Source organism: Mucilaginibacter robiniae (genome assembly GCF_012849215.1).
In the GTDB taxonomy this organism is placed as follows: Bacteria; Bacteroidota; Bacteroidia; order Sphingobacteriales; family Sphingobacteriaceae; genus Mucilaginibacter; species Mucilaginibacter robiniae.
This window is the reverse complement of record NZ_CP051682.1, coordinates 4727461-4785131: the sequence shown is the minus strand read 5'-3', so window position 1 is coordinate 4785131 and position 57671 is coordinate 4727461. Positions and strand designations below refer to the sequence as shown.

At 39.6% G+C, this 57671-nt stretch carries 50 protein-coding genes and 1 other RNA gene (2 of these 51 only partly in view); 23 read left to right on the top strand and 28 right to left on the bottom strand.

Annotated elements, in window-relative coordinates:
• A protein-coding gene (gene dnaB / locus HH214_RS20985; RefSeq protein ID WP_169610915.1) for a replicative DNA helicase crosses the window boundary here: on the bottom strand, positions 1 to 442 show its 5' end (the start). Its footprint begins 1112 nt before the window's first position; 442 of the gene's 1554 nt are visible here — the first part of the coding sequence; it begins with the start codon at positions 440 to 442; its stop codon lies off the left edge, out of view.
• A 202-nt stretch (positions 443 to 644) separates the two neighbouring features.
• On the opposite strand from dnaB, the gene rlmB reads away from it, so the two are divergent.
• Together rlmB and HH214_RS20975 are read left to right on the top strand one after the other, a co-directional pair.
• Positions 645 to 1403, top strand: coding sequence for a 23S rRNA (guanosine(2251)-2'-O)-methyltransferase RlmB (gene rlmB, locus HH214_RS20980; RefSeq protein WP_169610914.1), 759 nt, complete (start codon positions 645 to 647; stop codon positions 1401 to 1403).
• Between the two features lie 82 nt (positions 1404 to 1485).
• Positions 1486 to 1917: a lipocalin family protein gene (locus HH214_RS20975; protein ID WP_169610913.1), complete on the top strand. Its 432-nt coding sequence runs from the start codon at positions 1486 to 1488 to the stop codon at positions 1915 to 1917.
• A 129-nt stretch (positions 1918 to 2046) separates the two neighbouring features.
• Here the strand turns inward: HH214_RS20975 and HH214_RS20970 are convergent, their stop codons facing one another.
• The gene (locus tag HH214_RS20970) at positions 2047 to 3132 is read right to left on the bottom strand and encodes a mannose-1-phosphate guanylyltransferase (RefSeq protein ID WP_169610912.1); all 1086 of its coding nucleotides are present in this window, start codon (positions 3130 to 3132) and stop codon (positions 2047 to 2049) included.
• A gap of 214 nt (positions 3133 to 3346) precedes the next feature.
• On the opposite strand from HH214_RS20970, the gene recQ reads away from it, so the two are divergent.
• Positions 3347 to 5539, top strand: coding sequence for a DNA helicase RecQ (gene recQ, locus HH214_RS20965; RefSeq protein WP_169611245.1), 2193 nt, complete (start codon positions 3347 to 3349; stop codon positions 5537 to 5539).
• Between the two features lie 53 nt (positions 5540 to 5592).
• Here recQ and HH214_RS20960 read toward each other — a convergent pair whose 3' ends face one another.
• Positions 5593 to 7497 carry an OmpA family protein gene (locus HH214_RS20960; protein ID WP_169610911.1) on the bottom strand — a complete coding sequence of 635 codons (1905 nt, stop codon included), beginning with the start codon at positions 7495 to 7497 and terminating at the stop codon, positions 5593 to 5595.
• A gap of 124 nt (positions 7498 to 7621) precedes the next feature.
• Positions 7622 to 8245: a 7-carboxy-7-deazaguanine synthase QueE gene (locus tag HH214_RS20955; RefSeq protein WP_169610910.1), complete on the bottom strand. Its 624-nt coding sequence runs from the start codon at positions 8243 to 8245 to the stop codon at positions 7622 to 7624.
• A gap of 212 nt (positions 8246 to 8457) precedes the next feature.
• On the opposite strand from HH214_RS20955, the gene HH214_RS20950 reads away from it, so the two are divergent.
• A complete protein-coding gene (locus HH214_RS20950; protein WP_169610909.1) occupies positions 8458 to 9099 on the top strand; it encodes a hypothetical protein in 642 nt (213 codons plus the stop codon).
• Positions 9100 to 9105: 6 nt separating this feature from the next.
• Positions 9106 to 9441 carry a Rieske (2Fe-2S) protein gene (locus HH214_RS20945; protein WP_169610908.1) on the top strand — a complete coding sequence of 112 codons (336 nt, stop codon included), beginning with the start codon at positions 9106 to 9108 and terminating at the stop codon, positions 9439 to 9441.
• A gap of 33 nt (positions 9442 to 9474) precedes the next feature.
• Here HH214_RS20945 and HH214_RS20940 read toward each other — a convergent pair whose 3' ends face one another.
• Together HH214_RS20940 and lepA are read right to left on the bottom strand one after the other, a co-directional pair.
• Positions 9475 to 10371 carry a bifunctional 5,10-methylenetetrahydrofolate dehydrogenase/5,10-methenyltetrahydrofolate cyclohydrolase gene (locus HH214_RS20940; protein ID WP_169610907.1) on the bottom strand — a complete coding sequence of 299 codons (897 nt, stop codon included), beginning with the start codon at positions 10369 to 10371 and terminating at the stop codon, positions 9475 to 9477.
• Positions 10372 to 10450: 79 nt separating this feature from the next.
• Positions 10451 to 12238, bottom strand: coding sequence for a translation elongation factor 4 (lepA, locus tag HH214_RS20935; RefSeq protein WP_169610906.1), 1788 nt, complete (start codon positions 12236 to 12238; stop codon positions 10451 to 10453).
• 72 nt (positions 12239 to 12310) lie between these two features.
• Here lepA and HH214_RS20930 point away from each other — a divergent pair, with 72 nt between their 5' ends.
• Entirely contained in the window at positions 12311 to 13195 is an 885-nt protein-coding gene (locus tag HH214_RS20930) for a fructosamine kinase family protein (protein ID WP_169610905.1), read from the top strand.
• Positions 13196 to 13252: 57 nt separating this feature from the next.
• Positions 13253 to 13564 (top strand): hypothetical protein, encoded by a 312-nt coding sequence (locus HH214_RS20925; RefSeq protein WP_169610904.1) that lies wholly within the window; start codon positions 13253 to 13255, stop codon positions 13562 to 13564.
• A 62-nt stretch (positions 13565 to 13626) separates the two neighbouring features.
• On the opposite strand, the gene HH214_RS20920 is transcribed toward HH214_RS20925, so the two are convergent.
• Positions 13627 to 14781 carry an acyltransferase family protein gene (locus HH214_RS20920; RefSeq protein ID WP_169610903.1) on the bottom strand — a complete coding sequence of 385 codons (1155 nt, stop codon included), beginning with the start codon at positions 14779 to 14781 and terminating at the stop codon, positions 13627 to 13629.
• A 336-nt stretch (positions 14782 to 15117) separates the two neighbouring features.
• Here HH214_RS20920 and HH214_RS20915 point away from each other — a divergent pair, with 336 nt between their 5' ends.
• Positions 15118 to 16119, top strand: a complete 1002-nt coding sequence (locus HH214_RS20915; protein ID WP_169610902.1) for an IS110 family RNA-guided transposase — start codon at positions 15118 to 15120, stop codon at positions 16117 to 16119.
• A gap of 206 nt (positions 16120 to 16325) precedes the next feature.
• A complete protein-coding gene (locus HH214_RS20910; protein WP_169610901.1) occupies positions 16326 to 17192 on the top strand; it encodes a hypothetical protein in 867 nt (288 codons plus the stop codon).
• Positions 17193 to 17920: 728 nt separating this feature from the next.
• Here the strand turns inward: HH214_RS20910 and HH214_RS20905 are convergent.
• The 3 genes from HH214_RS20905 to rnpB all read right to left on the bottom strand — a co-directional run bounded on the left by HH214_RS20905 (position 17921) and on the right by rnpB (position 21439).
• Entirely contained in the window at positions 17921 to 19201 is a 1281-nt protein-coding gene (locus HH214_RS20905; RefSeq protein ID WP_169610900.1) for a DNA polymerase Y family protein, read from the bottom strand.
• A gap of 344 nt (positions 19202 to 19545) precedes the next feature.
• Positions 19546 to 20937, bottom strand: a complete 1392-nt coding sequence (locus tag HH214_RS20900) for a sigma-54-dependent transcriptional regulator (RefSeq protein WP_169610899.1) — start codon at positions 20935 to 20937, stop codon at positions 19546 to 19548.
• A gap of 120 nt (positions 20938 to 21057) precedes the next feature.
• Positions 21058 to 21439: RNase P RNA component class A (gene rnpB, locus HH214_RS20895), an RNA gene on the bottom strand.
• Positions 21440 to 21643: 204 nt separating this feature from the next.
• Here rnpB and HH214_RS20890 point away from each other — a divergent pair.
• Entirely contained in the window at positions 21644 to 22300 is a 657-nt protein-coding gene (locus HH214_RS20890) for a hypothetical protein (RefSeq protein ID WP_169610898.1), read from the top strand.
• A 162-nt stretch (positions 22301 to 22462) separates the two neighbouring features.
• Here HH214_RS20890 and ctlX read toward each other — a convergent pair whose 3' ends face one another.
• Positions 22463 to 23386 carry a citrulline utilization hydrolase CtlX gene (gene ctlX, locus HH214_RS20885; protein ID WP_211166272.1) on the bottom strand — a complete coding sequence of 308 codons (924 nt, stop codon included), beginning with the start codon at positions 23384 to 23386 and terminating at the stop codon, positions 22463 to 22465.
• 68 nt (positions 23387 to 23454) lie between these two features.
• The gene (locus HH214_RS20880; protein ID WP_169610897.1) at positions 23455 to 24912 is read right to left on the bottom strand and encodes an arginine deiminase family protein; all 1458 of its coding nucleotides are present in this window, start codon (positions 24910 to 24912) and stop codon (positions 23455 to 23457) included.
• Between the two features lie 87 nt (positions 24913 to 24999).
• Between HH214_RS20880 and argS the strand changes: the two genes are divergently transcribed.
• The 3 genes from argS (at position 25000) to HH214_RS20865 (ending at position 31554) form a co-directional block, all read left to right on the top strand.
• Positions 25000 to 26766, top strand: coding sequence for an arginine--tRNA ligase (gene argS / locus HH214_RS20875; RefSeq protein WP_169610896.1), 1767 nt, complete (start codon positions 25000 to 25002; stop codon positions 26764 to 26766).
• A 275-nt stretch (positions 26767 to 27041) separates the two neighbouring features.
• Positions 27042 to 30029: a SusC/RagA family TonB-linked outer membrane protein gene (locus tag HH214_RS20870; protein ID WP_169610895.1), complete on the top strand. Its 2988-nt coding sequence runs from the start codon at positions 27042 to 27044 to the stop codon at positions 30027 to 30029.
• Between the two features lie 31 nt (positions 30030 to 30060).
• Positions 30061 to 31554 carry a RagB/SusD family nutrient uptake outer membrane protein gene (locus HH214_RS20865; RefSeq protein ID WP_169610894.1) on the top strand — a complete coding sequence of 498 codons (1494 nt, stop codon included), beginning with the start codon at positions 30061 to 30063 and terminating at the stop codon, positions 31552 to 31554.
• An 88-nt stretch (positions 31555 to 31642) separates the two neighbouring features.
• On the opposite strand, the gene bioD is transcribed toward HH214_RS20865, so the two are convergent.
• The 4 genes from bioD to HH214_RS20845 form a co-directional block, all read right to left on the bottom strand.
• Positions 31643 to 32263, bottom strand: a complete 621-nt coding sequence (gene bioD, locus HH214_RS20860) for a dethiobiotin synthase (RefSeq protein ID WP_169610893.1) — start codon at positions 32261 to 32263, stop codon at positions 31643 to 31645.
• Positions 32256 to 33365 (bottom strand): aminotransferase class I/II-fold pyridoxal phosphate-dependent enzyme, encoded by a 1110-nt coding sequence (locus tag HH214_RS20855; RefSeq protein ID WP_248282166.1) that lies wholly within the window; start codon positions 33363 to 33365, stop codon positions 32256 to 32258. Before HH214_RS20855 ends, bioD begins: the two co-directional genes overlap by 8 nt.
• 66 nt (positions 33366 to 33431) lie before the next feature.
• A complete protein-coding gene (locus HH214_RS20850; protein ID WP_169610892.1) occupies positions 33432 to 33815 on the bottom strand; it encodes a hypothetical protein in 384 nt (127 codons plus the stop codon).
• A 60-nt stretch (positions 33816 to 33875) separates the two neighbouring features.
• On the bottom strand, positions 33876 to 34652 hold the full coding sequence (locus HH214_RS20845) for an XRE family transcriptional regulator (protein ID WP_169610891.1): 777 nt from the start codon (positions 34650 to 34652) through the stop codon (positions 33876 to 33878).
• 84 nt (positions 34653 to 34736) lie between these two features.
• Between HH214_RS20845 and HH214_RS20840 the strand changes: the two genes are divergently transcribed.
• Positions 34737 to 35093, top strand: coding sequence for a GIY-YIG nuclease family protein (locus HH214_RS20840; protein ID WP_169610890.1), 357 nt, complete (start codon positions 34737 to 34739; stop codon positions 35091 to 35093).
• On the opposite strand, the gene msrB is transcribed toward HH214_RS20840, so the two are convergent.
• The 4 genes from msrB to HH214_RS20820 form a co-directional block, all read right to left on the bottom strand.
• Positions 35083 to 35559 (bottom strand): peptide-methionine (R)-S-oxide reductase MsrB, encoded by a 477-nt coding sequence (gene msrB, locus HH214_RS20835; RefSeq protein ID WP_169610889.1) that lies wholly within the window; start codon positions 35557 to 35559, stop codon positions 35083 to 35085. The two genes, HH214_RS20840 and msrB, sit on opposite strands and share 11 nt — an antisense overlap.
• A 47-nt stretch (positions 35560 to 35606) precedes the next feature.
• On the bottom strand, positions 35607 to 36227 hold the full coding sequence (locus tag HH214_RS20830; protein WP_169610888.1) for a fasciclin domain-containing protein: 621 nt from the start codon (positions 36225 to 36227) through the stop codon (positions 35607 to 35609).
• 100 nt (positions 36228 to 36327) lie between these two features.
• A complete protein-coding gene (locus HH214_RS20825) occupies positions 36328 to 39531 on the bottom strand; it encodes a DPP IV N-terminal domain-containing protein (RefSeq protein ID WP_169610887.1) in 3204 nt (1067 codons plus the stop codon).
• A 73-nt stretch (positions 39532 to 39604) separates the two neighbouring features.
• Positions 39605 to 41932 carry a penicillin-binding protein 1A gene (locus tag HH214_RS20820; RefSeq protein ID WP_169610886.1) on the bottom strand — a complete coding sequence of 776 codons (2328 nt, stop codon included), beginning with the start codon at positions 41930 to 41932 and terminating at the stop codon, positions 39605 to 39607.
• 107 nt (positions 41933 to 42039) lie between these two features.
• On the opposite strand from HH214_RS20820, the gene HH214_RS20815 reads away from it, so the two are divergent.
• On the top strand, positions 42040 to 42918 hold the full coding sequence (locus HH214_RS20815; RefSeq protein ID WP_169610885.1) for a polyphosphate kinase 2 family protein: 879 nt from the start codon (positions 42040 to 42042) through the stop codon (positions 42916 to 42918).
• 43 nt (positions 42919 to 42961) lie between these two features.
• On the opposite strand, the gene HH214_RS20810 is transcribed toward HH214_RS20815, so the two are convergent.
• The 3 genes from HH214_RS20810 to HH214_RS20800 form a co-directional block, all read right to left on the bottom strand.
• A complete protein-coding gene (locus HH214_RS20810; protein ID WP_169610884.1) occupies positions 42962 to 46009 on the bottom strand; it encodes a GH92 family glycosyl hydrolase in 3048 nt (1015 codons plus the stop codon).
• 112 nt (positions 46010 to 46121) lie between these two features.
• Positions 46122 to 46904 carry an amidohydrolase gene (locus HH214_RS20805; RefSeq protein WP_169610883.1) on the bottom strand — a complete coding sequence of 261 codons (783 nt, stop codon included), beginning with the start codon at positions 46902 to 46904 and terminating at the stop codon, positions 46122 to 46124.
• A gap of 53 nt (positions 46905 to 46957) precedes the next feature.
• A complete protein-coding gene (locus HH214_RS20800; RefSeq protein ID WP_169610882.1) occupies positions 46958 to 48100 on the bottom strand; it encodes a methionine aminotransferase in 1143 nt (380 codons plus the stop codon).
• A gap of 91 nt (positions 48101 to 48191) precedes the next feature.
• Here HH214_RS20800 and HH214_RS20795 point away from each other — a divergent pair, with 91 nt between their 5' ends.
• The 4 genes from HH214_RS20795 to HH214_RS20780 are packed head-to-tail and all read left to right on the top strand — an operon-like array spanning position 48192 to position 51118.
• Complete coding sequence (locus HH214_RS20795) at positions 48192 to 49163, top strand: ABC transporter substrate-binding protein (protein WP_169610881.1); 972 nt, start codon at positions 48192 to 48194, stop codon at positions 49161 to 49163.
• Positions 49163 to 50035: an ABC transporter permease gene (locus tag HH214_RS20790; protein WP_169610880.1), complete on the top strand. Its 873-nt coding sequence runs from the start codon at positions 49163 to 49165 to the stop codon at positions 50033 to 50035. The genes HH214_RS20795 and HH214_RS20790 overlap by 1 nt, the downstream gene beginning before the upstream one ends.
• On the top strand, positions 50028 to 50780 hold the full coding sequence (locus HH214_RS20785) for an ABC transporter ATP-binding protein (RefSeq protein WP_169610879.1): 753 nt from the start codon (positions 50028 to 50030) through the stop codon (positions 50778 to 50780). The genes HH214_RS20790 and HH214_RS20785 overlap by 8 nt, the downstream gene beginning before the upstream one ends.
• Positions 50781 to 50824: 44 nt before the next feature.
• Positions 50825 to 51118 (top strand): hypothetical protein, encoded by a 294-nt coding sequence (locus HH214_RS20780; RefSeq protein ID WP_169610878.1) that lies wholly within the window; start codon positions 50825 to 50827, stop codon positions 51116 to 51118.
• Between the two features lie 61 nt (positions 51119 to 51179).
• Here the strand turns inward: HH214_RS20780 and HH214_RS20775 are convergent, their stop codons facing one another.
• A complete protein-coding gene (locus tag HH214_RS20775; protein WP_169610877.1) occupies positions 51180 to 51632 on the bottom strand; it encodes a c-type cytochrome in 453 nt (150 codons plus the stop codon).
• Between the two features lie 5 nt (positions 51633 to 51637).
• The gene (locus HH214_RS20770) at positions 51638 to 52930 is read right to left on the bottom strand and encodes a PQQ-dependent sugar dehydrogenase (RefSeq protein WP_169610876.1); all 1293 of its coding nucleotides are present in this window, start codon (positions 52928 to 52930) and stop codon (positions 51638 to 51640) included.
• A gap of 243 nt (positions 52931 to 53173) precedes the next feature.
• Between HH214_RS20770 and HH214_RS20765 the strand changes: the two genes are divergently transcribed.
• Entirely contained in the window at positions 53174 to 54034 is an 861-nt protein-coding gene (locus tag HH214_RS20765; protein ID WP_169610875.1) for a hypothetical protein, read from the top strand.
• A gap of 77 nt (positions 54035 to 54111) precedes the next feature.
• On the opposite strand, the gene HH214_RS20760 is transcribed toward HH214_RS20765, so the two are convergent.
• Positions 54112 to 55062 (bottom strand): aldo/keto reductase, encoded by a 951-nt coding sequence (locus tag HH214_RS20760; protein ID WP_169610874.1) that lies wholly within the window; start codon positions 55060 to 55062, stop codon positions 54112 to 54114.
• A gap of 9 nt (positions 55063 to 55071) precedes the next feature.
• Complete coding sequence (locus HH214_RS20755) at positions 55072 to 55308, bottom strand: hypothetical protein (RefSeq protein WP_169610873.1); 237 nt, start codon at positions 55306 to 55308, stop codon at positions 55072 to 55074.
• Positions 55309 to 55468: 160 nt separating this feature from the next.
• Between HH214_RS20755 and HH214_RS20750 the strand changes: the two genes are divergently transcribed.
• Genes HH214_RS20750 through msrA form a run of 3 tightly spaced genes read left to right on the top strand, consistent with a single transcriptional unit; the run spans position 55469 to position 57343 of the window.
• A complete protein-coding gene (locus HH214_RS20750) occupies positions 55469 to 56404 on the top strand; it encodes an MBL fold metallo-hydrolase (RefSeq protein WP_169610872.1) in 936 nt (311 codons plus the stop codon).
• A 26-nt stretch (positions 56405 to 56430) separates the two neighbouring features.
• Positions 56431 to 56676, top strand: coding sequence for a DUF3820 family protein (locus tag HH214_RS20745; RefSeq protein WP_169610871.1), 246 nt, complete (start codon positions 56431 to 56433; stop codon positions 56674 to 56676).
• Between the two features lie 16 nt (positions 56677 to 56692).
• On the top strand, positions 56693 to 57343 hold the full coding sequence (gene msrA, locus HH214_RS20740) for a peptide-methionine (S)-S-oxide reductase MsrA (protein WP_169610870.1): 651 nt from the start codon (positions 56693 to 56695) through the stop codon (positions 57341 to 57343).
• A gap of 5 nt (positions 57344 to 57348) precedes the next feature.
• Here the strand turns inward: msrA and corA are convergent, their stop codons facing one another.
• Positions 57349 to 57671 carry the 3' portion of a magnesium/cobalt transporter CorA gene (gene corA, locus HH214_RS20735; RefSeq protein WP_169610869.1) on the bottom strand. Its footprint extends 802 nt past the window's final position, so 323 of the gene's 1125 nt are visible here — the last part of the coding sequence; the start codon falls outside the window, past its right edge — the gene reads right to left on this strand; it ends in the stop codon at positions 57349 to 57351.

The window sequence follows — 57671 nt, the reverse complement described above, 5'->3', positions numbered from 1 at the left end:
CAGTATTAATCACATCGGTTGAAATACGGATCAGTTCGCGCTGTATGTATTTTTGAATGATGATGCGCGAGTGATACTCAATATTGGCTGCCGAAGCTACCCGGTTGGTAAGTTCAGTAATATAAAAAGGACCACCAATCATTTCCAGTTCACCTTGCATACGTAACTGCGCAGTAACTGTTAAAATATCTACCGGCGATGTTTTTTCAAACAGGGTACGGATGGCAGAAAAGATCTTCTGGTGTGCCTCTACATAAAAAACTTCTGGCTTCAATACATCAATTACCGATGATAGAGCGTCTTTCTCCAACATCAGAGCACCCAAAACGGCCTCTTCCAAATCACGTGCTTGTGGTGGTAGTTTACCCAATGTACTTGCCTGCGAGGTGTAACTCTTGGTGCGGCGATCGCCATTAGTCCGGTTGCTGTTCTCAAAAATCATACTGAACAAAAATATTTAAAAACCACGGCCTTCGTTCATGCCTGATGCTGCTAGTTGCTAACAAAACGTTGTGGAAAATTTATATGGCTGATTTTAAACTGGTTGATAAAATAGCTTTGTGTTTCTTCAACAAAAATCAAGAGTGGCATGCCTGGCTCAACTAAAATAAATATAGTTACTTTTGCAGCCTTATTTTTAATTTATGTCGGGTAATTTCAGGCCAAAGCGGGAAAATAATCAAATGGTTTTTGGTATCAGGGCTATCATTGAGGCTATTATTGCCGGAAAAGAGATAGAAACACTTTATATACAACGCGGACTTACCGGTGCCTTATATCAGGAGCTAAAGGATGTAATGCAGCAACATCAGCTTTCGGCGCAGTTTGTTCCGATAGAGAAACTGAACCGTTTAACACCTAAAAACCATCAGGGTGCTGTGGCTGTAATTTCGTCCATCATTTACCAGAAGATTGAAAACATTATTCCGGAAATTTTTGAAAAAGGCGAAGTTCCGCTTATCCTGATTTTAGATAGTATTACCGATGTACGTAATATGGGAGCTATAGCCCGTACGGCCGAATGTGCCGGCGTTCATGCTATTGTAATACCGGGTAAAGGTTCAGCGCAAATCAATGCAGATGCGATTAAAACTTCAGCTGGCGCTTTATATAAAATACCGGTTTGCCGCCATGATAATTTTATGCAAACGATACGTTTTATTCAAGAATCAGGCTTGCAACTGGTTTGCTGCACCGAAAAAACGCAGGATTATATTTATAAACCTGACTATACTGCACCTACCGCTGTTATTATGGGGTCGGAAGAAGACGGCATTCGTAACGACTTGATCCGCATCTCTGATCATTTAGCCAAAATACCTATGTACGGTGAAATTGAATCACTCAATGTATCCGTATCAGCTGGTATTATTTTATATGAGGCCGTAAGGCAGCGGCAGTAAAATTGTGCTTTGCCTTGTAAGCTATATGCCCTTGTATAATAAGTTTTATTAACAATTTTAATATTCTTCAGCTAAAAATTTTATGTATAAGTATTTACTAATTATTGTAATAACTGGTTGGTGTTCTTCTGCATGCAAGAAGGAGAAAAATGATATGCAAAGTTTGTTAACTAGCAAACAATGGAAAAAGGCACATGTAGATACTAATCCAAGTAGTATTCCTCAATTTCTTACGGTAGGATATGTACCTGTAGCATCATGTGAAGAAGATAATACCTACAAATTCAATAGTAATGGTAAATTACAGGTGAATAGTGGATCAAAGCATTGCGATGATAAGGAAGCTAAAAATGAAAGTTTGAATTATACAGTTGATTTTACTAATAAAAAATTAGTTATCAATGGGGTGAGTTACACTATTATTGAAATAACCTCTACTCAATTAAAATATTATTTAGATGTACCATCTTATACAGGCTACCAAGGTGGACCAATTTATCTATATAGCCACTAGTACCGTAGTTTAATGAAAAGTAAATACCAAATACTCGATTTAAGTATTTGGTATTTATGTTAGGATACAACAACAGAGAGTGCTGCTATTTTATAACTACCATTTCTCTGCTGGTATGATTTAAGCGTATTAAATGTATTTAGTACCAAATTTTTGCTTCACATCGGCTACTACTTGCTTTACGTTTTGCTCCTGATCGCGCGGGCAAATGAGCAGGGTATTGTTTGATTCTACCACAATGTAGTCATGCAAGCCTTGCAGTACCACCAGTTTTTCATCAGGCACGTTTACCATGCAGTTAGATGAATCGTACATAATTACTTTTTCGGCTGGTATTACGGCATTGCCTACATAATCTTTTTCAGCTAATTGGTAAATAGAGGCCCAGGTACCCAGGTCAGACCAGCCAAACTCTGATGGCAACACATAAACGTTTGCTGCTTTTTCCATAATACCATAATCAATTGAGATGTTAGTACATTGCTGGTAAGCAGTGTTAATATGATTTCTTTCGTCTTCGGTGTTGTAAACGGAACGTGCTTCGGCAAAGATTTCGTGCATATCTGGCAAATGTGTACCAAAGTTGCTAATGATTGTTTTAGCCGACCAAACGAAAATACCTGCATTCCACAAGAAATCGCCGCTTTGAATAAAAGTTTTAGCGATATCCAATGTCGGCTTTTCAGTAAATGTTTTTACCTTATGGAACTGTCCGTCAATTACTTCATCGGTGTATTGTATATAACCATAACCGGTATCAGGACGTGAAGGTTTGATACCTAAAGTAATCAGGCAGTTATTATTTTGTGCTGTTTGTAATGATTGTTCGATAGATTTTACAAAGCCTGCTTCATCTAATATCAGGTGATCGGATGGTGCTACAACAATCACAGCATCCGGATTCATGCTTTCAATTTTAAAGCAGCCGTAAGCCACACAAGGAGCTGTATTACGCATTACTGGCTCGGTGAGTATCTGTCCATCGGTCATGTCAGGCAGTTGGCTTTTCACCAGCTCAGCATAGCTCTCATTAGTTACTACATAAATATTTTCTTTAGGGCAAATCTTCAAAAAACGATCATAGGTATTTTGAATAAGTGTTTTTCCGGTACCTAATATATCGATGAATTGCTTGGGAAATGAGGTGCGGCTAATAGGCCAAAAACGGCTTCCGATACCACCAGCCATGATGATAGCATAATAGTTTTTGTTCATGTCAAATGTTTGATAAGTTGATGTAAGTAATATAGCTGTCAAAAATGAAAAAATAAATTAAGTTTTATAATAATTTTAGAGTATATTTAGTTTAGAATAATGTTAGCAAAAATCATTAAACATTAATATTTTCTTTACGTACTACCGTCTGAATAGGAAAATTTGTTATTTTGAATTTTGTTAGCAACAACTCCATATTGTATTACTCAAAATGATTGAAATTAAAAAATCGCTCTTCGATAACCTGCAAAATTTTTTCGGATTTGATAATTTTAAAGGCGAACAGGAGGCGATTATTACCAACATACTTGCCGGTAATGATACTTTCGTGATTATGCCAACCGGCGGCGGCAAATCAATGTGTTACCAACTGCCCGCCTTAATGACTGAAGGAACCGCAATTGTTATATCGCCGCTGATAGCCTTAATGAAAAATCAGGTTGACCAACTGAGGGCATTTTGTAATTCTGACAGCGTAGCGCATTTCTTAAATTCATCTTTAACAAAATCAGAAACAGCCAGAGTTAAAGAAGACGTACTGGCTGGTAAAACCAAACTGTTATACGTAGCTCCCGAATCATTAACTAAACAAGACAATATTGACTTTTTACGCCTGAATAAACTATCATTCGTTGCTGTTGATGAAGCACATTGTATTTCAGAATGGGGACATGATTTCAGACCAGAATACCGTAAAATACGCCAAGTAATAAGCAATTTAGGTGAAAATATCCCAATTATAGCTCTAACGGCTACTGCAACGCCAAAAGTTCAGCACGATATTCAGAAAAACCTACAAATGAATAATGCCACGGTTTACAAATCATCCTTTAACCGGGCAAACTTGTACTATGAAGTGCGTGCCAAGCGCAACGTGTTAAAAGAGATTATCAAGTTTATTAAGCAGAATGCTGGCAAATCAGGTATCGTATATTGCCTGAGCCGCAAGAAAGTAGAAGAAGTAGCCGAAGCATTAAACTTGAATGGTATTAAGGCACTGCCTTACCATGCGGGCTTGGATGCCAAGGTGCGTGCCGAAACGCAGGACAAATTCCTGATGGAAGAGGTGGAAGTAATTGTAGCTACCATTGCCTTCGGTATGGGTATTGATAAGCCAGATGTTCGTTATGTAATACACCATGATGTGCCTAAGAGTATGGAAGGGTACTATCAGGAAACCGGACGTGCCGGACGTGATGGTGGTGAAGGGGTATGTGTGTCTTTCTACTCTGAAAAAGATGTAGACAAGCTGCAAAAGTTTATGAAGGATAAACCAGTTTCAGAACGCGAAATTGGTACACAGATATTAAAAGAAGTAATTGATTACGCTGAATCATCTGTATGTCGTCGTAAACAGATACTGCATTACTTTGGGGAAGATTATGATGCTTCAAGCTGTAATAGCATGTGCGATAATTGTGCCTCACAACGTCAGTTTTTTGATGGTGAAGCTCAACTCCATCGAGCCCTTAGCTTGATTAAACAACTAGGAGAAAAGTTTGACGATCACCATGTCGTAAGCGTATTAATGGGACAGGATGGTCCGCAGGTACATCATTATGACCACCATTCACTTAGCGTGTTTGGATCAGGTAAAGAAGATGGTGAAAACTTATGGAAATCACTGCTACGCCAAGCTTTATTAGACAACTTCTTGTCAAAAGATATTGATCAGTATGGTTTATTACGCTTAACCGATAAGGGGCATGACTTTTTAGAAAACCCCTACAGCATTCGTTTTGTATTGAACAAACCTATTGAAGCGGCTGATGATGATGATACAGAAGAAGGCCCTAAACAAGGTAGTGGCGCACTAGATACGCAGTTGCTGCAAATGCTGAAAGATTTGCGCAAGAAAATTGCCAAACAAAAGAATGTACCACCATTTGTCGTATTCCAGGATCCTTCGTTAGAAGAGATGTGTACGCATTATCCGGTATCAACCGATGAGTTGAAACAGATATCTGGCGTTGGTGCTGGCAAGGCTTCCAAGTTTGGTGCGCCTTTTATTGAGCTGATTAAAAAGTATGTTGAAGATAACGACATTGATCGCCCGGTAGATATGGTGATTAAGAGCGCTGCCAACAAATCGGCTTTGAAAGTTTACATTATCCAGAATATTGACCGTCATTTAGATTTAGAAGATATTGCAGCTTCTAAAGGATTGAATTACGAGGAAATTTTGCGTGAGGTAGAATCTATTGTTAACTCAGGTACTAAATTGAACCTGAACTATTACATTGATGAAGTAATTGATGAAGACAAGCAGGATGAGGTGTATGACTACTTCCGTTCTGCCGAGGTAGATTCTATAGATGATGCTTTGGTTGACTTAGGTGTAAACGATTATACCCGCGAAGAAATACAACTGATGAGAATTAAGTTCATGTCAGAGCTAGGGAACTAGCAATTGGTTATTCGATAATAAAAGAGCCGGCTTTATAGAAAGCCGGCTCTTTTTTATTTAGCAATAATCTTGAACTCCGTACGGCGGTTTTGACTACGGTTTTCTTCCGTCGTATTGGGTGCTATAGGTTGCAGTTTACCATAACCTTTATAAACTAGCCGATCAGCCGCAACTCCGTGAGTAATCAAGTACTGATATACAGCTTTTGCACGGTTTCCTGACAAAATGAGATTAACTTGATCGTTACCAACGTTATCCGTGTAACCCGCAATTTCAATCCGCACGGCTGGATTCAGCTTCATAAAATCCATTAACTTTTCTAATGCTGATTCTGATTCAGGTTTAAGCGTGTATTTATTGGTATCAAAGAAGATGTTCTTTAAAATGGCTTTCTTACCAATTTCAATTGGATCGAGCGCAATATCAATCTGATAAGGTTTACCAGATTGGTGATCTTTTAAAGAAAAGTTTTCCGAGTAAAAAAGATAGCCATTTTTCGTGATGGTAAGCCCGTAGTTTTTACCTACCGGTAAAGTAGCCAGAAACTCACCGTGGGCTGCCGATGTGTAATTTTGATAGACAGTTTGGTTCTTTTCCAAATCAACAATCTCAACCGCTGCATCAATTGGCTGTTTGTTTAACCCGATGGCAACAGTACCTTTTACATACGTAACCAGGTGTGGTCTGGCTGCTTCGGGTAATTCAAAGGTGTAAATATCAAAGCCACCATAGCCAGATAGCGTATTGGAAGCAAAGAATGCGTATGTGCCATTTGCCGTGATGCTCATGCCATTTTCATCACCACTGGAATTAATGGGATAACCCAAGTTTTGTGGCTTTTGCCACTTACCATCTTTACCTAAACGGCTTACAAATAAGTCTTTATTGCCCATTCCCGGCCATCCATTTGAACAGAAGTACATGGTACTATCATCAGGGTGTATAAAAGGCGATTGCTCATCGAGTGGCGTGTTGATATTCGGTCCCAGGTTTTCAGGCTGTGTCCAGCCAGTGTTAGTTAACCGGCATTTATAAATATCATACCCGCCATAGCCACCTTTACGGTTGCTCACAAAGTATAAGGTTCGGCCATCGGCACTGATAGACGGTTGTGACTCCCAAGCAGGACTGTTTATAGGTGCGCTCAAGTTAAAAGGTTTATTCCAGTCGTCACCTTTTTTTTGCGTTACATAAATATCACAACGGCCTAAACCATCGGGCCGGTTACAACCGGTAAAAAACAAGTACTGTCCATCTTGCGATATAGACTGAGCACCTTCATTATATTCAATTGTATTAATTTGCTTGCTCAGGTAAGTTGCATTGGTCCAGTGCTTATCCTGTTTCTGACTTTTAAAAAAATCTTCGTTGTTATTTACTTTACGCGTAAAAATTAACGTGTTTTCATCAGCCGTAGATACCGGTAAATACTCATCATTAGCCGTATTAATTTCGGGCCCTAGGTTCACCGGCTTAAAAGGAACTGGATGTTTCAAAGCATCTATACTGAAAACACAATCGCTGATTAGCTTACGGGCATAATGCTGGTTTTCGGGAGTGGAATTAGGATAGGTAAGATATTTTTCCAGATGTTGCTGTGCTTGGCTATAATCAGCTAAAGATACCTCAGACTCACCCAACTTTAAATAAACTGCGCGGCTAAACTCTGGATTTAACTGAATTACTTTCCGGAACTGTTCTATAGCCTGCTTGTACTGTTGTTGTAATTTAAACAGATCGCCTAGCTGTGCATGAGCTTCCGTGAAATTATCGTCGGCAGCAATGGCGCTTTGCAGATAGGTAATAGCCTCGGGTAAATTGCGCCGGTCTAAACTGCCATTTGCTTTTTGGTAATAAGTAATAGCCGAGCTATTACTGGTACTATATAATTTGTTCTGCCCTTTAGCGGTTAAAGCCGATACCAAACATAAGCTTACACATAAAGCCCAATATTTCATTACACAAGATTTAGGTACTTTAATAACCATATAAACCTAAGAGAATACACTCCAACTTATTGTCCCTATATCTTTTCAGGTGATATTCTTTTATACGTTATTTAAGGTTCCTAAGATACAGCTTTTATGGAATGTCCATATACTTGTGCGTTTGCAGAGAAACCTCCCATTGCGGATTGTTCATTACATAATCAACAATCAATGGCGTCATTTCTTTAACTCTCGACCATTCGGGTTGTAAAAACAACTTGCATCCTGGAGAGACTGTTTTAGCATGCTGCTCAGCCCAGGCAAAGTCTGATTTGTTGAACACAATAACCTTGAGCTCATGAGCAGCAGCAGCAACTTCAGGCATTGGCGCTTTAAATTTTTTAGGCGACAGGCAAATCCAATCCCATTGGCCCGATAGCGGATAAGCACCCGAGGTTTCGATGAAAGTACGGATTTGCTGATTTTGTAGAGTGGTAGTCAGATAATCTAAGTTATAAATTAGCGGCTCGCCACCGGTTACTACTACGTTTTTAGCCGGATATTGAGCGGCGTGACTTACAATTGTGTCGGCTGATGTAAGCGGATGCTGTTCTGCATCCCAGCTTTCTTTTACATCGCACCAGGGGCAGCCCACATCACAACCACCTAACCTGATAAAGTAAGCGGCTTTGCCCGAATTATATCCCTCGCCTTGTATTGTATAAAACTCTTCCATTAAAGGAAGCTGTGTGCCGTCAGCCGGTATTACATGTGCCATAATCAATCCGCAAATATACGCAATATTAATACGGCAATAAATTTCTGTTTGTAGTATATATTTCCGATAATTACTTCAAAATGAGCGATATGAAAAAAGTTTACTTTTTTGTTATAATCAGCTTATGCATCTGCTGTAGTTCATGTGTTGATATTGTTGAAAGCTACAGCTTTAAAGCCAACGGTACCTGCAGTGTAGCCTATAACTTTGACATGAGTAAAGCGCTTTCTGTACTCATGAATTTGATGCCGGACTCCGTCATTGCTACGCAGGCCTTTGCAACCGTGAAGGATACTTCCATGAATTATTACAATGCTTTGCCCGATAGTACCCAGGCCAAAATGAGTAAGGAAGAAGCCGGACTAGCTAAAGCCAGCAACTTATCCGTAATAATGAACCTGAAACGGAGCGAAATGAAAGTAAGTATTAGCCATCAAGCTGCTTCCGCACGGGAGATGGAAGGTTACCTGCAACAACTATCCAAGCTGGCTGGCCATAACCAGCTTACCCGATCAGATAAAAACAATGAACGTTTTCAAGGTTTTGATGCCCAGCAGCTGATAGCAGGGCAAGATTGCTATACTTACGAGGTAACCTCTCATAAATTTTGCCGCATTATTGATAAAACCAAGTTTAACAACTTTCTCAGAAAAACACAATCAACCTTAGCCATGGCTCGTGCTATGCTGATTGACATGCCTTATAAGGTGGTGCTAAATTTTGCCAAGCCCATAAAAAAGTTAGACAATCCTAAAGCGGTTCTTTCAGCCGACCGCCGGCAGGTAACGTTGCGAACCAATATGGATGAAATCATCAAGAACCCCAATGTGATGAATTTGCGTATTGATTTTTAATTAACTATGCCTTGGTATAAAGTAGATGATCACTTCAATGCGGAGCATACGGGTATTGAAAAGATAAAAGTAGCCGGTAAAAGTATTTGCTTAGTTCAGCTGCAGCGAGAGGTCTACGCTTTAAGTGCTATTTGCCCGCATGCCGGAGCCGACTTGAGTAAAGGTTGGTGTACTAATGGACAGTTAACTTGTCCATACCACCGCTATGCTTATGATTTAACTACAGGCAGAGGTGCCGCCGGGCAGAATGATTATATAAATACCTACGCCGTTGAGGTACGGGAGGATGGTGTTTATGTAGAAGTAAATTCATGGCTGGACAAAATCAAAGGACTCGTTTAATCTTACCCAGCCATAAAGTTTGTTAATTATCTATTATGAATGCTGCACATCAGGGTACACCTGCTTGTTAGCCGAAGCCAAAGTATTTTGTAACAATCCTATAATCGTCATTAAACCTACACCGCCCGGAACCGGAGTTATCCAGGATGTTTTTGGAGCTACGTTTTCAAAATCAACGTCACCATACAATTTATATCCAGATTTGGTAAGGGTAGAGGTTTCACGGTTCATGCCTACGTCAATCACCACGGCACCTTCTTTCACCATATCTGCTGTGATAAAATTTTTCTTACCGATGGCGACAATCAATATGTCCGCATCTAATGTAAACTTTTTAATATCAGGCGTGCGGCTGTGGCAAATGGTTACGGTACAGTTACCTGGCTGTGTGTTACGCGCCATCAAAATACTCATGGGCGAACCTACAATATTGCTGCGGCCTACTACCACGCAATGCTTGCCGGCAGTTTCTACACCATATTCTTTCAGCATTAGGGTAATGCCGTAAGGAGTAGCCGGTATAAACGAAGGTAAATTACGTTGCATACGGCCCAAATTGATAGGATGGAAGCCATCTACATCTTTGCGGTGATCAATCTTTTCGGTTACTTTCTCCGGATCAATATGCTTGGGTAAAGGCAACTGTACAATAATGCCGTCAATATCTTCATCGGCGTTTAGCTCGGCTACCTTCAATAGTAGTTCAGCCTCGGTAACAATATCCTCATATCTCACCAGGGTTGATTTAAAGCCTACCTTTTCGCAGTTGCGCATTTTGCTGGCTACATAAGTTTCACTACCGCCATCATGGCCCACCAATACGGCTACCAGGTGCGGTTTGCGGCCACTGCGTTGCAGGTAATTGGCTGCTTGTTCGGCAATTTCAACTTTCAGTTTTTCGGATACGTATTTTCCGTCGAGTATTTGCATAAATGAGTATAGTATATAAAGGCGAAAGGACAAAAGACTTTGTTTGTTACTCGTCTTTTGCCCTTCCTTGTTTTATTTGTTAATCCAGTTTCAACACAGCCATGAATGCGGATTGTGGTATTTCCACGTTACCGACCTGGCGCATACGCTTTTTACCTTTCTTCTGCTTTTCCAACAACTTCCGTTTACGCGATATATCACCGCCGTAACACTTAGCCGTTACATCTTTACGCAAGGCTCGTACGTTTTCACGCGCTATAACCTTAGCACCGATAGAAGCCTGTATGGCAATTTCAAATTGCTGGCGTGGCAGCAGTTCTTTCAGCTTTTCGCAAATCTTTTTACCAAAATCATACGAGTTGCTGCGGTGAATGAGTGATGATAAAGCATCCACAGGTTCACCGTTCAGTTTAATATCCAAACGGACCAGATCAGACTGGCGATAACCGATTTGCGTATAATCAAACGAAGCATAACCCTTAGATATAGTTTTTAGCTTATCATAAAAGTCGAATACAATTTCGCCCATTGGCATCTCAAAAATCAGCTCCACACGATCTGCCGTGAGATATGATTGATTGACGATAATACCACGTTTCTGTATACATAACGACATGACCGGACCGACAAACTCGGCCTTGGTAATGATATTGGCTTTTATATAAGGCTCTTCCACAAACTCCAGCTTGCTGGGGTCTGGCAAATCGGACGGGTTGTTTACTATTAACTCTTCGTCTTTGGTAGTATAAGCGATGTATGATACGTTGGGAACGGTAGTAATTACCGTCATATCGAACTCGCGTTCCAGCCTTTCCTGAATAATTTCCATGTGGAGCATACCCAAGAAACCACAACGGAAACCAAATCCCAAAGCAGCTGATGATTCTGGTTCGAAAACCAGCGAAGCATCATTCAATTGCAGCTTGGCCATGGATTCGCGTAGTTCTTCATAGTCCTCTGTATCTACCGGATATATACCGGCAAATACCATCGGTTTTACTTCTTCAAAGCCCTGAATACCTCCAGCAGCCGGACTTTCAACCAACGTAATGGTATCACCAACTTTTACTTCACGTGCTTCTTTAATACCTGATATAATGTAACCTACATCGCCGGTTTTAATAACATCTTTAGGTACCTGATTCAGCTTCAGCGTACCTACTTCATCAGCAAAGTATTCTTTGCCAGTAGCGATAAACTTTACTTTGGTGTTCTTCCTGATTTCGCCGTTTACTACTTTATAGTAAGCAATAATACCCCGGAATGAATTAAATACCGAGTCGAAAATCAACGCTTGCAAGGGCGCTTCCGGATCACCAACAGGGGCAGGAACACGCTCTATAATAGCACGCAGAATATCTTCAATACCCATCCCGGTTTTGCCGGAAGCCGCTAATATGTCTTCGCGTTTGCAACCAATCAGGTCAACAATCTGGTCTTTTACCTCTTCAGGCATAGCGCCGGGTAAATCCATTTTATTAAGTACCGGAATAATTTCCAGGTCGTTCTCCAAGGCCAGGTACAAGTTGGAAATTGTTTGCGCCTGAATACCCTGCGAAGCATCCACAATCAGCAAAGCGCCCTCACAGGCGGCAATAGAACGGGAAACTTCATAGGAAAAATCGACGTGTCCGGGCGTGTCAATCAGGTTCAGAACGTAAGCTTGGCCGTCCAACTGGTAATCCATCTGGATGGCATGGCTTTTTATGGTAATCCCGCGTTCACGTTCCAGGTCCATATCGTCGAGCAACTGGGCCTGCGCTTCGCGATGCGTGATAGTTTTGGTATATTCCAGCAAACGATCGGCCAGGGTGCTTTTACCGTGATCGATGTGTGCGATGATACAAAAGTTACGAATGTGCTTCATTTTACTGCACAAAAATAGCTTTTTACCCGAATAAATTTGCTATGCCGACCATGAATTAGGTAATTTGATGGAATGGCTATTTCCCGGCACTTCACTACGCATTTAGCAGAGCAATTATCGGCTATACACCAGCGCCCTGTTCAACTCACATCAGTTAGCCCCATTAGTGGTGGCGATATTAACGAAGCGTATTGCCTACACACCAATACAGGTAAATACATGATGAAACTGAACAGTAAACAAGCTTACCCAGGTATGTTTGCTTGTGAAAGTGAAGGGCTAAATGCTATCCAATCTACCCAAACCATTGCTGTACCTGAGGTGGTATTACAAAGTGATTTTGAACAGGATAGCTATTTAATTTTGGAATGGATTGATGCTACACACGCCACGCCAGCTACTTCCCGCAAGCTGGGAGAGCAACTAGCCGCCATGCACCGGCATACGGCCGGGCAGTTTGGCTTTCACCAAGACAATTACATGGGTTCGTTACCGCAAAGTAACCGCAAGCATGACACTTGGAGAAGCTTTTTTATAGAGGAGCGTTTACAACCGATGGTGCAAAGAGCTTTGAATAAACGTTTACTGCAAAATGCGGAAGCTAACCAATTTGAACAGCTTTACTTACATTTAGGAGATTGGTTTGAGGAAGAAGTACCTGCGCTGATTCATGGTGATTTATGGGGCGGCAATTATTTAATTGGTGCCGATGGCAAGCCTTACCTGATTGACCCGGCAGTAAGCTACGGCCACCGTGAGTTTGATTTAGCCATGACGACCTTATTTGGTGGCTATAGCCGGGAGTTTTATGAAGGATACCAGAATACGTTTCCGCTGGCTCAAGACTGGGAGCAACGCAGCCATTTGTGGAACTTGTACCCGTTGCTGTTGCATTTGAATTTATTCGGATTAGGATATTTAAGCAGGGTAAAGGATTGTTTAAAGAAGTATGTTTAACGAATACAACGACTTTAACTTTATTTCTATATTGCCGTTTTTTAAACGTTATTCAATATGAATGAAGATAGCAAAGCAGACTTTCCAACCGTGCAGTATTGTATGCTTAAAGTAAGTGGTAAAATTTTAAGCAGCAAAGTGGGCTTTGAACTAGACCTGGGTCAGGAACAGCTTACAGTAAACGCGTATGATGATGCGATCATGCAGAAGACTTTAAAAGTGGTTGAGTTTTACAACATGATTGATGCATTAAACTATATGTCATCATTAGGTTGGGAGATCGTTCATGTGTATCACAAAGAGTATGGTGGTACAACTAATAGCCATCCACATTATTTAATGAAGCGGCTTTTACATTTAAAAGGCTAATAAATTGCCTCGACATTTGTTCCTAAGTTAAAGTTTACCTGCTCTTATATCATCAACTTACATTATGATAAAGAATACTTGTGCTTTAGCCTTAAAAAACGTTGTTCAAAAAACTCGTATGACAGATAACTCATTACTATAGCAAGGAATAGACTTACTATTGTTTGCTCTGAATAATACACGGAACCACCGTAAATAGATATTTTTAAACCTTTGTTAAGGATAATTTCAGTAAAACGAATAGCTATGGGATGCATGAGGTAAAGCCCATACGTGTATTTACCTAAAAAAGAAAATACCTTATTGTTAGAGAACTTAAAAAATGAATTTGTACTATAGTTTTGCTCAAGTATAACGAACGCATAAAATAAGGTGTTTACCAATCTACCGCAAGCGTCAAATAAGGGCGACTTGAACAAGTTATTTGCGTATACAATCCATAAGCATCCTAAAAGGTAAATCAAGATGATGGATGGCTTGTTCAGCTGTTGAAAAAACAATTTAAATTGGCTGCTATAATAAGCATAATAGCCGCAGAGGCCACCAAGAGCTAAGTCAGCAATCACGCTTAGGGAATGATAATATAAAGTGATATCATCATCTTTATGAATAATTCTAAATACCTGACATAGGAGTATAGCGGCTATACAGATAAACTTATAAAATTTTCGTGGAGTGAAGTAAAACAACAAAGGCCATATCAGGTAGAATTGCTCTTCAACTGCAACAGACCAGGTTACTGCCTGCTGTGCATCTAGCCCTTCTTTGTGTTTAAAAACATTAAGTACATCAAAATTGGCTAAAAAGGCAAAATAATAAAAAGGATGGCTTACAGCAGAACCAACAGCAGGAGATGGGTTACCTAATTTAGCTTTTAAATAAGGATATAGGTAAATAGCGAACAAGATTACCACATAATAAAGAGGCCAGATACGTAGTACTCTTCGCATGTAAAAAAACGGTACATTGATTCTGCCTTTCAATTCTTTTTCATGCAACAGTAAATAGGTGATTAGAAAGCCGCTTAATACAAAAAAGACAGATACGCCAAGTCCGCCTGAACCGGATATAAAGCTAAAGAATATATTAGATGGTCTTTCAGCAGGCTTTAATCTGCTCGTCCAGGCCAGTAGAGAATGCTGTAAAAAAACCAACAAAAAAGCAGTAGTTCTTAAGCCATCTAAATTTTCAAAATAAGTTTTCTTTTTTGTTTCCAAAATATTGTAGAGTAATAGCTAATCAGGTAAAATGGAAGCAAGTATAGTGAAGAAAATTATTTTTTTTAAAGGTGTTGTGAAGATGAGGTTACTAGTTGATAACCACAAGCGAGACGTATGTTTGAAAAGAGATTAATTACCTGTTAATTTTGTTGGAGAGAGAAAAGAAAGTTCAAGCGAGAGATACCTCTGTAGAAGGATATCGTAAGCGTCATTATATTCTTTCCTCTCCTTCTTTATAACCCGAACAGTATTTAGGGAGCCCACAGGGCATCCCGTATAATTACGTCACAGGGAATAAAGATTTTCCAACAACTTTTATCTCAACACAAACTTATGAAAATCTTAAAGCAATCTATTGGTATTGATGTTTCAAAAAGTGATTTCAAGGTATGCCTAGGTGTAATTGATGAGCAGCTTGAAACGAAAAACGTTTATGAACAGGTGTATGCTAATGACAAAAAAGGGATAAACAAGTTCATTAAAGACATGGTAAGCAAAACTGACCTGCGCATACCGGTTTGCTTTGTAATGGAGGCCACCGGGGTTTATCATCAGCAACTGGCTTACGCCCTTGCAGCTCAGCAGTTTTGCGTGGTTATTCTGCTGCCCAACAAAGCTAAATCGTTCAGTAAAAGCATTAATATCCGCGCAAAGTCGGATGTAATAGATGCGAAATTGCTTTGCCAGATGGGGCTGGAAAGAAAGCTAAGCCCCTGGCAGCCACCTGAAAGCTTATTTGCCACATTAAAAGTATTGACTAGGGAACGCGAGGCATTGGTATTGCAGCGAAGTAAACTTAAAAACCAGCTGCATGCTTACCAGACTGCTTTTGTCAAAGCGGAAAAAACCATTGCCCGGCTCAAAGAGCACATTCTTTATCTGACCAGGCAGATCAGGGATGCACAAACGGATAGGAAAGCATTAGTCAAACAAAGCCAGCCGGTCGCTGCCAGAATCAATAAAATAACCAAAGTAAAAGGGCTTTCCTTCTTATCTGTGGCAACCATTCTGGCAGAAACAGATGGCTTTAATATCATCCTCAATCAAAAACAATTGGTCGGTTATTCAGGGCTTGACGTGCAGATAAACCAGTCAGGAGAGAAAATGACCAAAGGGTGCATCACCAAGAAAGGGAACGCGCATCTGAGAAAAGCACTGTACATGCCAGCCCTGAGCGCCTGCCGGACCAACCCTGCCATGAAACTGTTTTATGCACAACTCAATGAACGGCAAAAGGCTAAAAAACAAGGCGTAATAGCCGTACAGCGAAAACTACTACTACTCACTTATTCCCTGTGGAAAACAGGACAGGATTATTTAGAAAAATGTGCCTGAGGGACTTGTTTATTTACACAGTATGACGCTTGCGGGAGCATGTTTAGTATAATAATGTTAAGCGACACAATTAAGATATTTTAATAAGTACACTCAAACTGTAGATTGTTTTATATCTACTTGGCATTAAAAAAATATTTTCACGTGGGCATAATTGTGAATTATCGCTGTGATGACTATATTTATAAAAAACCAAAATCTTTATTATGAGCAAAAAAGTACTTTTCTACACTTTAATAAAAAAGAACTACGTAAGAGCTGGTGGAAATTCTGAACCAGCCCAAAATGTCAGAGAGGTAATAGAATATGTTATAGGGCTTTCAGAGGTCGCTCGGCAGTATGATTATGCAGATACAAAATTTTGTAGGTTAGACTTCTCTGATGAGAATAGAGGTTTACATAAGATAATCTTTAAATCAGCAAATCATAGAACACGCGCACCATTAATGGATAGAAACGCCGGAACAGAAAGGGATAATCCTAAGCTCATAAGCGAAGGGGAACGTGTGATGACCCATTGTATTATAAAATATACTCCTGCAGGCGTCTATCTATATCTAGAAAGTGGAAATACAACGTTAAAGATTCAGCAAATTGTTAACTATTTAAATAATTATGCTACTCAGTACCATGCACATGCAGGTGATAATAGAACATATAGCTTTGAATACGAAATTATAGTTAAGGAAAATTTTTTACAGGAAATGGGAGATCTGAATAGAGTAATTGAAGGTGAAATAATTGTTGATAAAAGAATTTTGGGTTCAGCTGCTTTAGACTATTCCGACCGCATTGATTCAGTTAAACACAATATTAAAATAATTATTTCAGCCGAACGAAACTTTTCCATATCAAATGCTTTGACAGACATCTTCAACAAGTTAAATAGTGGAGCTTCTGCTATTTCAAAAGTGAGGGTTAGAGGGAAAAATGATAATAACAACAATGTTATGCTAGATTCCGAAATAATTGCAAAAGCCGAGTTTGTAGATGTTGAATTGCATCAGCAAACAGGTGAGGTTATGTCTGACTCCATCTTTGAACAAATGGAGGCTATTGCATTAGCTGTTTAGTATGAATATCGAATTTATACTGTTGATATTTGATTATTTCAAAATAATCAAAAGAAAAGATTTTATACTAGATTGGATTTTACCAACACTGCTTTGTGGACTCACATTTGGGTTAAATTTTGGTAACAAAGAAATACAAACAGATGCTGTTGTTAATTGCAATTCTTTAATTAGCCTTGTTGGTGTTTTGATTGGCTTTTCAATTGCTGTTATAACATTACTAGTAACTTCAAGTACACCAAACGTCGAAGAAATAAAGACAATAATTACAACTTACATACGAGGTACAAGGCCAATATCCTTGTTCGACTTGTTGTTAATTACATACGTGTATTCAGTGATTATGGAAGTGTTTATAGTGATTGTAAACCTTCTACTTCCAATAATATATAAACATGTCAGCAATTTGGTTAACATAAACATTCTTAATAGTATCAATCTGCTATTTGCTATGCATGTTCTTTTTTTAACTCTCAGGAATGTAACCAACTATTATTTTATTTTGGCAAGGAGAAATAATAATAATCCAGCATAATTAATGCAAATGCCTTTTATATACCAATGTGTTGAAATAACTTTTATTGTATTTACATACAACGCGTATAAACGTACCATTCAATTGTGTGAAAATAACAATATATAAATTGGTAATCTTGCATGTCTGTATTGGTCTGCAAGGACATTTAAATTATTCAGCGTCTTAAGCTTAAATCCAAGATATTTTTCTCTCACATATAATCCAACTCACTCAAATCCTTAACCGAGCCAAAGCCGATTACATCTTTCACGACTTGGGTATCGTTCATTTCCATGGCGCGCACCAGCTTGTCGGCACCGAACTTGTCTTTAATTTCGTGCATGGTTTTGAGCGCTGTTTGGCGACGGTCTAAGTCTTCAAATAGGTTGTATAGCATATCGCCGTTATCCACAAAGTTAGTGACGGCCACACGCATACTGCTAATTTGCGTGTTCAGGATGGGAGCAGAGCGGGTAAGCTGTTCAAACTTTTCCATACGCAGCCGAATCATGCGCATGAGGCTTACGGCATCCTGCACCGGAGTGGTTACGGTAAAGGCATCATCCCAACGGGTATCGTCCTCGTATCTGGCCGTAAAACCAATAGCCTTGCAATAAAATTTGTGCCGTACCATGCGCTTTTCCAGTGTAAGGCACAAGGTCATGAACAGTTGATCAATATAGGCCATGCTCTGGCGCTTGTGGCTGTCAATTTGCCGCTGGGCCTGCATACCCCGGTAATCATGCGATACAATGTTGGTTTCAATAAAATTGAGTCGATAGTGCCAGTAGATGCCCTCAATGCTTTTGAAAATAGCTTTTAAGTGTTGCGGCGTGGCATAGCGCATTTCCAAGGGGGTGCGAACACCAGAGCGTTCCAGCCGATAGGCCATGTTGGAGCCAATACCTGGCAAATCACCTAATTTGAGCGGTTGTAAAATCTGGTCAATGTTAGCCGGCGTAATCATCAGTAAGCCTCCGGTATTCTTACCCAAGTCGGAAGCCAGCTTGGCCAGGAACGCGTTAGGGGCAATACCTACCGAGCAGGTCAGCCAATCACCTACCTGCGCCAGAATATCCTGCTTAATTTTCCCGGCAACTTCTACCGGGTTATGGTACACGTGTTCGTAATTGGTTAAATTGATGATGGCCTCGTCGATACTTTTGGGCACTACATCCTGGCAATAGTTTTTGAGTACGTGAATAATTTTTTTGTGAAATTCACGGTAACGGGCGGGGTTGCTTTCTATGGGAATCAAATCCGGGCAAAGCCGCATGGCTTCATTCAGGCGCATACCCGCTTTAAGTCCGCGTTGCTTGGCTTCTTTCGATAAAGAGATGACACAGCCAAACTGACCCGTATATACACAAACCCCCACCGGCCGGTTACGTAGCCAGTAATTTACCTGCTGTTCGCAACGGGCAAAAAAGCTGTCCATATCTACAAACAACACGCGAGGCTCAGTTTTCGGTTGAATTGAATTCTGATTCATAACTCAAAAATTGCTAATATTTTTAGCATTAACAATGCCTAAGCTATTTTTGTTGATAAGTTTTTACAGCAATTAGGTTCAATCGCAATTGCTTACTATCAAGCTCAATCTACTAACTGAATAGAAAATTGTGCGTTATTTACTTTAAAAACGTTGTTTTTGACGAGCAGCTACTGACAAAACAGTGCCACCACTGCCAATGGTTTGTCAGTGTTTCAGGGTGTTACAGGTGTTACACACTGAAACATGTAACACCTGTAACACTCGCGAAGTAGAACAGAAATCAACAATGATGGGGAGGGGTAAACAGGAAAAGAAAACCTCTGTTCAAAAAAAAGGAGTGATTACTCACCCCTTTTTAATCCGAATTTTTCAATCTTGCTATATAAATGGCTTCGTTGTATATCAATGTCATCAGCTGTTTTTGATACATTCCAGTTGTTCTTTTCCAACTTGAATTTAATGTACTCGCGCTCGGCATAATCTTTATACTCCTGAAAGTTCTTGAACTGTTCAAAATCAGTTTGCGGAGCTGCGGCAACGGCCGTGGTGGTTGCCGTTGGTATAGCTACCGGCGCCGATGGATTGGCAAATGCTTTTACATCCGTATCGGTAATAATTTTATCACTCAGGATGATTAAACGCTCAATCATGTTGCGCAGCTCACGGATGTTACCCGTCCACGGCAAAGATTTTAGCGCATCCAAAGCGGCATCACTGATGCGTTTAGTTGGCATACCGTACTCATTGCAGATTTCTTCCAAAAAGCTTTGTGTCAATAGCGGAATATCATCACGGCGCTCGCTCAGTGGTGGTACGTGTATCAAAATTACGCTTAAGCGGTGATACAAGTCCATCCGGAAATTGCCATCTTCAATTTCTTTTAGTAAGTCTTTGTTGGTTGCAGCTACTACACGTACATCTACCTCAATCTCTTTTTCGCCACCAACGCGGGTAATGCGGCTTTCCTGTAAAGCCCGTAATACTTTAGCTTGTGCCGAATGGCTCATATCGCCAATCTCATCCAAAAACAAAGTACCGCCATTAGCCGATTCAAACTTACCAATACGCTGCTTCACAGCCGATGTAAAGGAGCCTTTCTCATGGCCGAACAGCTCACTCTCAATCAACTCCGATGGGATAGCTGCACAGTTTACCTCAATTAAGGGTGCATTAGCCCGGTGTGATTTTTCATGCAGCCAACGGGCCACTAATTCTTTACCGCTACCGTTAGCACCGGTTACCAATACGCGGGCCTCTGTAGGCGCTACCCGGTCAATGGTTTCCTTAATTTTAACAATGGCTTGCGAGTTACCCAGTATAGGGCGTACTTTAGATACTTTGCGCTTTAATACTTTAGCTTCAGTAACTAAGCTACCACGGTCCAGCGCATTACGAACGGTAATCAATAAACGGTTCAAATCCGGTGGTTTGGCAATAAAATCGAAAGCACCTTTTTTGCTGGCTTCTACCGCAGTTTCTACGGTACCATGACCGGATATCATGATGAAAGGCAGGTCGGGCTGTATGGCTAAACCTTCGCTTAATACTTCCATACCGTCCATACGATTCATTTTGATATCGCACAGCACCAAGTCATAATCGTTCTTTTTGATCAGCTGCAGACCGTCAATACCATTATCAACGTCTTCTACAGTATAATCTTCGTACTCTAAAATTTCACGCAACGTACTACGGATAGCACGCTCGTCATCAATGATTAAAATTTTGGCCATTCTTAGTTATTCAAGAGGTAGTTTTTGTGGGGCTAATATAGGTATTTGTATAGAAAAAGCAACACTTATAATCAACGGCATAAAAATAAACCCTTCCTGATTGCTCAGAAAGGGTTGAAATACAGCAGCAAAGCTGTAAGCCGGGTTCTGTACCGCCTTTCGGCGGCTTCTATCATTAATCTCGACCGGCTATCACTAACCGGCTCTATCAACCTACCCATCCTGACGATGCCACCAAGGCAGCATACGGAAGCGAGCAGCTTCACGTTCAGGACCTATTTGGTTTTTCAACTCCTGAGGTTTACCGCGAATGCAGTTACCTGCACTCGCTGTGAGCTCTTACCTCACATTTTCACCCTTACCCGGCAAAGCCGGGCGGTATATTTTCTGTGGCACTGGCTGTCGCCCGCTGCAAGGCGCCTTCCCGTTAGGAAGCAGGATGCTCTGTGTTGCCCGGACTTTCCTCCCTTTGTTTCCAAAGAACGATAGAACGTTTTGCTTGGCAAAGATAATGGTTTTGTACTTACTCGATCAGAATACCTGTAAGTCATGGGCTTAATACCTAGCTTTTAAGCAGAGGTGAGTAGTTTGTGAAAATGTAAACTATTGATTTAAAGATATTATATTATTTTGTGCTATTAAATGGCACACTATACTACACAGTAAAAAGTAGCCTAACGTTGCTTAATATTACCTTATTACATATATGTCTGTATCCGAACATTCTACAGTTTACAAAAACTTATCGCAAAAAACTACCGAGCAATTGAATGAGATGCTGCTGGATGATCGTGCATCTTACGAACCACATGTTATTGAAACAATTAAAAAGATATTGTTTGAACGAGGGATATCACCTGATGATGTAACCCGCTTAGTTAATGAACATAATTATCGTAGCAGCTCTAGTGGTATTTCCTGGAAAATGGGTATTGGAATCGGAGTCGTCATGATTAGAGTAATTTTGCTACTGGACCGCTGCAATCGGCAAAATGCCTATCAGGCACAAACACCTTTACTAGATCCAGATACTTCAAGGTTGGTAGTAGAGCAGCCGTGGTCACCTACTTATGAACAGCGAGTTTATGATCAAATACATCTGGTAGCTGGTTCCAGGTATACCACATTGCAGAAAAAACATGAGTTTGCCGGGTGTATAGTACGAAAACTGAAAGACCAGTTGCCTGAAGGATTATCCAGCATTCCGAAAGACAGTTTACGGTTGATTATGAATCAGGATTATAGTGAATGCGCTAAAATGGTTGGGCCTATTCAAATGGACCGATCATGGACACCTGCAATGGAAAACAATATTAAAGAGCGTTTAAAACATACATCCGCGGTGCAAAAGCTGGATATTTAAGTTCAAGACAAATTTTGTAATTGTATGGTTGGAGAAATGAAGGAGGCCCATCCACAAGGTATTCGTAAGCTTTCGTCCAAAATTCAGAATAAGATCACGCTTAGCTGCATGAGCAAGTTGTTTAAGTAGAATGGCGCTTATTACAATAAGCGCCACTTTGAATTACTGCTCTGTTTTTGGCAGAAAAACTTCAGCCATCATGCATCGTGCACTGCCACCGCCATTGCTTTCGATAGTTTCTAGGTTAGTAGATAATATTTTTACATGTTGTTCTAAAGCTTGCTTTTGCTCTGGCGTAAGTGCCTCTAATGCAGTATTGGACATGACTAATATATTTTCACCAAATTGATTCTGCACTTCCAGCATATTACCGGCAAACTGGCTCATTTGCGCCAGGGAGATTTCAATTATTTGTTTGTCGGTGTTTTGGAAAGAGTTTACCAGGTTCTCTTTTTCACTCGAATCCGTAACACTTTCCAAGCAAATCACTACGTAGCTGCTTCCTACACACATCATTACATTAGTATGGTAAATAGGTTGCTGTTTCGCATCAGTTGCATTGAAAGTAACAGCCGTATATTTTAGGTGCTGGCAAAAAGTATCCAGAACCTCAGTATGGGTACGGGGAGAAAGGCAGGCATACGCGATTTTGTTTTCACGATCGAGCACCATACTGCCGGTACCTTCTAAAAATTTGTTTTGTAGTTCAAATCGGCTCAGATCAATAGTATGATTAATGTGATACTGATCTTCCAGTTTACGTATCAAATCTTCACGTCGTTCCCAGCGCCGGTTTTCGGCCTGTATAGGGTAGAGTAGTACATCACCGTTTTCGTGAAAAGTTACCCAATTGTTCGGGAAAACAGCATCAGGCTTCGCTGGTTCTTCTGTATCATTTATTACAATAACATCAACTTGGTTATCGCGCAATAGTTGTACAAACGCATCAAACTCTTGCAAAGCTTTGTGCTGTACATGCTGTTGTTCAGCATCTTTGTTTTGGAAAGCATTGCTGGCAGCAGTTTGTTCATTAAAACCAAAGCTGGCCGGGCGTATCATTAGTAGGGTAGATGTAGATTGGCTCATAATGATTACAAAGTAAAAGCTATGTGAATTGGTTTTAAAAATTTTACACAGTAACCGAATGTACGGGTTTATACTACAGCATCACGTAACAGAGGTAAGCTCATACAATGAAACCCACCTCTGGCACGTGATAATTCTGCGGAAGGCATCAGTATTAATGTATCCTGCAATTCTTGCGGCTTCAATTCGTCATTTTCAAACTTTTCCAATAAGTCAGCTACCTTAATTATAGTAAACCCTTTTTGCCTGAAAGCTTCCACTGTTTTATCATTGCGATCGTAGCCTAATACTACACCATCTTTCAAAGCTAATAAGTTGCAGGAATCCGTCCATTGTTCACGCGCATCAAATGGAAAAGTATTATTACCTGAGTAGATAAACTGAACAGGTTCGGTACTGTGTAAATCATTTACGCTAACGTCCGAAAGTAATTCCTCCAGGCTGTTAAAGAAACGAGGCTTACTTTCACCATGGGTAAACTGTATAATTTCAAGCTTGTCTTTTTCTTTGGTTTTCTTATCAGAAAACCAGTTCATCGGTTCTAATGCAGGTACGGGTGCTTCGGTAATGGCTAATGATCCTAATAGCACCCAGACGTTCTGCTTTACTTGCGTAAATACTGTATCAATGTGCATGTAGTCGCGCTTGTGCGGAATTTTTACAATAGTTACTTTTTTAACTGCCTGGTGTTCAAATAACAATTTTATCGCTTCATTAGCACCACTGATTGATGTACGTTCACTACAGCCGATAATTACATGATTGGGGCTAACCATCATCACATCACCACCTTCTAACGTGGTTTTATCTTCATGATCTTCACCAGGGCGCAAAAAATGATGAATGTTATCAGGTATTTCTAAAATATTGTCGTGATAAGCTGCAAATAGCGGATGATTAAATAAAATGTAACGGGCCAGCAATGTTTCCCGTGCACGGGCTTTTTTAGCAGGCTTATTTAGTAATATATAGTTATTGATGGTAATGCCGATATCTCGTGAAAATATCAGGTTAGGGATAGGTGCAAAAATCATTTGATCTTTGTACAGTGAACCTGATATAAAAATTTTTGCCAGCTCTACTGGTGGAGTATCAATCAGCTTCTGCTGCAAGCTATAGCTGCAGCTTTCAATAGCACAAACCGAAGCTGTCAGTTTTTTACGTATATCATCATCTGCTAAAATATCTGCCAGCAATGTTTGTATTTCAATTACCTTAGTAGAGGCATGAAAATTCGGATGTTCGGGCTTGAAAAAGCTGCGGTCGGCCGAAGTGCTATCAACCTGTTGAAGTTTGCCTTTAATTTTATCAGGATCTAAAAAATAAAGCAGCAGCTTTATGTAATAATCGTATTCATCCCGGCGCATAGTGTCTAGGTGAACAATATCTTCAAAAAGCCAATCTTGAGCTTTAGAGGGCACTACTTTACCTAAACCACTGTCGGGACTATGAATTAGCAAAGCTCGTAAAGTTCCAATTTCAGAAGTTACATTGACTTGGAAGGTTGATTCATCAGATAGCATCATATATTATGGGTAGCAATGATCAAAGTTATCAGAATTAATGAAAATAATTAGTGAGGGCAGGTTGAGGCATTTTATTAATTTTGTAGGATGGATTTTATTATTGAAGCTACATTAAAAGCTGTTGCAGATTTATATCAAACTACACTAACTGCTCAGGAAGTTAACCTGCAGCAAACCCGCAAAGAGTTTGAAGGACAAGTAACCATAGTTACTTTCCCTTTTACAAAAGTATCCCGCAAATCGCCGGAGCAAACCGGAAACGAAATTGGTGCTTACCTGCAAAGCCACGTAGCCGAAATAGCCGGCTTTAACGTAATTAAGGGCTTCCTGAATTTATCCTTATCTGATAGTTACTGGCTTACCTTATATAATCAGGTAGTACTCAGTCCTGATTTTGGTAGATTACCCCATAATGGCAAAAAGGTAATGGTGGAATATTCATCACCCAATACCAATAAACCTTTGCACTTAGGCCATGTGCGTAATAATTTATTAGGCTACTCGGTTGCCACTATACTGGAAGCAGCAGGTTATGAAGTAATCAAGACCAACTTGGTTAACGACCGGGGGATTCATATTTGTAAATCTATGCTGGCTTGGCAAAAGTTTGGCAACGGTGAAACGCCTGAGTCATCTGGCTTGAAGGGCGATAAACTGGTTGGTAAATACTATGTTATTTTTGATAAAGAATACAAAAAGCAGATTGATGAACTAAAAGCTACGGGAACTCCCGAAGATGAAGCTAAAAAAACAGCACCGTTAATTATAGAAGCACAACAAATGCTTCAGCAATGGGAAGCTGGTAACCCGGAAGTGATTGATTTATGGAAAACCATGAATGGTTGGGTGTATAAGGGATTTGATGAAACCTACAACAAATTGGGGGTCAATTTTGATAAAAGCTATTATGAATCAAATACCTATTTGTTAGGCAAAGATATTATTGAAGAAGGGCTGGAAAAAGGTGTATTCTTTAAAAAAGAGGATGGATCTGTTTGGATTGATTTAACTGCTGATGGATTAGATCAAAAACTGGTGCTTCGCGCCGACGGAACATCAGTTTATATTACGCAAGACTTAGGAACGGCCCAATTGAAGTATAACGACTATCACATGGATGAATCTATTTATGTGGTAGGCAACGAGCAAGATTATCATTTTAAAGTGCTCTTCCTGATTTTGCAAAAGTTAGGTAAAAGCTGGGCTAAAGGTTTATACCACTTATCATACGGTATGGTGGACTTACCTTCAGGCAAAATGAAATCGCGGGAAGGTACTGTAGTTGATGCTGATGATTTGATTGCAGAAATGGAGCAGACCGCTCAAGTGCAAACTGAAGCCTTAGGTAAAGTTCAGGACTTCTCCGAAGATGAAAAGAACAAGTTATACCATATTATAGGTATGGGAGCGCTAAAGTATTTTTTGTTGAAGGTTGATCCTAAAAAGCGTTTGTTGTTTGATCCTAATGAGTCGGTAGATTTTCAAGGACACACCGGACCGTTTATACAATATACACATGCACGTATCAAATCAGTACTAAGTAGGGCAGAAGGTGAGTACAACAAAACTTCTGATATTGAACAATTAAACAGCTTCGAACGAGATCTGATTATTAATTTAACTCAATTTAATGATGCTTTAAGTTTAGCCGCAAAAGATTTTAACCCAGCAGCGATAGCGAACTATGTTTATGAATTGGCTAAAGCTTACAATAAGTTTTATCACGAAAACTCAATTTTGCAGGCAGAAAAAATATCCACTAAGAATTTTAGACTGCAACTGTCAGCATCATCTGTTAAAATTATTGCGCGAAGTATGAATCTTTTGGGCATTGAAGTACCTGAACGTATGTAAACTCTAGGATCCTTATTTAAGGTAATTTTCGAAAAGTAAAAGGGCTGCGATAAATAGCAGCCCTTTCACTTTTATAAACAATTGGTATTTAGAAAATATATTATTGAAGATTGTGTTAAGTAAGGCATCCAAGTACATTATGTGATTTCTCAAAAGTTACATTTTTCAAAATGTACTTCATTAAATATTGTTTTTTCAAAAAAGAGTATGTTAAAATAAAAATAATTCATACTTTTCGCTCACAAACTATTTAATTAACTCATAAACATTAACAAATGAAGAAAATTTTACTTGTTCTTCTTGCTTTGAGTGTTTTTGCCATGAACTATGCAATGGCTCAAAGTAGAAAAATTACAGGAAGAGTAATCGGGAGTGACGACGGTCAACCCTTACCTGGAGTATCTGTTCGCGTTAAAGGTAGTACCACAGGTATTACAACAGGTGTTGACGGAACATTCACCATTAACAATGCTCCGGCCGATGCACGAACGCTTACTGTATCTTTTGTCGGGTTCGTAACTCAAGATGTTGCTATTCCTACATCAGGCAGAGTGGATATTAAATTAGCAGCTGACAATCAGCAGTTGAATGATGTAGTAGTTGTTGGTTACGGTTCAGGTCAGCGTGCCTCTAACGTAGTAGGTCAGGTTGCTACAGCTACATCAAAAGAGATCCAGAATAAGCCTGTAGCAAATGCCCTTGATGCATTACAGGGTCGGGTTGCTGGTTTGCAAATCTTTACCTCATCAGGTGAGCCTTCACAGTTATCTTCAGTTAGAATCAATGGTAGTGGCTCATTAAGCGCAAGCACATCACCTTTGTATGTGTTAGATGGAATTCAAGTTGACCAAAATGCTTTTTTAAGTTTGAATCCTAACGATATAGAAAGCATTTCAGCTTTACGTGATGCATCTTCCACATCAATTTATGGTTCACGAGCAGCTAACGGCGTATTGTATATAACCACTAAAAAAGGAAGTACTAATCGTCCTGCCACTATTGATGTAACTACACAATATGGTATCAGCAAGTTTGCAAATCTTGACTTTTTTAATCGCCTGATGAACGCTGATCAGCTATTAAGCTATCAAGTGCAAGTTGGGCAGAGAACACAAGCAGCGGCTGATGCTATTCGTACTACTTATGGTGCTAATACTGATACTAAGTGGTACAAAGTTTTCTATCGTGACAACCAACCTACTTTCCAATCAACAGCTACCGTTTCAGGTGGTGGTGGTAAGACCACTTACTATGCTTCTGCTGGTTATTTTAAACAAGAAGGTTTAGCGTGGCGCTCCAAATATGAGCGATATACTTTACGTTCAAATGTAAACTCTGTTGTTAATGATTGGTTGCAGTTTGGTTTAAATCTTTCAATGGGTAATGATTATCGCCAAACTAACCCTTTTGGTAGTAATAGCTTAGGACGTGGTCTAGGCCTCTTATATGCTCCTTATTATGCCACTAAAGATGCAAATGGTAACGATTATACCTACATACCTGGCCCTAACATCTACAATCCCCGTTATCGTCTGTCAAAAAACCCTGATGATATCAACAATATTCAATTAGATCCAACTGGATATATTCAGTTAAATCCAATTAAAGGATTGACTTTGAAAAGTCAAGCAGGTTTGGATGCCTATGATAGAAGAGAAACTTATGCTCTTTTACCATCTTATCTAGGTTCTATAAATAACGGCAATTTAACAGAATACTTTACAAGATATTATACCCGTACTGTAACCAATACCGCAGAGTACAAGTTTAACTTGAAAACTGTCCATCACTTTACATTGTTGGCCGGTCAAGAATCTGTGGACAGTCAAACAAGAACTTTCCAGGGTGGTTCTTCAGGTATCACCGACGATCGTGTATTATTGCTACAGAATGGTCCAAATTCTATTGCAGTGACTTCAGGTAAAACGGAGTATTCTTATCATTCATTCTTCGGTCGTTTAAGCTACGATTTTAATAGTCGTTACTTTATTGATGGTTCAATCCGTCAAGATAAATCTTCTCGCTTCGGAGCAAACAATCGTTCTGCGGTTTTCTACTCTGTAGGTGGTATGTATAAAATTAAACAAGAAAACTTCCTAAAAGATGTTAGCTGGTTAAATGATTTATCATTAAGGGCTAGCACAGGTAGTACTGGTAACTCAGATTTTGGTACATCTGCAGACCAAAACTATCTAAGTTATCAGTTAGCGGGTACTAATACCTATAATGCAACTACTGGTTATGGCCTTACCGCACCAGGTAACCCTAATTTAACTTGGGAAAGACAACAAAATACTACTGTGGGCTTTAACGCTACTATTTTAGACAGAATCAGATTAGACGTAGCATACTACAATAAGATAACAACAAATATGTTGTTGGCTGTACCTTATCAGTATGTAGTTGGTTTTACAAGTGTTTATAATAACGTGGGTAAATACAAAAACACAGGTTTTGATATTGATATTAATGCTGATGTTTGGAGGAATGATTCAAAACGGGCTTATATAAGACCATTCGTGAATATTACTACAAATAAAGATAAGGTTCTTTCAATTTTCCAAGGTAAAGACTACTGGGTACAATCAGGCACTGGGGTAGCTTGGGTAGTTGGTCAGCCAGTATCTTTTGTATACCCTGTGTTCAAAGGTGTTAATTCTCAGACAGGCCTACCTGAATGGTATTTGCCAAATGCTACTAACCCAGGTGTAACCCGCAAAGATGCAAGTGCTGTAACCTCAACCTTTAGCACTGCTGCATTACAACAAAACACTGGTATTCGTCGTAACCCTAAAGCAACTGGTGGTTTTGGTTTAGATGCCGGCTACATGGGCTTCAGCTTATCAGCACAATTTAGCTATGCACTGGGTAAATACCTGATCAACAATGACCGTTATTTCTATGAAAATCCAAGCCAATTTCCAGGTTATAATCAGTACAAAACAGTTACTGATTACTGGAAAAACCCAGGTGATGTAACTACTTTCCCTAAATACGGTGTACAATTTACTCAGTTTGATTCACGTCTGATTGAAAACGCCAGCTTTATGCGAATGAAAGTATTAACCTTAGGTTACGCTGTTCCTTCAGCTGTACTTAAACGTACTAAAGCTATTAAAGGTTTAAACGTGTTCTTGACCGGACGTAACTTATTTACTGTTACTAAGTACAAAGGTCCAGATCCAGAAGTTGATTCCAACTTAGCCTTAGGTACAAACCCTAACACTAAACAGTATACTGTTGGTTTAGACATTAAATTCTAAAGAGAAAAGATAGACTTCTAAAGTATTAAAGATGAAAAATATAATAAGAGGTTTGGTTGCGGGAGCTATTGCTATAGCAGTATTTCCGTCTTGCAAAAAGCTTGACCTAACACCATACAATCAAATTAAAGTAACTGAGTCCTTTCAAACACTTAAAGACGCTCAATCATGGGATGCCGGACTTTATGGTATATTGAGAGGTCGCGTGTATGGATCATACATGATTAGTCAGGATGTACAAGCCGATCAATTAAATGCCAGTTTGGATTATGGTAATCGAAACGGTTCTCCTCACCGGTGGGGTGATTCATTCTTGGCTGATGATGGTGCGATTACGACCGCTTGGGGTGGCTATTACTATGCAATTACAGATGTTAATGTTGCTTTAGCCGGCTTTGATAATATTGCTACTACAAGTTCAACTGATGCTGCTACCCTAAACAAGTACAGAGGCGATGCTTATCTAGCTCGAGCATATTACTATTTGAATTTAGTTATAAGATTTGCAAAGCCTTATGAATCTGCGACTGCTTCAACAGACTTAGGTGTACCGGTTTTAACTAAGTACGATATCGATGCTATGCCTTCCCGTGCAACTGTTAAACAGGTGTATGATCAAATCATCTCGGATATTAACAATGCTAAAACGTTTTTAGCTAATACGGCAGGGGCACAAGGTTCGAGAACCTTTACAATTGATGCAGCATTAGCGTTAGAAGCTAGAACAAGATTGTATATGCAAGATTGGGCTGGCGCCTATACTGCTGCTAACACTGTAATTACTCGTACAACTTATCCGTTGTACAATACTGCAGCAAACTTCCAAGCATATTGGGGTACAGATGCCAAACAAGAGGATATTGTACAACTTAATGCGAATAATACAACTGAGGTTCCGAATGTTAACAACATTTACCTAGGACTTCTTACTAACGGCAGCAACACCTTTGCTCCGGATTTTATCCCTTCAAAGTGGGTAGTTGATTTTTATTCAAGTACCGATATTCGTAAGCCTGTTTATTTTGACCCAAAAACCGTGGTGATTTCAGGCCAGACAGTTAAAGGTATATATTTGGTAAACAAATATCCAGGTAATATATCACTGTTTACAGGTACTTACACTAACTATTATCAAGCACCAAAGCTATTTCGTGTTGCAGAGTTATACCTGATAGCTGCTGAAGCTGCAGCTAAATCAGGCAATGCTGGTAATGCACTTACAGCATTGAATGCTTTGAAAACTGCTCGCGGAGTTGCAACTGTATCATCAAGTGGTACTACTTTAATTCAAGACATCAAAGATGAAAGATTCCGCGAACTAGCGTTTGAAGGCTTCCGTTTGTTTGACTTAAAACGTTATCATGAAGGATTTACGAGACACGATCCTCAGAACACTAGCATTATTCAGCGAGGTACTAGTTACGATGTATTAGCAATTCCTGCTGACGATAATAAGTTTACTTGGGGTTTGCCAACAAATGATTTAATTATAAACACTAATCTAAAACAGAATCCAGGTTGGTAATTTACATCTAAAACAAAAAGAAAAGCTGTTCTTAAAAGAACAGCTTTTCTTTTTAATATACAAAACCAATCACAATAGAATTAAGTTGCTACAAGTTAACGTTTTGCAACAAAAAGGATAAAGTATGAGCTTCCAGCTTGTCTAATAATGGGGTATTTATTGCTTTTGTATTTAATGACAAATGCCCTTTAATTAATATTTCACTAGACTCGTTTTCCTCGCCATTAAAAATCAAAGCTTTGACTTTGATTTTTTTTTGCTTTAACAATTCTAGTGATAACAAAGTATGGTTAATACTCCCCAAGTAGTTCCTAACAACCAGCACAACTTCAGCTTTTAAGTGCTGAATCAGATCGATAATGAAAGTTTCATCATTTAGGGGAACCATTAATCCTCCTGCACCTTCAATAATCAGCTGATTATTAGTTTCTGGAAGTTTAAAGTGATTAAGTTCTATCTTGATGCCATCAATAGCTGCCGATTGATGGGGTGATAAAGGCTGCGTAAGTCGGTATGTTTCGGGATGAAACTTTGAAATTGGATTAGAAACTAGGTTGCGTACTTTCATAGTATCACTATTTTCCAGATCGCCAGACTGAACGGGTTTCCAGTAATCAGCTTTAAGTTTTTCGACTAATATAGCCGAAACTACTGTTTTACCTACATCGGTACCAATACCAGTAACAAACAGCGGTGAGTTATTAGACATTGTTAATATTGTTTAATGAATTAGTCAGCTTCATAATTTCATCGGTCATATTATAAGCATGTAAACAAATGCGTAATCTCTCTGTACCCACAGCAACTGTCGGACTTAGTATGGGTCTTACATCCATACCTTGTTGCTGTAGCATAGAAGCCGTTGCTTTAGCTTTTTCGTTTGAGCCTAATATAAAAGTTTGTATTGCACTTGTGCTTGTTGCAAAATTAGGTAATTGACTTGTGTATAGATTTATGTTCTTGTAAAGCTTCTTTAGGCTGTCTTGATCTTCTTGTAGTAATCGGTACGCCATTTTAATGGTAGCTAACTGATGCAGAGGAGCAGCAGTGGTATAAATAAAAGATCGTGCGAAATTAACCAAGTAGTTCCGCAAACTTTGGTTGCCTAATACAATAGCACCATGGCAACCCAATGCTTTACCAAAAGTAATTACACGAGCAAGAACATTAGCTTCTAAGTTTAATTGGTTAACTAACCCTTTACCGAGTACTCCGGTGGCATGAGCTTCATCAACAATTAGTGCAGCGTTGTACTGCTTGCAAATTTTTGATATGGCTGTTAAAGGTGCCGCATCACCATCCATTGAATATATACTCTCTACAACTACATATATATTGCCTTTGGCTTGTTTTAGCTTCTCTTCTAAGCTGTTCAAATCATTATGCTTGAAATTATAACGACTTGCATAGCTCAAGCGAATGCCATCGATTATAGAAGCATGAATCAGTTCATCATGTATTACGGTGTCACCACGTTGTGGCAGGCTGGATAGTAAACCTACATTGGCATCATAGCCAGAATTAAACAACAACCCGGCTTCAGCTTCATGATAGTTAGCTATTTCTTGCTCTAATTCTTCAGCATAGCTGGTATTACCAGCCAGCAGGCGAGAGCCGGTTGAGCCGGAACTGAACAATTTACTGCTTGCAATTTCTTCAGCAACCAGGTTATATAAACGAGCGGATCGGGCAAATCCCAAGTAGTCATTTGAGCAAAAATCAATGAGTAAGCTTTCCGGCCTAAGTTGGCGGTAAGTACCGGCTGCTTGTCGGTCAGCTAGCTTTTGTTCAATGTAGTCGTGTATGTTCAATAGTACAAAGTTATATAAAATAAAAAAGCGGCATATAGCCGCTTTCTAAAGAAATTTTTAATAGAATTATTCTTGTGAAGGAGGAGCACCGCCGCCACCATTCTGACGCATTCTCTCGATTCTTTCTTGCATCATTTTTTGGTAAGTAGCTTTTTGCTCATCAGTCAAGATAGCCTGGATTTTGGTGTTGTAAGACTGACGCAAAGGACGCATAGATTGCATCATGGTTTGACGGTCGCCATTAGAAGCAGTCATTAAGCTATCCATTGATTTGGATTGAGCTTGAAAAACCGATAATACTTTAGCATACTGATCGTCAGTTAACTTTAAATCTGTTTGTAATTGTTTAGCCTGAGCGTCGGGAGTTGGACGTTGCCGACCACCGCCTTGAGCGAAACTTACTGCGCTGATACCTAGCACAAAGCAGCACATCAATAAAATCTTTTTCATCGTTTATTTTTTAGTTTTTGATAAAGATATACGCTAATGGTTTAATAGCATCCGTGTAACTTAATTGTTGCTTTGCTGTAATTTAGCAATTGATTTTTGCATAGACGTCATCATGCTGGTTAAATTTTCCATGGTGGGTTCGGCTGGCGGTATTGGCATCTGGGTAGATAAATAGGCTTTCGCTTTCCAAATTTCAACAACATCATCACTACTTATTTCGTAAGGTTCGTAAATAGGATTATCAGACACCAACTTCAACTTTTTATTTTCACGAAAACGGTTACCGGCACGTTTATATACTACACCTTCCGATTTAGAAACAACAACATAAGTTTCACCCACCTTAACATCGGCCCAGTTTTCTACATATTCACCAATCACAACGGTGCCTGATGGTAAGGGTAACATGGAATCGCCTTTGATTTCAAAGGCACGATATGTACCTTGTTTAAACATGGGCAGATAAAACTTAGGCAGCGCTGCTACATATTCCGGATCAGCATAGCCGTTCAGGTAACCGGCACTGGCTTTAACCGGTACCATTTCTATATTTTCGTTGTTTTCTCTATCAACTGAAATACTTAATACACGCAGGTTGGCTGGATTACCTTTAGGCTTAGGCGCCCATTTTTCATTAATGGTTTCATTAATGAAGTCATCAATAGTTACCTCAAAGTAAGATGCTATTATTTTTAGTAAATCATATTTAGGATCTGCACGATCTTCCTCATATGCACCTACTAATGAACGTTTTATACCTATAGCATCAGCAAATTGCTGCTGAGTAAGCCCTTTTTTCTTCCGTAGAAATTTAATATTTGATGAAATAATTGACATAAAATTTGATTTTACTAAAATTGTTAGTAAATTTATGCTCATAAAATTAGTAACAAAATTTTAATTAGCAAAATATATTGTCAAATGAAACAGTTCGTTTATATTATTACTGACAGAAATCGTAGTAACTTACATGTAGGCTTATGTTCAGACATGGTAAAAACCATTAATTTTTACCGCGAAATGCCAACTTTATTTTTTGACCAAGCGCAACAGCTAAGTCGTTTAGTATATTTTGAGGAAATTAACTCAGAAGAAGATGCAATGGAAAGGTTTAAGTTTGTAAGTGCTTTTACCCGCTCTCAGAAAGAAAAAATGATCAGATCTGTAAATCCTAATTGGCTAGATCTGACCACTAATTTGAATATTGAACAAAGTGTGCGCAAGCGCCCTTATATGCGACCTGCTATGAATGCAGCTGCAAACCGACTTACTTTTTAATAAATTTCAGGGCTCCTGAATTCATACAATATCTTTTGCCGCCCTGGTCTGCCGGGCCATCGTCAAATACATGGCCTAAGTGCAGACCAGTGCTTTTTTCAACTACTTCGGTACGCTCACCATCTGCATCGCGTACCAGCAAAACTTTGCTTTTATCAACAGGTTTGGTAAAGCTTGGCCAACCTGTACCACTATCAAATTTACTATCTGAGCTAAATAGCACTTCGCCAGTTGCAGCACTTACATATACGCCTTTTTGATGATTATTGTAGTAGGCATTATGAAATGGCGGTTCAGTACCTTTTTCTACCATAATGTAGTACTCATCAGGTGTCAGCTGTTTTTTCCATTCGGCAACGGGTTTACCTTTAGGGCCTTTAGGCTGTGCGCTTTGTCCGCTTATATTCTGGCAGGCAAACAAAGCCAACAGGCTAGTTGCTATTAAAACTGCATTTATCTTTCTCATACCAAAACGTACGGCTAAAATTTAGCTTTAGATTTTGTAGTTTGTCACTATAAAATCCTGTTTTTAGCCATAATATCAGGATTAATGAGGTGTATCAATCCATTACTTTGCTGCACATTAAACTTTTCAATAACACTTTGTCCTCCTGTTTCATCAGTTAGTACAATATTCCGGTTTCCATCAATACGAGCAATAATTTTGCTGCCCGATAAGGTTAATAAGGTAGCTTCTCCATTACCTGCTTTAATTTGTTTGCCAATACTTTTCGCATCTAAACGCCCGGCAACAGCATGGTAGGTGATAAAGTTGCTTAGTTCCAATTTATGTTCAGGTTTCAAAAGCGTATCTAAATGTGATTGTCCAAGCCGACTGATGAATGCAGAATCGCTAGGTAAAAACAAGGTGATAGGACCTCTGCTTTTAAAGGTAGCAGTTAAGTTAGCTGCTCTGAGTGCGTTTAAGAATATTGGGTGTTTTGTGCTTTGTGTGAGATTTTCAACAATATCCATTACAGGATTCATGTACAAATTACTAATATTTTTTACCGGGTAGCGGCTTTGTTGTATACGAACAGAATCCTGATATGATGTTCCGCGAGGAGGAGTGGTTTGAGCAATTACAGCCAATGGGCCTAATAGTCCCAAACATAATATTAAAAGGTTTTTCATGATAATAGTTACCACATAAACTATAAAGCGTTGAAGCTGTTTTATTAAACTAAAAAAGCGGCCTAAAAGAGCCGCTTATACTTAAAAAAATTAAAAAAGCTTACCACCCAGGTGCAAAGTTCAACCCAAATACAGGTTTGCTTACATCAGTACGGTTGAAAGGCACGGCCAGATAAGGCTCAAGTACCAGATAGCCAAACAGATTAACACGCAAAGATACACCAGCACTGGTAATCGGAACTCTGGAATAAACTGATTGATATTGTTTCTGACCATTGGCGTCCAAAACGGGTTGATTACTGCTATCAACTACCAAGTCACTTCTTAAGAGCGTTGGGTTACTTTTGAATTCAATTTTATCGCCTTGGTTCCATGCTAAACCTGCATCAAAAAAGAAGGATAGTTCAGAAAAAAAGAACTTAGACTTAATTTGAGATAGCTTTTCTGGACCAGTGAAAGGCAAACGAACCTCAAAGTTAGCTACAGCTATACGGTTACCTGAAAGCTGATCGATAGTAAAGTTGTTACTAGCTACTTTGTTGCTGTTATAAAAGCTGGTGTATTCGTAACCTCTAATCAGGAACGGGTAGCCTAAGTAATATGGGTACAAAACGTTCTCAGTATTACCGAAGCGTCCTACACTATATAACCGGCCAGCAAAAGTTACCGGGCTCAATCGAACGTATTTACGTAAATCAATGGTTGGGCTGAAAAATTTAAAAGAACCTATATTATACTCAGCACCTAAACGGTATCGGAAACCACTTAGAGGTGAAGCAATACCGAAGTAGGAGTTATCGCCAATTAAAGCAGTACTGATAGAATAAATTGTAAAAGGTCTTAAATTTAAACCGGTTTGATCTAAATAATCACTGCGCGATACTGTATGACGATCAGAACCTACATAGTTCCCAATAAAGGTACTGTCGTTCCTGCGGGTGTAGTTGTAATAATCGCTATAACGCTGTACGCGGTAGGAGTAGTAGGCAGCACTTGCACCAAACTCGATGCGGGTAGCTTTGGAAAACGGATAAGAAGCTAATACTCGGCCTGAATTTTCGAAAGTGCGGATAATATCGGTATATTGTTCTACTACCGGCGTTTGCGTACCGTTGTTGGTTATTGTGGTAGTACGTGAACCAAAGTTCCCGTATTGATAAGGAATATGTGACAGGCCTGCACCAAAATTCCAACGTCCTCTTTGATTGATGTATAACAGCTGTCCGCCAAAATCGTAGATTTCGCCATTTACGGCAGCACCTGCATAAATCTGGTTCCGACCTAAAATGTCGCTGAATACACCTTGTACACCGCTGGCTAAACCTGTGCCGTAAGCACTAACGCCAACACCAACTCCGCTACTAGCTAGATAATCGAGTTTAAATTGTGGTCGGTATGGAATGTTATGGATAGAATCGGCCGGTATTCTCGGATAAGCCAGATAGTTATTTAGGTTAGCGTTAATTAAATCTACCCCAACAGCTTTAGGCGGCGGCAGCATAGCCGCTTCGTAGTGGGTTTCACTACCACTAACAGCCTTTGGCGTAAAGGCTGATGCTTTAGCATTGTATATAGCATACTTCTGTGAGCGGTAGTAAGAGTAAACTATATCGTCGTGATTGGAAATACTTAGTGCCGGTGAATATTCTGTAATACCGCAAATCCCGGTAAATAAGTCCGTCATTTGTTCAACGTTACCGGTAGCTATGGTGTAGCGATACATGTTACGGAAACCATCACGGTTGGATAGGAAATAGATTTGCGAGTTATCTGCCGAGTACTGCGGATTGAGGTTGTTCGCTCCATCAAAAACTTTAATATCAGTTACTTTACCTGTTGCTAAATCTAGTTCAGCCAGGTTGAAAGTGATGGTTTGTGTTAGTGCAGCATCGTAAGTGGTACGATCACTACTAAAAACTATTTTTTTACCGTCTCTTGAAAAGCTGGGCTGGTAATCTGAGTATTTATCGTTAGTTAGTTGCTTTACCTTTTTAGTGTTGAAGTTATACAAGTATAAATCACCATAACCGTTAGCTAAACCTTGAAAAGCAATTTCATAACCGTTAGGAGACCAGGTTAGATTACTGAACTGTTCAGCTTTACCCATAGAGATATTATCCAGTACGCGTCCACTTGGCACTTCTACAACTAACAAACGGTTGCGCCCTTTGCTGAAAATACTGAAAGCAAACTTTTTACCATCAGGCGACCAAGCTCCAGCAGATTCAATAAAGTTAAACTCGTCAATATGCGTATTAGATGTTTTGCTGGTTAGCTTTTTTATGATATGGCCGGTTTGTGCATCAGCCAGAAACAAATCTACCGAGAACAGATCTTTTTCGGACAGGAAGGCTAAATACTTACCATCTGGGCTAATTGCCGGTGCTATATTCATTTCACCGGAGTTTTTATTATCAATAATACGCTTACCAACGGGTACCTGCGCTGTATCTTTCAGGTAAGGTTGATACATGGTAGTAATGGAATTTTTCCAGAGGTTGGATAAAGTTTTATCATCATATCCAAACGTACGGCGTATGCCATAAGCTAAGCCATAGCGGGCTGTATTTTTAAAGAAGGGGACAATGATAGTGTCACCATAAGTTGAACCCAGGTAAGACCAAAAAGCCTCACCATAACGGTAAGGGAAATATTTGGTACTTTCGGTTAAATCCTTAACGCTTGGTATATCATGGTTTAAATAAGCATCACGCATCCACATAGCTGTGTAAGCATCCTTTTTACCTAAAGAAAGGTATTCGGCCATACCTTCAATCATCCACAAAGGCATATTGTTGATATTGCCAATATTAGTGGTATCATTGCGCAGCAACAAATGATATTGAAACGCGTGTACCAACTCATGACCTATAACGTGACGTGTAGTTTGGTTTGTTTCCATAATGGGCATAACTACACGGTTTTTTAAACCTTCAGTTACACCACCTGTACCCACGCCAATTTCACCTTCAATCGCGGTAGTTTGTTGAAAGTCGGGATGGTCTGCATATAGTATAATGGGATTAGCTCGTCTGAAAGTATCTCTGAATACCTGCTGGTGCAACGTGTACCACAATTCGCTTTCTTGTGCAAAGCGCTTCAGCAAGCTATCATTTTTGAGGTAGTAGTATATTTCGAAATGCGGGGTTTTATAAACCTTAAACTTCAGGTTTTTGTATCGTACCTTATTCTCACCAAAATACTGCGCCCTAGCTGTATTGCTAAACAAGCTAGCCATTAACGTGAACAGTATTAAGATGAAAATAATTTTGGCTTTACTTATCGTAAAGTAAATGTGTTTCATAAAGTAAGTTGATTAACAATCACCAAAATTAACTAAAAATTGGCTATAGGAGGTATTAACAAATCAGCCACCTTTACTCAAGTGGTGGCTGATTTTGTGGTTGTTCTGGTGGTGGAGGCTCAACTGATTTTGCGGCTGTATCAATTGGTGCAGATAAGCTGTCAGTCGAAGATGACGTGTCTACCGAAATATGCGGCGTTGGACAAGTGTACTCTTTAGTAATTTTAACCCAAGGTTTAGGGAAAGGCCCCGGAGCATAGCCTGATTTTTCATCAGCATATACTTTTTCCATAAACCGCCCGAAAATAGGTAAAGCGGTATGTGAACCTTCGCCACTGCCAGATGAGTTAAAATGCACGCTACGATCATCTGCACCTACCCATATACCGGTAACCAAATCTTTGGTAATGCCCATATACCAGCCATCTACATAATCAGAAGAGGTTCCGGTTTTGCCACCAATTTGGTTACTTGCTTTTTTCCATAAGCCCGGATATTCCCATAAAGCTTGCGATGTGCCGCCGGGTTCTTCCATACCACCACGGAACATGTACAGCATCAGCCAGGCCGTTTCGGGACTAAGAACCTGGGTGCTTTTCAATTCAAACTCTTGTAAAACGTTGCCATTATGGTCTGTGATTTTGGTGACCAGTAAAGGATCAATCCGTTGCCCTTTGTTCAGGAATGTACTGTAAGCGCGCACCATTTCGTAAACTGAAACATCATTTGAGCCTAATGATACAGATGGTACAGCTTTCAGCGGGCTTTCAATACCGCATTTATGAGCATACTCTACCACTTTATCCCAGCCCACTTTTTCGGTTAGCTGCGCCGTGATGGAATTTACCGATTTGCCCATAGCCCATCGTAATGACATTTCACGATAAGAAAAATGGAAATCCGCGTTATTAGGTGACCAAACCTCTTGCTTGCCATTATCATCATAGGTTATGGATACAGGCTTATCCGTAAATTTATCACATGGCGTATAACCATTATCTAAAGCCGTCAGGTAAGCGAAAGGCTTGAAGGTTGAACCCGCCTGGCGCTTGGCCTGATTAACGTGATCGTATTTAAAGTATTTATTATTAATGCCACCAATCCAAACCTTAATTTTACCGGTACTAGGCTCAATGGTCATCATACCCGTGTTCAGGATACGGGCATAATATTTAATAGAGTCTTCACTTGAAAAAGTTGTATCACGTTCACCATTCCAGGTAAATACCTTCATGCGTTTTTTAGTTGTAAAGTATTGCTGTATCTGGCTGCTATCTCCTTTATACTTTGTTTCTAATACTTTATATATGGGTAAACGTTGTTCTGCCTTCAGTACAAAATCTACAATTTCATTACCCTTTGAATCGCGCCAAGGATTTCTATTGCCCCAAATACCATTAAATCGCTTTTGAAGCATTTTCATTTTTTCGGCAACAGCCTCTTCGGCGTATTGCTGCAAGCGTGAATCAATAGTGGTATAAATTTTCAAGCCATCTTCATACAAATCATAATCGTTGGCTTTTAACCATTTTTCCAACCATTTTTCAACGGCACGGCGCAGGTACGAATCGCCTTGTGCATCGTCTTCCACATAACTTAAATCCAAAGTTAGGGGTTCGTGACTGTAAGTAGCGAAAGCTTGTGGCGATAAGTAACCGTATTTTTCCATTTGCCCTAAAACTACGTTCCGGCGTTCCAGTGAACGCTTCGGATTACGAATAGGGTTGTAGGTTGAGGTTGCTTTAAGCATACCAATTAAAGTAGCTGCCTGATCTGGTGTTACTGCATCAGGCGTTTTATTGAAGTACTTTAGAGTTGCCGTTTTAATACCAAAAGTATTGTTACCAAATGGTACAGTATTAAAGTATAAAGTTAAAATTTGTTGCTTGCTATAAACATGTTCAATCTTGAAAGCGGTTAACCATTCTTTTATCTTATAAACTGCTGTACGCAATACGGGAATATGCCTTATGAAGCCCTGATATTTTCTTTTACGGGTTTGAAACAAATTTTTGGCTAATTGTTGTGTAATAGTGCTGCCGCCACGCTTATCGCCCTTAGCTGTAGATAGCAAACCAGTAAAAAAGGAGTAGTAATCAACACCATGATGCTTATAAAATCGAGCATCTTCAGTAGCAACTAAGGCATTGATGAGGTTAGGCGATATGTTTTTAAACTCGACCGGCGAGCGGTTTTCCTTATAAAATCTGGCTAAAAGTTGACCATCGGCGGTGTAGACTTCTGATGCAACAGATAAGATAGGGTTTTTAACATCTTGCATGTCAGGAGAGTAGCCGAATAAACCTAAAAAGTTTATTTCAATGGCGCAGAAGAATAGAATTACAAAGTATATAAGAATTACGAAGTATCGCAGGAATGGATTTCGAATACGTTTAAACATTGGATAAATATGTGAAATTATACCGTCAACACCATAATTCGTTAACAAATATTAAGAACGCTGATAGAGCCGGTAAATTTTAAAGCCGGTACAAAACTATTTTATCTATGGAAAATATAATCAAGAAATTTCAAATTACTGATCATAAAAAGATTTCCCTTAAAGATTATGACACTGCTGATACGGCAGGTTACGATAAAGACGATGCTGATGAGCTACTTGCTGATATGATTAAGCAGACCTCTGATTTGCAAAATGAGTTGTATGCTGATAATAAACATGGCTTACTCATCATATTTCAGGCCATGGATGCAGCCGGCAAAGACAGTGCTATAAAGCACACCATGTCGGGCCTGAACCCTCAAGGGTGCCAAGTGTTTAGTTTCAAACAGCCAACATCGGAGGATTATGATCATGATTTTTTATGGCGCCATTACAAAGCATTGCCCGAGCGTGGCCGGATAGGTATTCATAACCGTTCGCATTATGAAAACGTGTTGGTTACCAAAGTACATCCTGCATATGTTATGAAAGAAAATCTACCAGGTATCAACGATGTGAAAGATTTGGACAAAAAGTTCTGGGAGCATCGGTATGATAGTATAAGAGATTTTGAAAAGCATTTAACCCGCAATGGTACCGCTATTATCAAGTTTTTTCTGCATGTATCAAAAGACGAGCAAAAAGAACGCTTTCTGAAACGTATTGATGAAGCTGATAAAAACTGGAAGTTTTCTTCTGCTGATATTGAGGAACGTAGCCATTGGGCTGATTACCAAGAGGCCTATGAGGATGCAATTAACGCTACATCTACACCTAATGCTCCATGGTATGTAATACCAGCTGATAAGAAATGGTTTACGCGTATTGCAATTTCAACCATAATGCTTGAAACCCTGAAAAAATTAAAGTTAGAATATCCTGTTCTGCCTGCAATTGAGAAAGAAAAGCTAGAACAAGCTAAACAATCGTTGGAAAGTGAGTAATGGATAAAGCAGTGGTATATAAGATTATACCACTGCTTTATCTCTAATCTACCTTAATTTCATCTGCAAAGATGTACGAAGGTTTGCCTTTGCTTTCATGCCATTCAGGTAGTGCGCCATATTGTTGCGCTACAATTTTGATGTAGCGTGTATTAACATTTAAGGTTCCATCAAAAGTCTGGGTTTGTACTTTTAAATCATCAATAGCAGTTTTAGTGTTTACTGTACTGATAAGCCGGTAGTTTTTGCCGTCATTTGATACCCAATATTGTACAGCTTTCGGAAACACTATCCAAGCACGTGTATCCTGTAAGGTACTTATAGTAACCTGTTTAACCGGTTTTACCTGACCTAAATCTATAACCGCTTCCAGGTTGTTAGTTTGGTAGCCCTGCCAATTACCTAATCGCCAGTTAGTAGAACCTTGTAAACCATCAATCAGTGATTCGTCGCCTCGTGCGGGATAGTTAGGCAAGTATTTGGTTAAGAGCGTGAGTTTAAGATCACTTCTAATTTTTATAAACCGCCCAGTAGTAACAAAGCTTTGCTGTCCATTTTTCAACGCTATGGCTTTGATTGTTGTGGATGCATTTATAACAAATGGCTTCTGATATAAAGTTGATGATGTAGTAGGCTCACTACCATCAGTAGTATAATATAGCTTTATACCTTCATCAGCAACATTTATGTTAATAGTATCGGTTTGTTTAAAACTTATACTTGAACTTGCGATGGATGGAGTTACTATAATTTGTGACTCATTTATTTTTGAAGCAGGTTTTTCCAAATCTTGTACAAATAACTGATTAGGTAAACGGCCAGTAAAAACTTCAAATTCGCCGCCTTCTGCAACATCATCGTAGTTAATATATAATTTGTTATAAGGCTTTTTGTTGAAGTTCATGCCTTGCAAATACACATTATTGGGGCTTACAGCCATACCTGAATTGGATACAATAAACTTTTTTCCATTCTCCAGGTTAATGGTAGCTTTTTCAAACTGAGGTAAGCCAACCATTAACTGCTGCTGACCAGGTGCTATATTATACAAACCTAAGGCACTCATCACATACCAGGCAGACATTTGCCCACAGTCTTCATTGCCCGCCAATCCATCTGGTTTATTGCTGTATTCGGTTTGCATTATCTGGTTCAAAAACTGCTGTGTTTTATGCGGATTGCTGGTGAAGTTGTATAAATAGGCTATATGATGACTGGGTTCATTTCCATGTGCATACTGGCCAATTAAGCCTGTAATATCATCTTGTTGGCGGCCGCTTAATTTAGCATGCGTTGTAAATAGTTCATCCAACTTAGTTTCAAAGTTTTCTTTGCCGCCCATGCGGTTTATTAAGCCTTCCACATCTTGCGGTATAAAAAAGGTATATTGCCAAGAGTTGCCTTCGGTATAATTGTTATTAACTTCAGTAGGTTCAAATGGTGTGTACCAGCCGCCATTTACTCGAGCCTGCATAAAGCCATTTTGCGGGTTAAACACATTTTTCCAATATTGTGCCCTTTGTATGTAGGTGGTATAATCTTGCGACTTGTTCAACATTTTAGCCATCTGTGCAATGCACCAATCATCATAAGCGTACTCGAGTGTTTTAGAAACTGATTCGTGTTCGTCGTCAGCTAACACAGCTCCGTTTTTCCGGTAGGATTCTAAACCAAATTGGTTACGATTAACCGCTGCTTTCATGGCGGTTAAGGCTTTCTCCGCATCAAAATCCCGAATGCCTTTGGCATAAGCATCTACAATTACCGGAATAGCGTGATTGCCGATCATGCAATAAGTTTCGGTAGTTGCTAATGGCCATATTGGTAGTAATCCGCCTTGGTCATACATCGCCAAGAACGTCTTGATAAAATCCAGCGTTCGCTTCCGGTCAATCAGCGTAAATAGTGGATGTTCAGCCCGGAAGGTATCCCACAATGAAAAGACTGTATAATAATTAAAGCCTTGCGCCATATGTATTTGCCCATCTAAGCCACGATATTGCCCATCTATATCGCTATAAATATTAGGGGCCAGCATACAATGGTAAAGTGAGGTGTAGAAGATGGTTTGCTTAAGTTTACTGTAATCAACAAGCTCTGCTTTCTTTCGTCGTGCTTGCGGATATACGCTCCTGTTATTTCCATAAGCACTTTGTTCATTCATAGCCATTTGAGAAGCTGCCGGACCACCGCCTTCTACTTGTATTTTGTTAAGCTCATCGTTCCAACTGGCTTTGGCTTGCTTTTCAACTTTTCGAAAATCAAAGTCAGGCATCTCTGTGTCCAGGTTTTTGAGAGCTCCCTCTGCACTAACTGCTGATATGCCTACCTTAACTAGTACCTCTTTAGGATCATCAAACTGAACAAACATCTTTACGTTCTTGCCTTCTACTTTATGTGATCCTTGTTGTAGGACATCGTTCAAAGCAATACCGTATTTTTTAAATGGCTTAGAAAATTTGGCATGAAAAAAAATATACTGATTATTTGCCCAACTCTGTGATTTGCGAAATCCACGAATTTCATGATCATTCACCACCTCAATCCATGAATCAAGTACTTTGTCGCGATGTTGCAAGTCAATGATGATATTCGCCTGGTCGGTATTGGGATAAGTGTATTGATGTAGCCCTGCCCGGGTAGTCGCCGTGAGTTCTACTTTAATATTATACTTGTTTAACTGTGTTTTATAATAACCAGGAGAAGCAACCTCATATTTCTTACTAAATGACGAACGATAATCTGTATTTTTAAATTGCGGCTGTCCTGTTGTAGGCATAAACAGTACATCGCAATAATCGGCTATACCAGTGCCGCTAAGGTGCGTATGTGAAAAACCATACACTACAGTATCTGAATAGTGGTAACCGGAACAGCCATCCCAACCTTCTAAACGCGTATCAGGACTTAATTGTACCATGCCAAAGGGTACCACAGCGCCAGGATAGGTGTGCCCATGGCCACCTGTACCTATAAACGGGTTAACTAAGCGCGTATAATCTTGTTTTTTTTGAGCTAAACTAGTAAGACAAAGGAATACGATAGGCAACGCGAGCGCCTTACGTTTAAACTGATAGAGGGCAGTTTGCATGAAAGTTAAGTTATATACAATGAATAAACATCGCGAAAAGCGAGTTTAGTTATTGGAATTTGGTTCTCAGAAATTTATCAGAAAGATGAATAGTTCAATAATAAAGTTTCAATTACAAATCTAGATTAAAACTATCCGCATCTTTTAAAAAAGGCATATATCTACGGGTTTTCTCCAGCTCTTCGGCATTTACAGTAAATGTATATACATCTTCCTCATCACGTTTATAATACACTACATTGCCGCTCGGGTCAATGCAGGATGAATCGCCCGAGTAGTATAATTCATTACCATCATGCCCAACCCGATTTACACCAATAACATAGGCTTGGTTTTCAATAGCACGTGCAGCAATCAGAGTACGCCAGTGTAAAGAACGTTTTTCAGGCCAGTTAGCAACCACTAACATTAAGTCATATCTTTTTTCGCCAACATTACGCATCCAAACCGGAAAGCGTAAATCATAGCATATCATGGGGCATATAGTCCAGCCGTTTAGTTCAACAAAAAGCTTTTGGGTGCCTGGGGTATAAACATTGTGTTCTTTACCCATAGCAAAAAGGTGTCGCTTATCGTAATGTGTAGAGCTACCATCCGGGCGCATCCAAATTAACCGGTTGTAGTAATTGCCATTTTCAGAGATAGCTAAGCTGCCGGTAACTACACAATCAAACTTTTGAGCTGTAGCTTGCATCCATTGCATGGTTTTACCATTCATGGGTTCGGCCAGCTTTTCCGCTTCCATAGTAAACCCGGTGTTAAACATCTCGGGTAAGATAATCAGGTCTGTTTTGGTGCGAATATTTGATAAACGTAGCGAGATATTCTGCAAATTTTTATCGATATTTTCCCAGAAGAGATACCCTTGAAACGTTGTAATTTTTAGATTATCCATAAGGATACGGCTTTAATAATGTTTAAAACTATAAGTAACGGCTAAAATCCAATTTATAGTGCCAGTAACTTTTCAACGGCCATATCCAAAGTTTCTTGCTTTTTAGCGAAACAAAACCTTATTACATGGTAATCGATAGCCTTGCTATAAAAGGCAGAAACCGGTATAGTAGCTACTCCGAAATCACGTGTGAGACGTATGGAAAAATCTGTATCTTTTTCATCACTGATGTTGTTATACCATACACTTTGGAAGTAAGATCCGGAGCAGGGCAGGAGCTCAAACCGGGTTTGTGCAAGGCCTTGCCTGAATGTATCGCGTTTTTGCTGAAAAAAGCTGGACAAGCTCAGGTAGGTTTCTTCATTTTTTAGATATTCAGCAATAGCTACCTGCATGGGTGTATTTACGCTAAATACCAAAAACTGATGAATTTTTCTAAACTCCTGCATTAAAGCAGCGGGAGCTAAACAGTAGCCCAGTTTCCATCCTGTACTATGAAACAACTTACCGAATGATGCTACAATAAAGCTGCGTTGTTGTAACTCCGGATAACGAGCCATGCTTTCATGTACTTCGCCATCATAAATTAAATGCTCGTAAACTTCATCACTTAAAATCAGAATGTCTCTGTTTTTAACAATAATGCTTAGCTGATCAATGTCGTCTTTACGCAATATAGTTCCGGTTGGATTATGTGGCGAGTTCAGGATAATCATGCGGGTGCGTGAACTAATTAGCCTTTTTACCATCTCCCAAGGTATGCGATAATCAGGTGGTTCCAGCGCTAATGATTTTACCGTACCGCCCATTAATTTAATGGCTGGTGCATAAGCATCATAAGCAGGTTCAAAAACAATCACTTCATCATTCGGATGAATAGTGGCGCATATAGCTGTAAAAATAGCTTGTGTACCGCCGGCAGTAATAGTTATTTCTGTATCCGGGTTATAAACGGCTCCGTGTAGTTTTTCAGTTTTGGCAGCAATACGTTCGCGCAAGGCTGGTAAACCAGCCATAGGAGCATATTGGTTATAGCCATTTTTCATAGCAGCAGTTACCAAATCAATCAGCTCGGCAGGGCATTCATAATCAGGAAAGCCTTGCGACAGATTAATTGCATTTACTTCATTGGCCAGCGCCGACATTACTGTAAATATAGTAGTGCCGGTTTGGGGTAGTTTAGATACCGATATCATGTGCTGGCTAAATTAGTTAAAAGCAGGTAAAAATATGAGCATGACTTATACATTTGTCCGCTTATATAGGCATTTGCACTACCTTAGTGCAATGAAATACATCAACCGCCTTTTACTATTAGGCAGTATGCTGAGCTTAACTGCCTGTCATTCTGCACGCAAAAACAATGTGCCTGTTGTGGGTTTTGTAGATGCATTTGAAGATGCCACTATATCGCAAGCTAAAACTGGGTTTACTGATGCTTTAGCTAAAAACGGTTTCAGTGAAAAGCAAAATACTATTCAAATTGAATATCATAATGCACAAGGCAGCATACCCACACTTACCCAGATTGTAAACCAGTTTGTAGCCGAGCCAGTTGATTTGTTAGCTACCAGTACTACTTTATCGTCTGTTACTGCTGCTCAGAAAACTAAAACTATTCCTATTTTCATGATGGTTTCGCCTACACCTGCACGTGCCCACTTGCTGGATGCACAAGGTAAAGCACAGCCAAACCTGTTTGGTACAGTTGAAGATTTAAATTACATAGATACATCGTTTAGCTTAATACCTAAGCTGTTAAAGCCTAAAAGTGGTAAGTTTGTAATAGGAATGATTTTTAACCAATCGGAACCACAATCGGCTGATGCCTTAGAGCGTATCAAACAATTAGCTGCAAAGTTAAATGTGAATGTGGTGGCTTTGCCGCTTAATTCTTCTGCAGAGGCGCAGCTAATCACTCAATCGTTGTTAAACAAAAACATTGATGCTTTTTTTGCCAACCCTGATAACACGGTATTTGCAGCTTTTGAAACTATCCTAAAAAGCTGTAACCAGAAAAATGTACCTATTTTCACCAGTGAGGCCGGATTGGTACAGCGGGGAGCAGTTGCTGCTTTTGGAGCTGATATTTATCAATGGGGATACCAATCAGGTTTGCAGGCTGCACAATACTTGAAAACGCATAGAACAACTGGTTTAAAACCAGAAATGGTGAAAGTAAGAAAACGTGTTTACAACCCAACAGCGGCAGCTAAGTATCACATTACCATACCTGCAAACTTTGAGGCTGTAAAATAATGGAGTTTTACTTAACGGCTTTACTGCAAGGTTTATGTTTGTCGGGTGTAGCATTGGGAATTTTTATTTCCATGAAGATATTTAACATTCCCGATATAACTACTGATGGTAGTTATACCTTAGGTGGAATTGTAACGGCCATCATGCTTACGCATAATCAGTCGCTATTAGTTACGTTACCAGCAGTGATTATAGCAGGCGCACTGGCTGGTGCTGCTACCGGACTCATTCATACCAAGCTTAAGATTAACGCCCTGTTAGCTGGTATATTGGTAATGACGGCACTGTACTCCGTTAACCTAACTTTAGCGGGTCGTTCTAATATTCCTTTAATTGATACTTCATCTTTGTTTACAGTTTTAACGTGGGTAAATGATGTTAATCTGAACAGCTTGATTATGCTGCTGATCGTAGTTGTTGTATTAACTTTATTGATCAGTTACTTACTAAAAACAGATTTTGGTATTGCTATGCGGGCTACTGGAAATAGTGAGACCATGATCAGGGCACTGGGCGTAAATACTGATCGTATGAAAATTATCGGCTTAGCACTAGCTAATGCCTTAACTGCATTGAGTGGGTTTTTGATGACGCAGTTTCAGGGCTTTGCCGATATTAACATGGGGATTGGCATTGTTATTATTGGTTTAGGTTCAGTAATTATCGCCGAAACTTTAATTAACTGGTTCCAGATTACTTCAGTTTGGTTAAGCTTGACTTTAGTACTTGCCGGAACAGTTATATTTCAAATGGTGTTGGCTGTTACATTAGCAATGGGCGTAGATGCTAATCTGCTAAAGCTGGTAACTGCTGTTTTTGTATTATTAATTGTGAGCCTGCCTCGTTTAGCCTTATTTAACCGACATGATTGAACTACAACAGGTAAACAAAACTTTTAATAAAGGTAAAGCAAACCAGGTAAATGCCATAGTTGATTTAAACCTGCACATTGCAGATCAGCAATATGTTGTGATTGTGGGCGCTAATGGTTCAGGTAAGAGCACATTGCTTAATTTAATTGCTGGAAGCGTATTATCTAATAGCGGTCATATTGTTATAGATGGCGTATCCGTTACTAAGTTGCCTGATTACCAGCGTAGCCGCTGGATTGCCCGCGTGTTTCAAAATCCATTAAGTGGTACAGCACCTGATTTGAGTATTCTGGATAATTTCCGATTGGCTGCATTGCGTACACATACAAAAAGATTACGCATTGGCACCAGCGAAGGTTTTAAAAAGCAAGTGCAAGAGAAAATAAGCTTACTGGGCATGGGCTTAGAAAATAAGCTGGAACAACAACCTATGGGAACGCTGTCTGGAGGGCAAAGGCAGGCTCTTACGTTATTGATGAGTGTAATGGATGATTGCAAAATATTGCTGCTGGATGAGCCCACAGCGGCCTTAGACCCGCGGTCGGCTGAATTGGTTATGCATACGGCAGATGAGTTGATTAAAAGCTTCAACCTGACTGCTATTTTAATCACTCATCAGTTAAAAGATGCTTATCGTTATGGCAATCGGTTAATTCAGATGGAAGAAGGTAAGATTATTCGGGATTACAATAAGGAAAATAAATTAATCTTAACTCAATCTGATTTATTTGATTGGTTTAGCTAATTAACTTTAAATATTGGCAAAGTAATTGTTTACGTGGTAGTACCATGAAAAACAACGCATTTAACAGTATTAAAGATGCCTATCAATTAGTAAAAGGCGCTAAGATTAAAAGCATTAAGTACGAAGAAGTTTTTGAATTAGGAGCTTACGATTCCAATAAACGCGGCTACACAGTTTACCCATTTGAAGACGGTGTAAAATTTAATGATTTTAGCGTTATTGTAAGTGAGAAAGAACTCATGAAGCATTACTTAATTGAAGGCGTGAACGTTAATATGCCTGTTACACAAACTGTACAAATTACATCATCACTTACCAGTTTAGGCTTAGCCAGCTAATAAAATACGAAAGGGATATTGTTTAACAATATCCCTTCTTTTTTGCGGTAAGCTTCGGCTTTTATTTCTTTCCGGCAGGTCTTATTTTATTAACCTCATCTACTGTTACAGCACTGGCTTTATTGGTAAAGCTGTTGCGCACAAAAGTAAGTACATCAGCTACTTGTTGGTTGCTTAAGTAGTTAAACGAAGGCATGATATTGTTGTAGGTATCACCATCAATATCAACCTTTTGATTAAAGCCATTCAGTACAATTTTGATAATTCGGCCTTTATCTCCCAATACGTAAGAAGTTTTAATAAGGGGAGGGTTCATGTTTTGCACACCACCGCCATCGGCCTGATGGCAGGTTAAACAATACTGAGTATATACTGCTTTACCACTGTTAATAGAAGCTGCTATGTTTTGAACAGGCGCTTTTTTAGCAGATGCTGCAGGCGTATGTTTTTTAACCTGGGCTGATAATGAAGTATATAAGAATGCTGTTGCCGGCAATAAAAAACTAAATTTCATAATATTTATTTGTGGTAGATAATACGGTAAACAGTGCCAGCTTTGCTGTCATCTGTTACATATAAAGAGCCATCAGGACCTTGTGCCAATCCGCATGGACGGTGTTCAGCACGCCCTGAAGCAGTTTTTTCGGGTGAGCCGGAAAAGCCATCAGCAAATACTTCCCATTTTCCTTCGGGCTTACCGTTCTTAAATGGTTGAAATACTACAAAGTAACCAGCTTGTGGTTCAGGCGCACGATTCCATGAGCCATGAAAGGCAACAAAAGCACCATTCTTGTATTTTTCCGGAAACATATTACCGGTATAGAACAATAATCCGTTTGGCGCTAAGTGACCAGGATAAGCAGCAGCAGGGTTTATCGCGTTTTCGCCACCTTCTTTTTTTCCATCACCGCCATATTCCGGAGCTAATATTTTTTTGCCTTGTAATTGGTCATAATATATATAAGGCCAGCCGGCATTATCACCTTTTTTTATCGCGTACATACATTCCGCAGGCAGAATAGCTGATTGTTGCACTGTAAACATGTCCGGAAAAATGTCGTGTAACTGGTCGCGGCCATGCTGCATTACAAATAGTTGGTTGTCCTGTTGGTTCCAGTCTAAACCTACCACGTTACGTAAGCCTTGGGCGTAATGTACACCATCACCATATTTTTGATTCAGCTTATTGGCTTTAAACTGCCAGATGCCGCCAGCTGAATCCAGAATAGGACAGCCTTTACGGCCCATTGAACCTTTTTCCCGGTCTTTTTCTTGGCAAGAATTAGAATAAGCGCCTACGTTTACATATATATTGCCAGCGTTATCCAATACAATAGATTTTGATTCGTGTTCCCCACGTTCAATCAAACCGGTTACAATTTTTTCAGGTGCATTAGGGTTAATAACTTTGTTTTGCGCGTTAAGCTTGTAGCGAAATACTTCCGTATCTGATGACGTATATAAATAGCCATCTTTAATATACATACCAGTACCACCGTAATTGCCAAAAGCTTTTGTTTCATCTATTTTACCATCACCATTGGCATCGTGCATAAACAATATGCCTGAACCATTAGCTACCCGATTAAGTTTAACATAAATGTCGCCTTCGGGCGTAACAGCAATATGACGCGGACGCGCTACGTTTTCTGCTACTTTCAATGCACCAAAGCCTGCTGGCAATTTTAAACCTGCATTGTTCGCATCGGCTTTCACAACTGGCGGTACATTAGGCTTGTAGCTGTTGAACCATAGCAAACCTGCTACAGCCACAGCTGGTAAAAATGAGGATAATAAAACTCTGTTTTTCATATTCAATGTTGTTACTCAAATTAACAGATTAAAATTAGAATCTGGAAGCTGATGAATGTAATACCTATGTTATACAAGTTGTTTGCATAACTACAAAAAACACTCTTATTGATTTAAAATAATGTTTGGCCTTAGTATTAAAATGTAAAATTTTATTCTACTTGAAAAGATTGGTAAAAACTATTTTATAGGATAGTTAAACCTATGCAAAACTGCACAGTCATATATTCAAATTTTAAAAACATGAAAAAGTTAGTATTCTCAATGATAATTGCAGCAGGTAGCTTACTTTATAAAAGCGCAGATGCACAAGTAGGCGTACATGTAGGATTTAACTTAGGTCCGGTATCTGTACACTTAGCTGCTCCGGTTGCATCGGCTCCGGTTTATGATGATTTTTACTACTTGCCTGATGAAGAAGCTTATTATAGCGTACCAGAACATTGCTATTATTATAACGATGGTGATGAATGGATATCAGCAGCTTACTTGCCTGGCCGTTTTCATGATATAGATTGGCGTAGTGCTCGTCGTTATGAGGTAAGAGCTCAACGACCATATATGAACCACAGCTTCTATCGTTCAAAGTTTGGTGGCTTTAATGGAGGTTACAACCGTGATATGTACGCTAACCGTATGCCTGATCGTCGTGGTGATTGGAATAATAGGGGTGGTAGGTTCCAAGATTCACCTTTTGATTCCAATAATGCTTATGGTAGAGGCGAACAACCTAGAATGGAACGTCGCGGTGGTGGTTTTCAAGGCCAAATGAATGATAATAGAGGTGGATGGGATGGCCAACGCGGAGACAATAATCAAGGTCGTGGTGAAATGAACCGAGGCAATTGGAATAATCAAGGCGGATACAATCAACGAGGTAACGACTATAACCAGAATGGATTTAGCGGCCAACGTAATAACCAAGGTGGCCAATCACAAGGAAATTTTGGAGGTCAGCCTTCTAACAACAACCAGAATACCAATCAAGGTGGTAATCAGAATGGCCGCGGAGAGCGTGGTGGAAACTGGAATGGTAATGGGCAAGAACATTTTGCACAAAACAACAACTCCGGTTCTAATAATGGTAATCGTAGAGGCTTCTAAAAACAGAGTAGGGTTTATACATCCGATCCAACATATATTTTAGCAAAAAGGCCACCTGGTAGGTGGCCTTTAACTTTTTAATATTTGCTAGCTTCTGTTAATTGCTGAATAGCCTCTTGGCCTAAATTCAAGCTAACCGATTTGGTAATTTCCTCCAACTGCTGAACGCTGGTAGCACTAGCAATAGGAGCTGTAATACCTGGCCGAGCTATTACCCAAGCTAAAGAAACTGCCGCTGGCGTGGTTTGATATTCTGATGCCACCTGATCAAGTGCCTCTAAGATCCTATAGCCACGATCATTCAGATATTTTTTGATGCCACCGCCTCGTTTACTTTTATTTAAATCATCTTCGTTACGGTATTTGCCTGTCAAAAATCCACTCGCTATTGAGAAATAAGTAATCACACCAACATTCTCCTTACGGCAAAGTGCTTCCAAATCTTTCTCATAACCTTCCCGATCATATAAGTTGTATTCAGGCTGTAAGCTTACGTATGCCGGTAAGTTATGCTTATTACTTATCTGTAAAGCTTCTTGCAAGCGGTCTGCAGTGTAATTAGATGCACCAATGGTGCGTACTTTACCCTGCTTGATCAACTGGTCGTAAGCTTCCAACGTTTCCTGTAAAGGCGTATCATTATCATCTTTGTGCGACTGATATAAATCAATATAATCAGTTTGCAAACGCTTTAATGATTGCTCTACTTCTTCAATAATATAGGCTTTTGACAAGCCTTTTTTTCCATTGCCCATTTGCGAACCAACCTTGGTTGCCAAGATAATTTTATCCCGTTTGCCAGATTTTTTCAACCAGTTGCCGATGATGGTTTCTGATTCGCCGCCTTCATGCCCCGGTACCCAGGTTGAATACACATCCGCAGTATCAATGCAATCAAAACCCAAATCAACATAAGCATCCAGAATACTGAAAGAGGTTGGTTCATCAATGGTCCATCCAAAAACGTTTCCCCCGAATACAAAAGGTACTATGCTAATGCCTGAATTTCCTAAGTTGCGCTTTTCCATCTTTGTATATTATTGTTGATTGTTAATTTGTTCAGCCAGTTCATCTACCCAGCCGGCAAAATAAGGGTCGGTACCAGCAATACGTACCCAATGCCCATGGTTATCTTTAGCAATAATCAGGTGCAAAGTGTTGTCGATCGCAGTAAACGCGTAAGCCTGCTCAACGCCGTTGTAATTAATTAAATTCACTATACCCTCAATAGGGCTGTCTGATCCGGTCAGGATAGCATCAAACTGTTGTTCCATATTATAATAAAGCCGAAATGAATGTTAATTTTTTTATCTATTATGTAATACCTGTTATCATAAAAATGTTTTGATAACCGTTAGTGTACATTATACATATTAGCATATCTAAAAAACTATTATGTATAGGTTATTGTTACAGAAATATCATATCATCTCTATGAGTTATAATAAAAATGTGAAGTATTTTCAGGTAGCCCAAGGTGTTTGGGGTATGAAAATTTATTTTGTAAATGTTTACATGATTGCTAATCGCCGCGGGTTTCCAAAAGGTTGGGTTTTGGTAGATGCCGGCGTTCAAGGTTCGGCTGATAAGGTTATCGCGATGGCTGAATCAATTTTTGGAGCTGGTACTAAGCCAACAGCTATTGTTTTGACACACGCTCATTCAGATCATACCGGCGCTCTGGAAGACTTATTAAAGCGTTGGGATGTGCCAGTATATGCTCATGCGTTTGAACTACCTTATTTAAACGGTAAGTCATCCTATCCGCCAGCTGATTTTACAGTAGGTGGGGGGATCATGAGTTTAATGTCTGTTTTTTTCCGTAAAACACCATTGAAATTAGGTAACAAAGTAAAAGCTATTGATCTGGAACAAGGTATTCCTGAACTCCCGGAGTGGAAGATAATTCATACGCCAGGGCATACACCTGGTCATGTATCCTTATTTTTACCCTTAAATACCACCCTTATTGCAGGTGACGCCTTTGTTACCACAAAGCCTGAATCAGCAGTTTATGTACTTAATGGTATAAAGCATATATCAGGCCCGCCAATGTATCTTACACCTGATTGGGCGGCAGCAAAAGCATCGGTGCAAAAGCTGTCTGATTTGCAGCCGCGTATTGCAGCAACAGGCCATGGCCCGGTTATGCGAGGCCGCGAGTTACAGGAAGAGCTTAAAAAACTAGCCGACAATTTTGATAAACTAGCTGTACCTACCGGAGGGCGCTATGTAGGTCACTCGGCCGAAGCGGATGAAACAGGAACCTATTATGTGCCTGCTTTCCGGTCAACTACAAAATTTAAAGTTGCTATAGGCCTGGCTGGGGCACTGGCTGGTTTTGCGGTTACTAGAGCTTTAACTAAATAGTATAGCCTTTTGCCTATACTTGCGGCATGGAACCAGTAAAGCCTGATACCCAAGTTTTAGTTGACATTGTAAAAACCCGTATGCCTTTCGGCAAATACAAGGATACATTGTTGTGCGATTTGCCGGTAAGCTATTTGGAATGGATGCATCACAAAGGCATGCCTACCGGCAAATTGGGTATGCTGCTATCTACCACTTACGAAATTAAGACTAACGGATTGAACGCGATTTTACAATCCGTTAAGAATTCTGTAAATCAGCATTATCGTTAATATCGTATATTATGGTATGAAAAACGTGATGATATATTTAGCCAGTATGCTGCTATTATGCAGCTGTGCTAACGGGCAGGATAGCAAGGCTGATTATGCTTTTGCTACTTTGCCTAAGCTGAAGCCGGGAGAAGAGGTAGCTACGTTTGGTGGTGGTTGTTTTTGGAGCATGAGCGAGGCTATGACTGAGCTTAAAGGTGTTGATAGGGTAGTTTCAGGTTTTGCTGGCGGACAAACTAAAAACCCTAGCTACGAAGATGTATGTACACGCACCACCAATCATGCTGAATGTGTACAGATTTATTATGACCCCAAAGTAATCAGCTATGCAACACTGGCCGAAGCTTTCTTTTATGCGCATGACCCAACCACTTTAAATCGGCAAGGTGCAGATGAAGGTACTGATTATCGTTCTATAGTATTCTACAGAACACCAGAGGAAAAGCAGGTTCTGTTAAGTGTAATTAATAAAGTTAATGCTTCTAAACACTACAACGGCAAAGTAGTTACCCAGGTTGAACCTTATAACGTATTTTATCCTGCCGAAAAATACCATCAAGGATATTACCGCTTACATCAGGATAACCCATACATTGCATCAGTATCTAAACCGAAAGTAGAAAAGTTTAGAAGAGCAATGCAGTCCTATTTGAAACCAGGTTTTTAAACCATTTATAACTTGTTAAACCATCCTTTTTTCCAAAAGAAAATGATTTGCGCTATGGCTATCAACCCCATAATAGCCATAGCATAAATATAGCCATGTGGCTGATATAACTCAGGCATATTATCTGGGAGGCGCTGGTTGGTATAAGGGTTATTGGATGCAAAGTTCATTCCATACACACCTGCCACGAAAGTTAATGGAATGAAAATAACGGATATGATAGTAAGCACTTTCATGATTTCGTTCATCCGATTGCTTACCATAGATAAGTACAAATCAATGTTGTTGGCGCTGATCTCTTTGTAGCTTTCAATCAAGTCCATAATCT

Coding starts and splice junctions, on each gene's coding strand:
- rlmB (WP_169610914.1), top strand. CDS start 645: ATGTCGGGTAATTTCAGGCCAAAGCGGGAAAATAATCAAATGGTTTTT.
- HH214_RS20975 (WP_169610913.1), top strand. CDS start 1,486: ATGTATAAGTATTTACTAATTATTGTAATAACTGGTTGGTGTTCTTCT.
- HH214_RS20970 (WP_169610912.1), bottom strand. CDS start 3,132: ATGAACAAAAACTATTATGCTATCATCATGGCTGGTGGTATCGGAAGC.
- HH214_RS20960 (WP_169610911.1), bottom strand. CDS start 7,497: ATGAAATATTGGGCTTTATGTGTAAGCTTATGTTTGGTATCGGCTTTA.
- HH214_RS20955 (WP_169610910.1), bottom strand. CDS start 8,245: ATGGCACATGTAATACCGGCTGACGGCACACAGCTTCCTTTAATGGAA.
- HH214_RS20950 (WP_169610909.1), top strand. CDS start 8,458: ATGAGTAAAGCGCTTTCTGTACTCATGAATTTGATGCCGGACTCCGTC.
- HH214_RS20945 (WP_169610908.1), top strand. CDS start 9,106: ATGCCTTGGTATAAAGTAGATGATCACTTCAATGCGGAGCATACGGGT.
- HH214_RS20940 (WP_169610907.1), bottom strand. CDS start 10,371: ATGCAAATACTCGACGGAAAATACGTATCCGAAAAACTGAAAGTTGAA.
- lepA (WP_169610906.1), bottom strand. CDS start 12,238: ATGAAGCACATTCGTAACTTTTGTATCATCGCACACATCGATCACGGT.
- HH214_RS20930 (WP_169610905.1), top strand. CDS start 12,311: ATGGCTATTTCCCGGCACTTCACTACGCATTTAGCAGAGCAATTATCG.
- HH214_RS20925 (WP_169610904.1), top strand. CDS start 13,253: ATGAATGAAGATAGCAAAGCAGACTTTCCAACCGTGCAGTATTGTATG.
- HH214_RS20915 (WP_169610902.1), top strand. CDS start 15,118: ATGAAAATCTTAAAGCAATCTATTGGTATTGATGTTTCAAAAAGTGAT.
- HH214_RS20910 (WP_169610901.1), top strand. CDS start 16,326: ATGAGCAAAAAAGTACTTTTCTACACTTTAATAAAAAAGAACTACGTA.
- HH214_RS20905 (WP_169610900.1), bottom strand. CDS start 19,201: ATGAATCAGAATTCAATTCAACCGAAAACTGAGCCTCGCGTGTTGTTT.
- HH214_RS20900 (WP_169610899.1), bottom strand. CDS start 20,937: ATGGCCAAAATTTTAATCATTGATGACGAGCGTGCTATCCGTAGTACG.
- HH214_RS20890 (WP_169610898.1), top strand. CDS start 21,644: ATGTCTGTATCCGAACATTCTACAGTTTACAAAAACTTATCGCAAAAA.
- ctlX (WP_211166272.1), bottom strand. CDS start 23,386: ATGAGCCAATCTACATCTACCCTACTAATGATACGCCCGGCCAGCTTT.
- HH214_RS20880 (WP_169610897.1), bottom strand. CDS start 24,912: ATGATGCTATCTGATGAATCAACCTTCCAAGTCAATGTAACTTCTGAA.
- argS (WP_169610896.1), top strand. CDS start 25,000: ATGGATTTTATTATTGAAGCTACATTAAAAGCTGTTGCAGATTTATAT.
- HH214_RS20870 (WP_169610895.1), top strand. CDS start 27,042: ATGAAGAAAATTTTACTTGTTCTTCTTGCTTTGAGTGTTTTTGCCATG.
- HH214_RS20865 (WP_169610894.1), top strand. CDS start 30,061: ATGAAAAATATAATAAGAGGTTTGGTTGCGGGAGCTATTGCTATAGCA.
- bioD (WP_169610893.1), bottom strand. CDS start 32,263: ATGTCTAATAACTCACCGCTGTTTGTTACTGGTATTGGTACCGATGTA.
- HH214_RS20850 (WP_169610892.1), bottom strand. CDS start 33,815: ATGAAAAAGATTTTATTGATGTGCTGCTTTGTGCTAGGTATCAGCGCA.
- HH214_RS20845 (WP_169610891.1), bottom strand. CDS start 34,652: ATGTCAATTATTTCATCAAATATTAAATTTCTACGGAAGAAAAAAGGG.
- HH214_RS20840 (WP_169610890.1), top strand. CDS start 34,737: ATGAAACAGTTCGTTTATATTATTACTGACAGAAATCGTAGTAACTTA.
- msrB (WP_169610889.1), bottom strand. CDS start 35,559: ATGAGAAAGATAAATGCAGTTTTAATAGCAACTAGCCTGTTGGCTTTG.
- HH214_RS20830 (WP_169610888.1), bottom strand. CDS start 36,227: ATGAAAAACCTTTTAATATTATGTTTGGGACTATTAGGCCCATTGGCT.
- HH214_RS20825 (WP_169610887.1), bottom strand. CDS start 39,531: ATGAAACACATTTACTTTACGATAAGTAAAGCCAAAATTATTTTCATC.
- HH214_RS20820 (WP_169610886.1), bottom strand. CDS start 41,932: ATGTTTAAACGTATTCGAAATCCATTCCTGCGATACTTCGTAATTCTT.
- HH214_RS20815 (WP_169610885.1), top strand. CDS start 42,040: ATGGAAAATATAATCAAGAAATTTCAAATTACTGATCATAAAAAGATT.
- HH214_RS20810 (WP_169610884.1), bottom strand. CDS start 46,009: ATGCAAACTGCCCTCTATCAGTTTAAACGTAAGGCGCTCGCGTTGCCT.
- HH214_RS20805 (WP_169610883.1), bottom strand. CDS start 46,904: ATGGATAATCTAAAAATTACAACGTTTCAAGGGTATCTCTTCTGGGAA.
- HH214_RS20800 (WP_169610882.1), bottom strand. CDS start 48,100: ATGATATCGGTATCTAAACTACCCCAAACCGGCACTACTATATTTACA.
- HH214_RS20795 (WP_169610881.1), top strand. CDS start 48,192: ATGAAATACATCAACCGCCTTTTACTATTAGGCAGTATGCTGAGCTTA.
- HH214_RS20790 (WP_169610880.1), top strand. CDS start 49,163: ATGGAGTTTTACTTAACGGCTTTACTGCAAGGTTTATGTTTGTCGGGT.
- HH214_RS20785 (WP_169610879.1), top strand. CDS start 50,028: ATGATTGAACTACAACAGGTAAACAAAACTTTTAATAAAGGTAAAGCA.
- HH214_RS20780 (WP_169610878.1), top strand. CDS start 50,825: ATGAAAAACAACGCATTTAACAGTATTAAAGATGCCTATCAATTAGTA.
- HH214_RS20775 (WP_169610877.1), bottom strand. CDS start 51,632: ATGAAATTTAGTTTTTTATTGCCGGCAACAGCATTCTTATATACTTCA.
- HH214_RS20770 (WP_169610876.1), bottom strand. CDS start 52,930: ATGAAAAACAGAGTTTTATTATCCTCATTTTTACCAGCTGTGGCTGTA.
- HH214_RS20765 (WP_169610875.1), top strand. CDS start 53,174: ATGAAAAAGTTAGTATTCTCAATGATAATTGCAGCAGGTAGCTTACTT.
- HH214_RS20760 (WP_169610874.1), bottom strand. CDS start 55,062: ATGGAAAAGCGCAACTTAGGAAATTCAGGCATTAGCATAGTACCTTTT.
- HH214_RS20755 (WP_169610873.1), bottom strand. CDS start 55,308: ATGGAACAACAGTTTGATGCTATCCTGACCGGATCAGACAGCCCTATT.
- HH214_RS20750 (WP_169610872.1), top strand. CDS start 55,469: ATGAGTTATAATAAAAATGTGAAGTATTTTCAGGTAGCCCAAGGTGTT.
- HH214_RS20745 (WP_169610871.1), top strand. CDS start 56,431: ATGGAACCAGTAAAGCCTGATACCCAAGTTTTAGTTGACATTGTAAAA.
- msrA (WP_169610870.1), top strand. CDS start 56,693: ATGAAAAACGTGATGATATATTTAGCCAGTATGCTGCTATTATGCAGC.